At 32.6% G+C, this 57,671-nt stretch carries 57 protein-coding genes (2 of these 57 only partly in view); 27 read left to right on the top strand and 30 right to left on the bottom strand.

Annotation, left to right across the window (positions count from 1 at the left end; all coding sequences use genetic code 11):
* Positions 1 to 464: the 3' portion of a tetratricopeptide repeat protein gene (locus tag A0O34_RS18930; protein WP_157886068.1), read on the top strand. The gene continues 331 nt to the left of window position 1, outside the view; the window shows 464 of its 795 coding nt (coding positions 332–795); the start codon falls outside the window, past its left edge; it ends in the stop codon at positions 462 to 464.
* 104 nt (positions 465 to 568) lie between these two features.
* Here the strand turns inward: A0O34_RS18930 and A0O34_RS18935 are convergent, their stop codons facing one another.
* A complete protein-coding gene (locus A0O34_RS18935; protein ID WP_066758272.1) occupies positions 569 to 1,225 on the bottom strand; it encodes an NAD(P)H-binding protein in 657 nt (218 codons plus the stop codon).
* Between the two features lie 102 nt (positions 1,226 to 1,327).
* On the opposite strand from A0O34_RS18935, the gene A0O34_RS18940 reads away from it, so the two are divergent.
* Positions 1,328 to 1,684: an MmcQ/YjbR family DNA-binding protein gene (locus A0O34_RS18940; RefSeq protein WP_066758275.1), complete on the top strand. Its 357-nt coding sequence runs from the start codon at positions 1,328 to 1,330 to the stop codon at positions 1,682 to 1,684.
* A gap of 163 nt (positions 1,685 to 1,847) precedes the next feature.
* Positions 1,848 to 2,348, top strand: coding sequence for a hypothetical protein (locus A0O34_RS18945; protein ID WP_066758286.1), 501 nt, complete (start codon positions 1,848 to 1,850; stop codon positions 2,346 to 2,348).
* Between the two features lie 48 nt (positions 2,349 to 2,396).
* Here A0O34_RS18945 and A0O34_RS18950 read toward each other — a convergent pair whose 3' ends face one another.
* On the bottom strand, positions 2,397 to 3,317 hold the full coding sequence (locus A0O34_RS18950) for a bifunctional riboflavin kinase/FAD synthetase (RefSeq protein WP_066759830.1): 921 nt from the start codon (positions 3,315 to 3,317) through the stop codon (positions 2,397 to 2,399).
* Positions 3,318 to 3,638: 321 nt separating this feature from the next.
* On the opposite strand from A0O34_RS18950, the gene atpD reads away from it, so the two are divergent.
* From atpD to A0O34_RS18965, 3 genes are all read left to right on the top strand, one after another.
* The gene (atpD, locus tag A0O34_RS18955; protein WP_066759831.1) at positions 3,639 to 5,147 is read left to right on the top strand and encodes a F0F1 ATP synthase subunit beta; all 1,509 of its coding nucleotides are present in this window, start codon (positions 3,639 to 3,641) and stop codon (positions 5,145 to 5,147) included.
* Positions 5,148 to 5,196: 49 nt separating this feature from the next.
* Positions 5,197 to 5,478, top strand: a complete 282-nt coding sequence (locus A0O34_RS18960) for a FoF1 ATP synthase subunit delta/epsilon (protein WP_066758288.1) — start codon at positions 5,197 to 5,199, stop codon at positions 5,476 to 5,478.
* An 80-nt stretch (positions 5,479 to 5,558) separates the two neighbouring features.
* On the top strand, positions 5,559 to 6,380 hold the full coding sequence (locus A0O34_RS18965; RefSeq protein ID WP_066758291.1) for a hypothetical protein: 822 nt from the start codon (positions 5,559 to 5,561) through the stop codon (positions 6,378 to 6,380).
* Between the two features lie 85 nt (positions 6,381 to 6,465).
* On the opposite strand, the gene A0O34_RS18970 is transcribed toward A0O34_RS18965, so the two are convergent.
* The 5 genes from A0O34_RS18970 to A0O34_RS18990 all read right to left on the bottom strand — a co-directional run bounded on the left by A0O34_RS18970 (position 6,466) and on the right by A0O34_RS18990 (position 14,205).
* Complete coding sequence (locus A0O34_RS18970; protein ID WP_066758293.1) at positions 6,466 to 8,655, bottom strand: B12-binding domain-containing radical SAM protein; 2,190 nt, start codon at positions 8,653 to 8,655, stop codon at positions 6,466 to 6,468.
* A 188-nt stretch (positions 8,656 to 8,843) separates the two neighbouring features.
* On the bottom strand, positions 8,844 to 10,727 hold the full coding sequence (locus tag A0O34_RS18975) for a right-handed parallel beta-helix repeat-containing protein (protein WP_066758295.1): 1,884 nt from the start codon (positions 10,725 to 10,727) through the stop codon (positions 8,844 to 8,846).
* 157 nt (positions 10,728 to 10,884) lie between these two features.
* Positions 10,885 to 11,763, bottom strand: coding sequence for a DMT family transporter (locus tag A0O34_RS18980; RefSeq protein ID WP_066758297.1), 879 nt, complete (start codon positions 11,761 to 11,763; stop codon positions 10,885 to 10,887).
* A gap of 68 nt (positions 11,764 to 11,831) precedes the next feature.
* Positions 11,832 to 13,094: an aminotransferase class I/II-fold pyridoxal phosphate-dependent enzyme gene (locus A0O34_RS18985; protein WP_066758299.1), complete on the bottom strand. Its 1,263-nt coding sequence runs from the start codon at positions 13,092 to 13,094 to the stop codon at positions 11,832 to 11,834.
* Positions 13,095 to 13,167: 73 nt separating this feature from the next.
* Positions 13,168 to 14,205, bottom strand: a complete 1,038-nt coding sequence (locus A0O34_RS18990; RefSeq protein ID WP_066758304.1) for a PLP-dependent cysteine synthase family protein — start codon at positions 14,203 to 14,205, stop codon at positions 13,168 to 13,170.
* 222 nt (positions 14,206 to 14,427) lie between these two features.
* Here A0O34_RS18990 and A0O34_RS18995 point away from each other — a divergent pair, with 222 nt between their 5' ends.
* From A0O34_RS18995 to A0O34_RS19035, 9 genes are all read left to right on the top strand, one after another.
* Entirely contained in the window at positions 14,428 to 17,913 is a 3,486-nt protein-coding gene (locus tag A0O34_RS18995) for a glycosyltransferase family 117 protein (RefSeq protein WP_066758307.1), read from the top strand.
* 21 nt (positions 17,914 to 17,934) lie between these two features.
* Positions 17,935 to 19,287, top strand: a complete 1,353-nt coding sequence (locus tag A0O34_RS19000) for a hypothetical protein (RefSeq protein ID WP_066758308.1) — start codon at positions 17,935 to 17,937, stop codon at positions 19,285 to 19,287.
* Between the two features lie 12 nt (positions 19,288 to 19,299).
* Positions 19,300 to 19,827, top strand: a complete 528-nt coding sequence (locus A0O34_RS19005) for a DUF1697 domain-containing protein (RefSeq protein ID WP_066758309.1) — start codon at positions 19,300 to 19,302, stop codon at positions 19,825 to 19,827.
* Between the two features lie 55 nt (positions 19,828 to 19,882).
* Entirely contained in the window at positions 19,883 to 20,296 is a 414-nt protein-coding gene (locus A0O34_RS19010) for an acyl-CoA thioesterase (RefSeq protein ID WP_066758311.1), read from the top strand.
* A gap of 140 nt (positions 20,297 to 20,436) precedes the next feature.
* Positions 20,437 to 21,246 (top strand): 3-deoxy-8-phosphooctulonate synthase, encoded by an 810-nt coding sequence (kdsA, locus tag A0O34_RS19015; protein ID WP_066758312.1) that lies wholly within the window; start codon positions 20,437 to 20,439, stop codon positions 21,244 to 21,246.
* A 171-nt stretch (positions 21,247 to 21,417) separates the two neighbouring features.
* Positions 21,418 to 23,619 (top strand): TonB-dependent receptor plug domain-containing protein, encoded by a 2,202-nt coding sequence (locus tag A0O34_RS19020; protein WP_066758313.1) that lies wholly within the window; start codon positions 21,418 to 21,420, stop codon positions 23,617 to 23,619.
* A 218-nt stretch (positions 23,620 to 23,837) separates the two neighbouring features.
* Entirely contained in the window at positions 23,838 to 24,215 is a 378-nt protein-coding gene (locus A0O34_RS19025) for an HYC_CC_PP family protein (RefSeq protein ID WP_066758315.1), read from the top strand.
* Positions 24,216 to 24,318: 103 nt separating this feature from the next.
* A complete protein-coding gene (locus A0O34_RS19030) occupies positions 24,319 to 24,792 on the top strand; it encodes a DUF3347 domain-containing protein (protein WP_066758317.1) in 474 nt (157 codons plus the stop codon).
* Positions 24,793 to 24,892: 100 nt separating this feature from the next.
* Entirely contained in the window at positions 24,893 to 27,673 is a 2,781-nt protein-coding gene (locus A0O34_RS19035; protein ID WP_066758319.1) for a multicopper oxidase domain-containing protein, read from the top strand.
* 165 nt (positions 27,674 to 27,838) lie between these two features.
* Here the strand turns inward: A0O34_RS19035 and A0O34_RS19040 are convergent, their stop codons facing one another.
* The 4 genes from A0O34_RS19040 to A0O34_RS19055 all read right to left on the bottom strand — a co-directional run bounded on the left by A0O34_RS19040 (position 27,839) and on the right by A0O34_RS19055 (position 32,050).
* Positions 27,839 to 28,957: an FAD-dependent monooxygenase gene (locus tag A0O34_RS19040; RefSeq protein ID WP_066758321.1), complete on the bottom strand. Its 1,119-nt coding sequence runs from the start codon at positions 28,955 to 28,957 to the stop codon at positions 27,839 to 27,841.
* Complete coding sequence (locus A0O34_RS19045) at positions 28,957 to 29,547, bottom strand: hypothetical protein (protein ID WP_066758323.1); 591 nt, start codon at positions 29,545 to 29,547, stop codon at positions 28,957 to 28,959. Before A0O34_RS19045 ends, A0O34_RS19040 begins: the two co-directional genes overlap by 1 nt.
* 224 nt (positions 29,548 to 29,771) lie before the next feature.
* Positions 29,772 to 30,638, bottom strand: coding sequence for a sigma-70 family RNA polymerase sigma factor (locus tag A0O34_RS19050; protein ID WP_027385416.1), 867 nt, complete (start codon positions 30,636 to 30,638; stop codon positions 29,772 to 29,774).
* 620 nt (positions 30,639 to 31,258) lie between these two features.
* The gene (locus A0O34_RS19055; RefSeq protein WP_066758325.1) at positions 31,259 to 32,050 is read right to left on the bottom strand and encodes a S1/P1 nuclease; all 792 of its coding nucleotides are present in this window, start codon (positions 32,048 to 32,050) and stop codon (positions 31,259 to 31,261) included.
* Between the two features lie 396 nt (positions 32,051 to 32,446).
* On the opposite strand from A0O34_RS19055, the gene A0O34_RS19060 reads away from it, so the two are divergent.
* From A0O34_RS19060 to A0O34_RS19075, 4 genes are all read left to right on the top strand, one after another.
* Positions 32,447 to 33,388, top strand: coding sequence for a type VI secretion system baseplate subunit TssG (locus A0O34_RS19060; RefSeq protein ID WP_066758327.1), 942 nt, complete (start codon positions 32,447 to 32,449; stop codon positions 33,386 to 33,388).
* A gap of 54 nt (positions 33,389 to 33,442) precedes the next feature.
* Positions 33,443 to 34,345 carry a TssN family type VI secretion system protein gene (locus A0O34_RS19065; RefSeq protein WP_066758333.1) on the top strand — a complete coding sequence of 301 codons (903 nt, stop codon included), beginning with the start codon at positions 33,443 to 33,445 and terminating at the stop codon, positions 34,343 to 34,345.
* A gap of 24 nt (positions 34,346 to 34,369) precedes the next feature.
* Positions 34,370 to 35,509, top strand: a complete 1,140-nt coding sequence (locus tag A0O34_RS19070; protein WP_066758338.1) for a hypothetical protein — start codon at positions 34,370 to 34,372, stop codon at positions 35,507 to 35,509.
* A 148-nt stretch (positions 35,510 to 35,657) separates the two neighbouring features.
* A complete protein-coding gene (locus A0O34_RS19075; protein ID WP_066759832.1) occupies positions 35,658 to 36,836 on the top strand; it encodes an aminotransferase class V-fold PLP-dependent enzyme in 1,179 nt (392 codons plus the stop codon).
* A gap of 121 nt (positions 36,837 to 36,957) precedes the next feature.
* On the opposite strand, the gene A0O34_RS19080 is transcribed toward A0O34_RS19075, so the two are convergent.
* Positions 36,958 to 37,611 carry a metal-dependent transcriptional regulator gene (locus A0O34_RS19080; RefSeq protein WP_066758340.1) on the bottom strand — a complete coding sequence of 218 codons (654 nt, stop codon included), beginning with the start codon at positions 37,609 to 37,611 and terminating at the stop codon, positions 36,958 to 36,960.
* Between the two features lie 85 nt (positions 37,612 to 37,696).
* Between A0O34_RS19080 and A0O34_RS19085 the strand changes: the two genes are divergently transcribed.
* A complete protein-coding gene (locus tag A0O34_RS19085) occupies positions 37,697 to 38,734 on the top strand; it encodes a threonine aldolase family protein (protein ID WP_066758342.1) in 1,038 nt (345 codons plus the stop codon).
* Positions 38,735 to 38,765: 31 nt separating this feature from the next.
* On the opposite strand, the gene A0O34_RS19090 is transcribed toward A0O34_RS19085, so the two are convergent.
* Together A0O34_RS19090 and A0O34_RS19095 are read right to left on the bottom strand one after the other, a co-directional pair.
* Positions 38,766 to 39,086, bottom strand: coding sequence for a hypothetical protein (locus A0O34_RS19090; protein WP_066758344.1), 321 nt, complete (start codon positions 39,084 to 39,086; stop codon positions 38,766 to 38,768).
* Positions 39,087 to 39,184: 98 nt separating this feature from the next.
* Positions 39,185 to 39,682, bottom strand: coding sequence for a hypothetical protein (locus A0O34_RS19095; RefSeq protein ID WP_066758351.1), 498 nt, complete (start codon positions 39,680 to 39,682; stop codon positions 39,185 to 39,187).
* Positions 39,683 to 39,942: 260 nt separating this feature from the next.
* Between A0O34_RS19095 and A0O34_RS19100 the strand changes: the two genes are divergently transcribed.
* A complete protein-coding gene (locus tag A0O34_RS19100) occupies positions 39,943 to 40,902 on the top strand; it encodes a hypothetical protein (RefSeq protein ID WP_066758353.1) in 960 nt (319 codons plus the stop codon).
* A gap of 93 nt (positions 40,903 to 40,995) precedes the next feature.
* On the opposite strand, the gene A0O34_RS19105 is transcribed toward A0O34_RS19100, so the two are convergent.
* The 5 genes from A0O34_RS19105 to A0O34_RS19125 form a co-directional block, all read right to left on the bottom strand.
* Positions 40,996 to 41,556 (bottom strand): DUF4256 domain-containing protein, encoded by a 561-nt coding sequence (locus A0O34_RS19105; protein ID WP_066758355.1) that lies wholly within the window; start codon positions 41,554 to 41,556, stop codon positions 40,996 to 40,998.
* 50 nt (positions 41,557 to 41,606) lie between these two features.
* A complete protein-coding gene (locus A0O34_RS19110) occupies positions 41,607 to 41,996 on the bottom strand; it encodes a DoxX family protein (protein ID WP_066758357.1) in 390 nt (129 codons plus the stop codon).
* A gap of 19 nt (positions 41,997 to 42,015) precedes the next feature.
* On the bottom strand, positions 42,016 to 42,594 hold the full coding sequence (locus A0O34_RS19115) for a YdeI/OmpD-associated family protein (protein WP_066758358.1): 579 nt from the start codon (positions 42,592 to 42,594) through the stop codon (positions 42,016 to 42,018).
* Positions 42,595 to 42,661: 67 nt separating this feature from the next.
* On the bottom strand, positions 42,662 to 43,129 hold the full coding sequence (locus tag A0O34_RS19120; RefSeq protein ID WP_066758359.1) for an SRPBCC family protein: 468 nt from the start codon (positions 43,127 to 43,129) through the stop codon (positions 42,662 to 42,664).
* A 5-nt stretch (positions 43,130 to 43,134) separates the two neighbouring features.
* The gene (locus tag A0O34_RS19125; protein ID WP_066758361.1) at positions 43,135 to 43,458 is read right to left on the bottom strand and encodes an ArsR/SmtB family transcription factor; all 324 of its coding nucleotides are present in this window, start codon (positions 43,456 to 43,458) and stop codon (positions 43,135 to 43,137) included.
* A 443-nt stretch (positions 43,459 to 43,901) separates the two neighbouring features.
* On the opposite strand from A0O34_RS19125, the gene A0O34_RS22440 reads away from it, so the two are divergent.
* Both A0O34_RS22440 and A0O34_RS19130 read left to right on the top strand, forming a co-directional pair.
* On the top strand, positions 43,902 to 44,066 hold the full coding sequence (locus tag A0O34_RS22440; RefSeq protein ID WP_157886069.1) for a S24/S26 family peptidase: 165 nt from the start codon (positions 43,902 to 43,904) through the stop codon (positions 44,064 to 44,066).
* A gap of 47 nt (positions 44,067 to 44,113) precedes the next feature.
* The gene (locus A0O34_RS19130) at positions 44,114 to 44,605 is read left to right on the top strand and encodes a hypothetical protein (RefSeq protein WP_066758362.1); all 492 of its coding nucleotides are present in this window, start codon (positions 44,114 to 44,116) and stop codon (positions 44,603 to 44,605) included.
* A gap of 72 nt (positions 44,606 to 44,677) precedes the next feature.
* Here A0O34_RS19130 and A0O34_RS19135 read toward each other — a convergent pair whose 3' ends face one another.
* The 5 genes from A0O34_RS19135 to A0O34_RS19155 form a co-directional block, all read right to left on the bottom strand.
* Positions 44,678 to 45,808 carry an FAD-dependent oxidoreductase gene (locus tag A0O34_RS19135; RefSeq protein ID WP_066758364.1) on the bottom strand — a complete coding sequence of 377 codons (1,131 nt, stop codon included), beginning with the start codon at positions 45,806 to 45,808 and terminating at the stop codon, positions 44,678 to 44,680.
* Positions 45,809 to 45,901: 93 nt separating this feature from the next.
* Entirely contained in the window at positions 45,902 to 47,023 is a 1,122-nt protein-coding gene (locus A0O34_RS19140; protein ID WP_066758366.1) for an FAD-dependent monooxygenase, read from the bottom strand.
* Between the two features lie 76 nt (positions 47,024 to 47,099).
* Complete coding sequence (locus A0O34_RS19145) at positions 47,100 to 47,957, bottom strand: helix-turn-helix domain-containing protein (RefSeq protein ID WP_066758369.1); 858 nt, start codon at positions 47,955 to 47,957, stop codon at positions 47,100 to 47,102.
* A gap of 66 nt (positions 47,958 to 48,023) precedes the next feature.
* Positions 48,024 to 48,446, bottom strand: coding sequence for a VOC family protein (locus A0O34_RS19150; protein ID WP_066758371.1), 423 nt, complete (start codon positions 48,444 to 48,446; stop codon positions 48,024 to 48,026).
* 14 nt (positions 48,447 to 48,460) lie between these two features.
* The gene (locus tag A0O34_RS19155) at positions 48,461 to 49,282 is read right to left on the bottom strand and encodes a helix-turn-helix domain-containing protein (protein ID WP_066758372.1); all 822 of its coding nucleotides are present in this window, start codon (positions 49,280 to 49,282) and stop codon (positions 48,461 to 48,463) included.
* A 245-nt stretch (positions 49,283 to 49,527) separates the two neighbouring features.
* Between A0O34_RS19155 and A0O34_RS19160 the strand changes: the two genes are divergently transcribed.
* A complete protein-coding gene (locus A0O34_RS19160; protein WP_066758373.1) occupies positions 49,528 to 50,523 on the top strand; it encodes an SDR family oxidoreductase in 996 nt (331 codons plus the stop codon).
* 252 nt (positions 50,524 to 50,775) lie between these two features.
* On the opposite strand, the gene A0O34_RS19165 is transcribed toward A0O34_RS19160, so the two are convergent.
* Positions 50,776 to 51,768 (bottom strand): aldo/keto reductase, encoded by a 993-nt coding sequence (locus A0O34_RS19165; protein WP_066758375.1) that lies wholly within the window; start codon positions 51,766 to 51,768, stop codon positions 50,776 to 50,778.
* A 229-nt stretch (positions 51,769 to 51,997) separates the two neighbouring features.
* Here A0O34_RS19165 and A0O34_RS19170 point away from each other — a divergent pair, with 229 nt between their 5' ends.
* The 3 genes from A0O34_RS19170 to A0O34_RS19175 all read left to right on the top strand — a co-directional run bounded on the left by A0O34_RS19170 (position 51,998) and on the right by A0O34_RS19175 (position 53,811).
* Positions 51,998 to 52,375: a DoxX family protein gene (locus A0O34_RS19170; protein ID WP_066758377.1), complete on the top strand. Its 378-nt coding sequence runs from the start codon at positions 51,998 to 52,000 to the stop codon at positions 52,373 to 52,375.
* Between the two features lie 133 nt (positions 52,376 to 52,508).
* Entirely contained in the window at positions 52,509 to 52,679 is a 171-nt protein-coding gene (locus tag A0O34_RS22445) for a lmo0937 family membrane protein (protein WP_139255387.1), read from the top strand.
* 181 nt (positions 52,680 to 52,860) lie between these two features.
* Positions 52,861 to 53,811: a bifunctional helix-turn-helix transcriptional regulator/GNAT family N-acetyltransferase gene (locus A0O34_RS19175; protein ID WP_066758379.1), complete on the top strand. Its 951-nt coding sequence runs from the start codon at positions 52,861 to 52,863 to the stop codon at positions 53,809 to 53,811.
* A 58-nt stretch (positions 53,812 to 53,869) separates the two neighbouring features.
* Here A0O34_RS19175 and A0O34_RS19180 read toward each other — a convergent pair whose 3' ends face one another.
* The 5 genes in view from A0O34_RS19180 to A0O34_RS19200 are tightly spaced (at most 23 nt apart) and all read right to left on the bottom strand, a layout consistent with a single transcriptional unit that may run on beyond the window.
* Positions 53,870 to 55,333: a LytTR family transcriptional regulator gene (locus A0O34_RS19180; RefSeq protein WP_066758381.1), complete on the bottom strand. Its 1,464-nt coding sequence runs from the start codon at positions 55,331 to 55,333 to the stop codon at positions 53,870 to 53,872.
* Positions 55,330 to 55,833, bottom strand: a complete 504-nt coding sequence (locus A0O34_RS19185; protein WP_066758383.1) for a hypothetical protein — start codon at positions 55,831 to 55,833, stop codon at positions 55,330 to 55,332. The genes A0O34_RS19180 and A0O34_RS19185 overlap by 4 nt, the downstream gene beginning before the upstream one ends.
* Before the next feature lie 21 nt (positions 55,834 to 55,854).
* Positions 55,855 to 56,649, bottom strand: a complete 795-nt coding sequence (locus A0O34_RS19190) for a caspase family protein (protein ID WP_066758385.1) — start codon at positions 56,647 to 56,649, stop codon at positions 55,855 to 55,857.
* A 23-nt stretch (positions 56,650 to 56,672) separates the two neighbouring features.
* Entirely contained in the window at positions 56,673 to 57,278 is a 606-nt protein-coding gene (locus tag A0O34_RS19195) for a hypothetical protein (protein ID WP_066758386.1), read from the bottom strand.
* Positions 57,279 to 57,283: 5 nt separating this feature from the next.
* Positions 57,284 to 57,671: the 3' portion of a hypothetical protein gene (locus tag A0O34_RS19200; protein WP_157886070.1), read on the bottom strand. 707 nt of this gene lie beyond the right edge of the window; 388 of the gene's 1,095 nt are visible here — the last part of the coding sequence; its start codon lies beyond the right edge, outside the window; the stop codon is at positions 57,284 to 57,286.

Consider the following 57,671-nt stretch of genomic DNA (forward strand, 5'->3'; position numbering starts at 1 on the left):
AGAATCTTGCAATTGAATTCATGAGATTTGGAAAAGCTGATGAAGCCAGAAAAAAATATGAAGAAATGGTAAAATATTTCCCAACAGATCCTGAAGGATATTATGGAATTGCCAATACTTCTATAATGTTGGCTGATTACGATAAAGGACTTGAAAATCTAAAGAAAGCTGAAGACCTATATAAAAATACAGGTGGAATGAAGGATGACGGAAAGTATATGTATGGAATGTTGTATAGTCTGAAAGGTAGCTATGAAGAGGCTTTACCTTATCTTGAAGATGTATATTCTACTTATAAAAAAGATGATAACTATTTGGCTCTTTATGCCTTATCTCAGATAAAAGTTGGGAAAAGTAAAAATGATGAAAAGCTTATCAAAAAAGCAAAAAATACTTACGATAAAATAAAAGATAAGCCTATAGTTGAAGATATTTCTAAGAAATTAAAAGAAGAGTTTTCTTAAATTTTAAGCAATATAAAAAACTTCGACTCCGCTCAGCGTAACACATTCAAATTATACAAATAGTATTAGAAATGTTACGCTGAGCGGAGTCTAAGCGTTTTATTCTACTCATTACTCTTCTCCGCAAAGCAAAAAATATTTCCCAACTTAATACTCGAATAGCCATTACTTTTTATTTTAGCAGAATTAATCATCGCTTTGGCTAAAATATCTGTCGGAAGCGGTTTCTGACTTTCCAAAAGCCCTAATTTATTCGCAAATTTTATAATTCTGCTTCCTAAAACTTCTCCGGTTCTTTCAGAATCTTTTCTTTCCAACATTCCGGGTTTGAAGATTGTAATTTTATTGAAATGTAACTGTTTTACAGCTTCTTCGAGCTCTCCTTTCATTTTTGAATAGAAAATTTTAGACTTAGAATCGGCTCCGTAAGCGGAAACTAAAACGTAATCATCAACCTCATTTTCTTTCGCTGCTTTTGCAAATTCATATTGATAATCGAAATCGACTTTTCTTTGAGCCTCTTTGCTTCCTGCACTTTTCAAAGTCGTTCCAAGACACGAAAAAGCAACATCACCTTTTACAGAATCCTTCCATTCATTAGGTTTTTCGAAATCAACGACATGAACTTTCAGTTTATTATCCTGAATATCAATAGGTTTTCTCACAAAAACATTTACTTCTTCAAAATCTTTATCGTTAAGTAACTGAGTTACCAAATCTTTTCCTGTAGCACCTGTAGCGCCGATTACCAAAGCTTTCATATTAAATATTTTAAGGTGGATGATGTTTCTTTCTTAAATTTACTAAATTTGAAGCAAAGTAAAAAATATTACTTATTACCCATTACTAATTACTCATAATTCATGGATGCCAACGAAATACTAGATTATTGCCTAGCAAAAAAAGGAGTTACAGAAACTTTTCCTTTTGACAATGAAACACTTGTGATGAAAGTAGGAACAAAAATGTTCTTATTAATGGGGCTCGAAAGACAGCCTTTAGGAATCAATGTAAAAACAGATCCCGAATGGAGTGCAGAGCTTCGCGAGCAGTATCCACAAATCACAGGCGCATTTCATATGAATAAAACGCATTGGAATTCGGTTTCAGTAGATGGATTAAAAAGAGATTTGATTTTTAAATTAATAGACCATTCATATGATTTAGTATTTAAATCTTTAACTAAAAAGGCTCAAAGTGAAATTAATGATTTTACTTAAAAACTATAAATAATAGGAAATCCATTCATTAAAAAGAAATTAGTTGTTGATTATTAGGATTTTGAGTTTTTGTATTTAGTGAAAAAATAAATTTATTTTTTTTTAAAGGCATTAAATTTGTTATTAATTGCTTTAAAACAATATTCATAAAAAATAAATACAAATGATAAAAAATATTAAAGTATTAATAGCTGCAGGAGTATTATCGGTAACATTATTCAGTTGTAATAAAAATGAAAAAAAACCGCTTTCTGATACTGAAGCAAAATCTGAAAAATCAAGTCTACCTGATAACCAGAAAATTTTAAAATTAGAATTTACGGGTACAGATAATTTTACCATTAAAAATCCAAAACTAAAGGTAAGTTTATATGGTCATGATCCTCTGCTAGCCGATTCACCGGCTACATTAATTACGGAAAAAGAGTATGAACAAACATCAGTTCCTTTTATTATTAATATGCCTGTGCCAGAAGATGCTGCAAATCGTATTGATAAAAAAACTTCAGAACGCATGAAATATTATGTTTCTATAGAATGGGATTCTGACGGAAATGGTAAAGCAGGTGAAAAAAGAGACATTTATATAGACCACGATAAAGAATTTCCCAATGTGAAATTAAATGGAGAACTACAAAAAGTCTATTTAAAAATACTAAAATAAAATCTATCAATGAGCTGTTTCATACTAATGTGTGAAACAGTTTTTACTTTAAAAGTTAAACTCTTCCGTTAATCTTTTATCTTCATCTAACCTTTCAACTAATTTTTCAAGACCTTCGAATTTAATTTCCTCATGAAGAAAATCTCTGAATTTGACTGTGATATTTTCATCATAAATATCTCCTTCAAAATCAAGAATATAAACTTCTACAGTTAATTTTTCTCCATTCACAGTTGGATTCGTACCAACGCTTAACATTCCTTTGTATTGCTGATTTTTAACTAAAACTTCAACGATATAAGCTCCTTTTTTAGGTAAAAGTTTGATAGTTTCAGTTCCTATATTAGCTGTTGGATAGCCGATGGTTCGGCCTAATTTTTTTCCATGAACCACCGTTCCGGAAACAGAGTAGGAGTAACCCAACATTTCATTGGCTTCCTTAATATTACCTGTCAAAAGTGCATTTCGGACTTTCGTAGAACTGATATTGTTCTCATGAATGTTGATGGCTTCCATTTGTTCAACCTCAAAATCTAATTCTTTAGATAATTTTTGAAGCAATTCAAAGTTTCCGCTTTTATTTTTTCCGAAAGAATGGTCGTAACCTATAATTAAATACTTTACATTTAATTTTTCAACTAAAATCTGACGAACGAATTCTTCTCCCGTAAGATTTCTGAATTCTTCATCAAATTCTTTAAGGAATAAATTATGAATGTCATATTTTTCCATCAAAGATTTTTTCTCTTCCAAGGTATTCAGAAGCTTAAGATCTTCATTTGGATTAAAAATAAATCGAGGATGTGGCCAAAAAGTAAGGACAGCAGTCTCCAAATTGTTCTCTGAACCTACTTTTTTTAATTCGTCGATAATACTTTTATGCCCCAGATGCACCCCGTCAAACATACCTAAAGACAATGCTAGAGGCTTTTGAGAAGAATAATCACTAAAATTCTTGAAAACTTTCAAAACGGAAAAAATTTTGACTGCAAATATAAAGCCTTTAAAATGATCTATTATAATATAGTAAGAGTTATTTTCAATAAGAAAATTCGATAAATTATTAATTTGAAAATAGGTTGATTTAAAATATTCTAAATGAATATCAGTATTAATTGTTAAATATTTAAATATAGACCCTAAATCTCTAATTTTAGATACTAACCATTTCAACTCAATCCTAAATCCTGATTCCTTTTGTTTAATACGAAAAGCATGATAAAAATCTTTTTTTTAGCAATTGCGGGTTTGGTAAGAATCATTATATTTGCACCAAGAAAAAATTTAGCAATGGCAAACCAAATTAAAGGAAAAATTTCTCAAATTATTGGTCCTGTAATCGACGTAGTATTTAAAGATGTGGAAGCAATTCCAAGTATTTATGATGCATTGGAAATTACAAAAGGAAACGGTGAAAAAGTAGTCTTAGAGGTAGAACAACATATTGGTGAAGATACTGTAAGATGTATCGCAATGGATGCTACAGACGGTCTTCAAAGAGGGCAGGATGTGATCGGATACGGAAATCCTATTACTATGCCAATCGGTGAAGCTGTGAACGGAAGACTATTCAACGTTGTTGGTGATGCTATCGACGGGCTTCAAAATATTTCTAAGGAAGGTGGTCTTCCAATTCACAGACCAGCTCCAAAATTTGATCAACTTTCAACTTCTGCAGAAGTTTTATTCACAGGTATTAAAGTAATCGACTTAGTTGAGCCTTACGCAAAAGGGGGTAAAATTGGTTTGTTCGGTGGTGCCGGTGTAGGTAAAACAGTATTGATCCAGGAGTTGATTAACAATATTGCAAAAGGACACGGAGGTCTTTCTGTTTTCGCCGGAGTAGGTGAAAGAACGAGAGAAGGAAATGACCTTTTGAGAGAGATGCTAGAATCAGGAATCATCAAGTATGGTGACGCATTCATGGAGTCTATGGAACACGGTGGTTGGGATCTTTCTAAAGTTGACCTTGAGGTTATGAAAGAATCTAAAGCTGCATTCGTTTTCGGACAAATGAACGAGCCACCAGGAGCAAGAGCTAGAGTAGCACTTTCTGGTCTTACATTAGCTGAGTACTACAGAGATGGTGGTGAAAGCGGACAAGGTAGAGACGTACTTTTCTTCGTAGACAACATCTTCCGTTTTACACAAGCTGGTTCTGAGGTATCTGCACTTCTTGGTCGTATGCCATCTGCGGTAGGTTACCAACCAACATTGGCATCTGAAATGGGTGCGATGCAGGAAAGAATTACTTCAACTAAAAATGGTTCAATTACTTCAGTACAGGCGGTTTACGTACCTGCGGATGATTTAACTGACCCGGCTCCGGCAACAACGTTTGCTCACTTAGATGCAACGACAGTATTAGATAGAAAAATTGCTTCATTGGGTATTTATCCAGCAGTAGATCCATTGGCTTCAACGTCAAGAATCTTGGCTCCGGAAATTATCGGTGAAGAGCATTATAACTGTGCTCAGAGAGTAAAAGAAATTCTTCAAAGATACAAAGCGCTTCAAGATATTATCGCGATCCTTGGTATGGAAGAACTTTCTGAAGAAGATAAATCTGTTGTTTACCGTGCTAGAAAAGTTCAGAGATTCTTATCTCAGCCTTTCCACGTAGCTGAACAGTTTACAGGTCTTAAAGGATCATTGGTAGATATCAAAGATACTATCAAAGGATTTACGATGATTATGGACGGTGAACTAGATCACTTACCAGAAGCTGCTTTCAACTTGAAAGGAACTATCGAAGAAGCTATCGCAGCAGGACAAAAAATGTTAGCTGATAACGCTTAAATTTTTGAACGCTTTATGCCTAAAGCTTAAAGCCTAAAGCCTAAAAAATATGAATATAAAAATTTTAACACCAGAATACGTAGTTTTTGAAGGAGAAGTAGACTCAGTATTATTGCCTGGAAAAGATGGTGAATTTCACATCATGAAAAACCACGCAGGAATTGTTTCTTCTTTAATCGGCGGTAAAGTAAAGCTTTTTGCTCAATCTATTGATAATGCTTTTGCTAAAAACTTAACTAAAGAAAATGAGAAAGACTCTGTTTTTTCTTACTCAATCAAAAGCGGTGTTGTAGAATTTAATCATAATAAAGGAATTATCCTTTGCGAATAATTAAATGAAAAGCTAAATATATTTTCAAGAAAGTGTAACTTTGGTTACACTTTTTTTATGTCATGTAAAAATCTGATTCTATGAAGAAAAATATGATCATGTTGTTTACAATTTTGAGTATTTTCCTGAATGCTCAAAGTATTAAAACTAAAAGAGGAATTGTAAGTCTTGACGGAGTGCATGTTGCAAAAATTTCCAATAAATCAAATGAATATACTTTTTTAGATTTAAAGGAAACTCCTATTTATACAATGCAGTTTATTGATAAAGGCATAGTTGATTCTGTAAGAGATAGTTACGTTACCCTCAATCGTGTTTACAACAGAGATAAAACACTGGATCTGGATTATATTTCGCCATCTGCATTTTCGGGTGAAGAAAAATCGGCAGTGTACACTTCAATAAAAGGATTGAAAATTATCGATGAAAGAGGAATCAATATTAAAAATTTAGATGAAATTTTTAAAAATCCACCTAAAAGAAAGCTTGATTCTAAAACCAAAGATGCTTACACAACAAGAAGTAAGATTGATAGATTGAAAATTGAGATTAATAACGTTGGTGAAATCCTAAGCAATGGAGTTCCAGTAGGATATTTTACCAATTTACCTGTAAGTTTTGGTTCTGATGATACGGTTTATGAGAAATCTTTTTTAGATATTGAAGTTTATGATGCAAAAAGTAAATATATAGGTAAGTATATTACGACAACTAAACAGATTAAAACAGCCAACGGAAAGATCTTTACGCTTTACAGAGAAATGTCTGGAAGAGCTTCAATTCTAAAATTTCCTACCTACAAAGCTATCGCAGAACGAATGGCAATTATGGATCCGAGCTTTATTAAAGTTCAAGATAAAGTGACTGTAGGAGAGGTTGTAAAAGATGGTGTTCAAAAATAAAATTATCAATAGGAATGGGCTTTAGCCCGTTTTCAGAAGAATAAATTCAATGGGCTTTAGCCAAAACTTATAAAAATTCCGAAAATTACAAACTCAAAACAACTCCATTATCTTTCAATTGCTGCATCGGTTTTGAAAACCAGAATAATTCAAAGTCTTCTAAATTTTCTTCAAACTGAATCTTCAATTGCTGAAGTGTAATTTTTTTTGCGTTATCAGTAGAATTTTCTTTAAGCGTTTTTATCAGCCATTCTGCTTTTTCTTGCTCAAGATCTATTTTTACGATATTGGTTTTTAAATGGAACGTAAGTTGCGTATACGCCCATGAATTCTGCTTTTTTGTTTTTATGTAATTCTCAGCGATTACGTTTTTATCCAGAAAAACAATCTTTGAATTTCCTTTAAATTTAAAATCATCTTCTTCTAAAAGACAATCGTGAATATAATCGGGATGAATCGTTGTTTTCGGAATTTTAAAATCAAACCAGTCATTTAGTGGAATTTCAAAATTAATTCCATGCATATAATTGAATAAAGATTTTTTTAAACCAAAACTGAATTTGCTATGATCGATTCCTGTTTTATCCGTAAAATCAATATCATTATTGGCAAACAAAATTTCCTGCTTGATTGGGGTGACTCCAAATTCCTCGGGATTCAATCCGACAGGCGAGTGAGCAGTCATTGCAAACTGATGCCAAAATCCACTTTGCAGAATTCCCATTTCGAATAATTGTCGAACCATTTCTAAGGAGTCAATCGTTTCCTGAATGGTTTGTGTAGGGTAGCCATACATCAGGTAAGCATGAACCATAATTCCTGCCTCAGTAAAGTTTCTTGTAACCTTGGCAACCTGTTCTACAGAAATACCTTTGTCGATTAATTTTAACAATCGGTCACTTGCAACTTCAAGTCCACCTGAAACGGCAACACAACCGGAAAGTTTTAATAAAAAACATAAATCTCGCGTAAAACTTTTTTCAAAACGAACATTCGTCCACCAAGTTACGACAAGATTTCTTCGTAAAATTTCCAGTGCAACTTCTCTCATCAAAGCGGGTGGAGCTGCTTCATCTACAAAATGAAATCCTGTTTCGCCTGTTGTTGCGATCAATTCCTCCATTCTGTCAACCAGAATTTTTGCAGAAATTGGTTCGTAAATTTTAATATAATCTAAAGAAATATCACAAAAAGTACATTTCCCCCAATAGCAACCGTGTGCCATCGTTAATTTATTCCATCTTCCGTCGCTCCACAAACTGTGCATCGGATTGGCAATTTCAATAACGGAAATATATTTATCTAACTGTAAATCATTATAATCGGGAGTTCCGATATCTGCCTGTTTGTAATCGTGTCTTTTGGAATTATTTTTATAAGTAACTTCTTGATTTTCAATTAAAAAAGTTCTTTTGAATTCTGCTATTTCAACTTCAATATTGATGTTTTCATGAAGCAATTCAATTGGAAGTTCGCCATCATCCAACGTGATAAAATCAAAAAATTCAAAAACTCTTTGATCTTTGATTTCTCTTAATTCAGTATTCGGAAAACCGCCCCCCATAGCAGTTTTGATGTGAGGATAATTTTCTTTGATAAACTTTGCACATCTGAAAGATGAGTATAGATTACCAGGAAAAGGTATTGAAAAACAGATCAACTTTGGCTGAACAAGTTCGATTTTCTCTTGAAGAATTTTTAATGTAAAATCATCAATAAATGTTTGATTATCTGATAGTTTTAAATATAATTCATCAAAGGAATTAGCACTTTTTCCTAAACGTTCCGCATATCTGCTGAAACCAAAATCTGAATCTACATTTTCAACAATATAATCAGATAGGTCTTCTAAATATAAGGTAGCCAAATGCTTAGCTTTGTCCTGAAGTCCCATATTTCCGAAAGCATATTCCATATCATCCAATTGATTGAATCGGGAAGCTTCTGGAAGGAAATTCATTGAACAAACCTGTCTCGCCAACGTAGGATTTTTTCCTTGTAAAAATGAAATAACCTGATCGATTGTTTTTAAATATTCTTCTCTTAAAGCAAAAATTCTTTGAGAGTTTTCTGAAATGCTTTGAAGATCAATTTCTGTTTCGAAAATTTTCTGAATTCCGTCTTTTGAAAATAACTCCAAAATAACTTCAATCCCCAAATCGATTTGATAGCTTGAAATATTTTTGGTATTCAAAAAACCTTTGATATAAGCCGTCGCGGGATAAGGAGTGTTAAGTTGGGTAAAAGGCGGAGTGATAAGAAGCAGATCTTTCAACAGTAAATTTTTTGTAAAGTTATTTTAAATTTATTGTAATTAAAAAGAAACGTAAAAAATAAATGTTGCAGAAATATAAAGAATTACAGGGTAATAATTATTTTTGTTACCCTGTAATTTTTTTAATGTTGTAAAAACCAATTAACTATCTTGACTTTTATAATTGTCAAAAGTTTGTTGTAGCTTTTCTATAATATACCTTCGCTAGTCCATGTTCCGGGATAACCTGCTGTTGTACAAATCCAAGACTTTGAATCTCCTATTGATGGAGCAATATTTATTATTCTATCTCCTTTTTGATAACCTCCATAAACAGTAGATGATTTTCTTAATGTAATATTCATTAAAGGAGAATCATTACCAATCATGCAATTATATAAGTTTGATTCGTTTGCAAAGCCCGATGTAACACTACCTGTAAATGCCAGTGAAATATTACTTTGATTTCCTGTAAAAGTATTTCCAGTAATGCTAATGTTTTGACATTTATTAAACTGAACAACAAATTCTTCGCTTTTAAGAATATTATTTGAAAAGACTAAACTTCCAATAATGCCTTCTATAAAAGAAGCTTGGGTAAATTTTGAATTGAAGTTATTACCATTTATAATTACTCTTTCATATGAGCTGCCTTCTACTATCTGAGATATTGCTAGACATGAATTATTCGAAACAACTGAATTACCTTCAATTATAACACTGTTTACAATTATATTTTCTTGGGTATCATAATGCAAACTCGCGTTTAGACCTATTGCTACGGTATCGGAAACATTATGCTGAATGTTATTATTAATTATTGAAATATCTAAGACATTTATAACTCTTATGGATTCCCTTCTAGCGCCATCTTTAGCATTGTTTATAATATGATTACTAATTATTGAAACATTTTTTTGAGATGTTGCTACATTTATTCCAACACCTCTATTACAAATAATCTGATTATTTGTAACCAAGATTGGAAAATGTTCTTTATTAATATTTTCTGTATCTCTATAATCACCAGCTGCAATACCAATATGCCCAACTACTTGGGTGTCAAAATCTCCTGTTTTAACGCAACAATTTTCTATTATGTTGTCTTCAATAATTGTTCCAGCAAATGATTGGATGTATATTCCGCACCCGCTTAGATAATCTAGCCCATAGCCTTGTATATTTTTAATGGTGTTACCTATTATTCTTGTTTTTGTATTTATTGGGTGGGTAACATAACATATGATACCGTTAGTGTAGTGCTCATCAATAAAATTATTTAATATTTGGTTTCCTATGGGATTACTATCTGTATAAGGATCAATAATCATAATGCCATTATCAGATACTTTTCCTAAACAATTATTGTTATTAATAATATTATATTGAGATGTTTCATACACAGCGATATCAGAGCTCATTTGACGATTAGAATAGCAATCTTTGATTGTATTATGACCTATTGTATTAAAATTACTGTCATGAAGGACGATACCCCAGAATGAAAAATCTAGTATATTATTTTCTTTTATAGTACAGTTATTAGAATTATAGACGTAAACTATTGCTTTATATGAAATCGGGGCTAATTTCTCTTTAATACTAAAATTTATTCCTGAAATTTCAATAAAAGAAGCTCCGTTAACGTAGATTGTATTTCTATCAGATGACGCAACTTCTATCAAGGAATCATTATAATTTCCATAGAGTTTTTGACCAGAACTATTAATTTCAACTTGGTCAGAAATAAAAACATAGTAAGGAATATAAACGTTCTTTCCTGTGTCTAAGGCTTTTTGTATAATCAGTCGATTATCAAAAGTGGGATCAGATTTACTACCAACATATCGGATATCAATATAATCAAATTGATGTTCCAGTTTTATTATTCCTCCAATATCTACAACTTGAAAACCGTCAGGACTTGCACTTGTGGTTGATAAGAAATAAGCGATTGGATCTGGAGTATCACCTTCTACATAGTAACCACATAGTAAGACACCTGATACTACATGTGTTTGAAGATCATTAATCTCGGCAGCTGATAAAGTTAACATATCTGCCATAATATTCTTAATAATAAATTGAGCCATAGAAATATAGTTTTATCAAATTTAAATATATTTATAAATATTTCACAGTATTGTTGAGAAATTATTTATTAATTGTAAATTAAACTATAGTACTAATTATGATAAAATAAGATGTAGCTCTAAAAATATCTATATATCTTTTAAACTAAAAATTCGTTTATGTATGGGCAATTTTTTTATTTCCCGCAAGAACATTAAGAATGACTCCAAAAAGAATTAATGAAATTCCGATGAATAAATTAAAGGTAAATTTTTCATGAAAAATCATAACGCTCACAATCACAGCAACTACGGGTTCCAATGCTCCTAAAATTGCAGCAGGAGTCGAACCAATACTTTTAATCGCATACACCAAACATAAAGTTGAAATAACAGTAGTAAGAAATGCGAAAACTGTCAGGTTAAAAAAAACAGTTGTTGATGGAATTTCGAAAGATTCTTTTCCTACCAAAGCTTTAATCATAAAAAATCCTGAAGTAAAAAGCATGGAATAAAAGGAAAGCTTAAACCCTGAAACTTTAATATTCGATTTATTGACAATGATAATGTAAAGTGCATAAAATAAAGAGCTTAACATTACAATTCCAAGTCCTGCATAATTGATTTCCAAGCCTTTTCCTTTCAAACATAAAATAATTACGCCTGTAAAAGCAAAAAATAAGGATAAAATGGAAAGTTTTGTGAGCTTCTCTTTATAAAAGAAAAACATGATCAATGCTACTATGACTGGATAGATGAAAAGTACGGTTGAAGCAATTCCGGCTGTGAGATAATCGTATCCTAAAAATAAAAGCTCGGAAGAAAATGCATAGCATGTTCCCAATGCGGCTAAAATTAATCCTTCTTTTTTATTGATAGAAAGATTTTCTTTAGAATAGAGTAAATATCCGCCAATCATTAAAGCTGAAAATAAAAATCTATAAAATAAGGTAATATCTAACGAAAAATGTGCTTGCTTCACAGGCAAGATAAAAATCGGAATCAAACCATATGAAACCGCTGAAATAATTCCTAAAGCATAACCCTTAATCTTCATTACTCTTATTTTATAAAAAACCACTGAAAATGATCAGTGGTTTTTGTATTTATATGATGATATCGAAATTACATTTGTTTGTACTCGATGTTCATTTGCTTTTCCATTTCTGCGTAAGCTCCTGAATTTAATTTTTCTTTGATGCCGTCAAAAGCAGCTAAAGTTTCATTAATTTCTGAATCTGTGTGTGAAGCTGTAGGAATTAATCTTAATAAAATCATTCCTTTTGGAATCACCGGATATACAACAACTGATGTGAAAACTCCGTAATTTTCTCTTAAATCTTTCGCTAAAAGAGTTGCTTCAATTGTAGTTCCTTCAATAAAGACAGGAGTTACACAAGTGTTTGTATTTCCAAGGTTGAAACCTCTTTCTTTTAGTCCGCTTTGAAGTTTATTTACGTTTTCCCACAATTTATCTTTAATTTCTGGGCGAGTTCTCAATAATTCCAATCTTTTCAAACCTCCGATTACCATTGGCATTGTTAAAGATTTAGCAAAAATCTGAGAACGAAGATTGTATTTTAAGAATCTGATGATCGTTTCATCTCCCGAAAGAAATGCTCCAAAACCAGCCATAGATTTAGCAAAAGTTGAGAAATATACATCGATCTGATCCTGACAGCCCTGCTCTTCACCTGCTCCAGCTCCGGTTTTACCCAAAGTTCCGAAACCGTGTGCATCATCTACCAACAATCTGAAATTAAATTTTGATTTTAAATCACAAATCTCTTTCAGTTTACCCTGCATTCCTCTCATTCCGAAAACACCTTCAGTGATGACCAAAATTCCGCCTCCGTTTTCTTCAGCTACTTTGGTTGCTCTTGCCAAGTTTTTTTCTAAACTTGCAATATCGTTATGTTTGAACGTAAAACTTTTTCCCATGTGAAGACGAACTCCATCTACAATACAAGCGTGAGAATCAGCATCATAAACAATTACATCATGTCTTGTAACCAATGCATCAATTGCAGAAACCATTCCCTGGTAACCGAAATTTAAAAGATAAGCAGACTCTTTTTGAGTGAATTCTGCCAATTCTTTTTCCAATTGCTGATGTTGTTGAGTTTCACCAGACATTGCTCTTGCACCCATCGGATAAAACATTCCGTATTCTGCAGCAGCTTTTGCATCAGCTTCTAAAACTTCCGGATGGTTGCAAAGACCTAAATAGTCATTGGCACTCCAGAAAATTACATCTTTACCCTGAAATTTCATTCTTGGACCAATCGGGCCTTCCAATTTTGGGAAAACAAAATATCCTTCTGCATAATCTGCAAACTGTCCCAATGGACCTGGATTTTGTTTAATACGATCAAAAATATCTAACATTTTATTAATATTTAAGTAAAAAAGCCTTCTGAAATCTACAAAAAAGGCTTGATTTGTATAAAATTATTTATTCTTATTTAATGAATTCTGTCTTGAAAACTTCATCATAGTTGTGTACACAATTATTAACGAAACCTTGCTCAGCCATCCATTTATCACTGTAAACTTTGGTGATATATCTTGAACCATGGTCAGGGTAAATCAAAACAACGACATCGTCTTTAGAAAATTCGTGAGACTGTGCATATTGTATTAATCCCTGAGTTACTGCTCCTGTTGTATAACCTCCCATAATTGCTTCTTTTAAAGCGATTTCACGGGTTCTGTAGGCAGACATTTCATCATTCACTCTTACAAATTCGTCTACTTTGTCAAAAAGCAGGGCAGATGGGATCAAATTTTTCCCCATTCCTTCGATCTGGTAAGGATGAACGTCTTCTTTGTGAATCTCTCCTGTTTCGTGGTAGCTTTTTAAAATAGAGCCATCAGCATCAACACCAATAATCTTGATGTTTGGATTTTTTTCCTTTAAAAACTTCGCCGAACCGGATAATGTTCCACCTGTTCCAGTGCATGCAAAAAGGTGAGTGATCTTACCTTCTGTTTGCTCCCATATTTCAGGTCCAGTACTTTGATAATGTGCATCAATATTCAACTCATTAAAATACTGATTGATATAAACTGAATTTGGTGTTTCTGAAGCAATTCTTTTTGCAACTTCATAATATGATTTTGGATCATCCGCAGGTACATTCGCAGGACATATATATACAATAGCTCCAAGTGCTTTAAGATAAGCAATTTTTTCAGGCTTGGTTTTGTCACTTACCGCAAGGATACATTTGTATCCTTTGATGATGCAAACCATTGCAATAGAAAATCCGGTATTTCCTGATGTGGTTTCAACCACTACAGAATCCTCCTTTAATAAACCTTTTTTCTCAGCGTTATCAATAATATGAAGTGCGATTCTATCTTTAGTGGAATGTCCAGGATTATATGATTCTAACTTGGCATAAACGGTTGCAGGAATATCTTTCGTCACAGCATTCAGCTTCACCATAGGCGTGTTCCCTATTAGGCCAAGGATATTATCGTAAACATTACTCATTATTTGTTATTTTTCAATAAAAATCTGACCGCAAAAATACAAAAAAATAAATAATTTCTAAACTTTTGTTTGATTTGTAAGCATTGTTTACTAAATATTCTTTCTTTCTTTTGCAATCTAGCTCTACTATGTTCGCAAATACTGCGCCATTTTTTTTAAATTTTGTTAAAATCGATACAGAATCATATAAAAGCCTTATTTTCGCGTAATTGATTTAATACTATGAAAAATTGGACTTTTAGGCAATGGAACACCATTTTAGGATGGGTGATTTTCGTCATTGCATTTTTCACGTACTTGTCAACTATTGAACCTAATTTTAGTTTTTGGGATTGTGGTGAGTACATTTCTTCTGCAGTAAAATTAGAAGTAACGCATGCTCCCGGAGCGGCTTTATTTCAGATAGTGGGTGCTGTGGCAGCCATTTTTGCATTTGGAAAAGGTGAAAATTATTCTATTGTAATCAATGCAATGTCTGCATTGTTTAGTGCGTTAACGATTCTATTCTTGTTCTGGACGATCACACATTTTGTGAGAAGACTCTTGAATAAAGATTTTGAAGAAATTACGAAACATCAGGAAATTTCTATCCTGTTTGCCGGAATGGTAGGAGCTTTATGCTTCACGTTTTCAGATACATTCTGGTTTTCGGCGGTGGAAGGGGAAGTTTATTCGATGGCTTCAATGTTTACAGCACTTTTGGTCTGGTTGATCACGAAATGGGAAAATGAGTACAAAGCAGTTGATAATGAAAGATGGATCATCCTTATTTTCTTTATTTTAGGAATGTCTGTTGGGGTGCACATGATGTGTATGTTGGCGATTCCTGCAGTTTGTTTGGTATATTACGCTAGAAATTATAAGTTCACTTGGAAAAATTTCCTTTGGGCTAATGCGATAACATTAGGAATTTTAATTATTGTTTTCAAAATTATCTTCCCGTTAATCATGTCAATGTTTGGTAAGTTGGAAATTTTCTTTGTTAATGGTTTAGGACTTCCTTTCCATTCGGGAACTATTGTTGCGTTTATATTGATGGTGGCGATCTGCTATTTCATTATTAAATATGCCAGAAGAGCAAAAAAGAATATTTATCAGACGGCTGCACTTTCTGTAGTTTATATGATGATTGGTTTTTCTTGTTGGATGGTAATTCCTATCAGAGCGAATGCAAACCCTCCAATGAACCTTAACGATCCTGATACGGCGATCGGTATGTTGGATTATTATAACAGAGTTCAGTACGGAGATTGGCCAACAATTTACGGTCAAAACTATACGGCGTTCCTTGATGCGAACGGAATTGAAAAAAATGAAGACGGAAGTTTCAAGACGACTAAAACCGGAGATATTTACGAAAAAGACGAAAAAACAGGAACATACAGAAAAACTGGTGACAGATTCAATTATGTTTTCAGTAAGTCTCAGGTAAGTTTAATGCCAAGGATGTTTAATGAAGATAAAGATGTAATGGCAAATTACATTTCTATGTATGGAGCTCCGGATTTTACTTTTAATTATGCAAACGAAGATGTTGCAGATAGCCCTCAGGCTAAGCAGATCTTTGACGAATTGAGAGGTAAATATGAAGATAAAAGCATCACAGCAGCAGATTATTTAAAGGTAAAACCTTATAATTTGATCAATGTTCAAAAGCCTTCGTTGGCTCAGAATATGGATTATTTCTTCACTTTCCAGAACGGATATTACTTTGTAAGATACCTGATGTGGAACTTTGTAGGTAGACAGAACGACCTTGAAGGAAGCTATGAAGATACCAAAGGAAACTGGATTTCTGGAATTTCTGCGATAGATAACGCGAGATTAGGAAATCAGGATGCAATGCCTGCAAAATTCAAAAATGAAAGTACAGTTGCGTTCTTCTTTTTACCATTAATTTTAGGTTTAATAGGATTCTTTTTCCAATTAAACAGAGACTTCGGAAGATTTTACGCAATATTATCTTTATTTATATTAACAAGTGTCGGAATTGTTTTCTACACAGGAGTTAAACCTTTCGAACCAAGAGAAAGAGATTACGCAATGGTAGGTTCATTCTACGCATTTGCAATCTGGATCGGGATGGGGGCCGGAGCAATTTTATGGTTCCTTCAGGCTAAAGTAAAATCTAATGTTGCAAATATTGTTGCAGGAGTAGTTTTATTGGGAGTTCCTTTTATGATGGGCTTCCAGAATTATAATGTACACGACAGAAGTAACAGATATACGGCTTACGATTATTCTTATTCAGTATTAAAATCATTACCAAAAGAGGATATTTTATTCGTTTACGGAGATAATGATACGTATCCGGTTTGGGCAATTCAGGAGACTGAAAATTTCAGAGATGATGTAAAAGTGGTCAACTTTACCTTAGCTTCAACTCCTTGGAATATCGATCAAATCAAGAGAAAAACATACAACGCGAATGCTATTCCAAGTCAATTGACACACGATGACTACAGAGATGGCGTGAACGACCAAATCTATCTGATGAAAAAAGATGATTGGGAGGGAATTTTCTCAATGCTAAAAGAGCAGGGCGCACCAGCAACTGAATTTGCAGAATTTAGAAAATATCTTACTCAGGATTCAATGACGATGAAGGAGGCAATGAGCTTTATCAAACAAAAATCTGCAACAAAAGACGAACTTTTAAAAATGTATTTCGGAGAAGAAAAATTTGAAAAATATAACATTCTTCCGGTTAACAAATTCATTTTACCTGTAAATAAAGACAACGCTTTAAGAGCCGGAATCATCAATCAGGCTGATCTTCCGAATACGGCAAATCAGATCATGATTAGTTATAAAGGAAATACACTTTTCAAAAACAACTTAATTATGCTTGATATTTTAGCTAATTTTGATTGGAAAAGACCGATTAACTTCTCTTCAGGAGGTATTTACGACAGCGAAAATATTTTCTATCTTGATGAATATCTTCAGTTTGACGGTTTCAGCTACAGATTAGTTCCTATTCATACGCCACAGACTCCGGATGGAGAAATGGGAAGAGTAGATGCTAATTCTTTATATAATGTAGTGAAAAACTTCAGATGGGGTAATTTCAAGAACTTAAATGTTCATTTTGATGAAACGGCAACGTCTAACATTATGAGCTACAGAAGTTCAGCAAGTAGAGCTGCGTCTGCATTAGCTTTAGGCGGACAAAAAGCAAAAGCGATCGAATTATTAGATTTAGCTGCAAAAGAAATTCCTGCTGAAAAATACAATGATCCTCGTTCTTTAAGTTCAATGGTTTACGGATATATCGTTGCCGGACAAGAGCAAAAAGCATTAAAATTAGCAGAAACTCTTAAGAAAGGAATCTTTGAAGAATACGATTATTATTTAAGCCTGACTCCTTACGAGCAGCAGTTTGTAAGAAGACAAATGAGAACAAAACCAATGGAATATTCATTAGTTGTTTCAGGGGTTACGGACGCTTATGTGAAAATCGGACAGAAAGATAAAGCTTATAATTACTTGGTTAAATCTATTGAACCGATTGATAAAAAGTTCAATGGTTTTGTGAAAGATCTTCAGCAAATGGGTAAAGAAAAAGCGATGAAAGAATCTGAAAATGTTCAAAAAATAACGCCTTTCTATCAATATTTATTTGATGTTATGCAGCCTTTTGATTCTACGTATTCAAAAGAAAAAGAAGAGCAGATCACAACGTCAATTATCAAAGCAACACAATAATCAAAACGAATTTTTGAAAAAATGATGAATATTTTAAAAAAAACAAATTTTCCCTTTACTGTTTTTTTAATAGCAATCGTTACATGGATATTTTTAGCTGTAGCGGTATTTTTAATAAATAAATATGTGGTATTTACCGGAAACAATCTTTTATTTCCGTTTTCGGTAATCTATCCATCCTCATTTCTAATAATAGGCAGTTTATTCTGCCTATTATTTTTGGGTACAGGTCTCTTGGCTTACCAATATCATCCAAAGCTCAATTTCTTTGTGATATACATGATCTGTGCGTTATTAATCGTATTTGGAAATATGGGGCAGGGAAATGTAGACATTGCATTTTTACAGCCTTTCTACCTTAAAGGAAGACAGTATTACGCCGATGCCATCAACATTACAGATTGGAAATTATGGATGTTGAATTTCAACCATAATTTAGAGTCTTTCCAGATGCATACACGCACGCATCCGCCTTACACAACCTTAATTCACTATGCTTTTCTTGAACTTTTTAATGGGAGTATATTAGGATTAAGCCTTTCATTTCTGGTAATCTCACTTTGTAGTTTTCCGTTAATGAATTTATTAATGAAAAACTTTAGATTTGATAAAACAAAAAGGAAATTTTTATTGATATTATTTGCTGTAATTCCATCAGTAAATATCTATCTTTTGGTTTCTATTGATGCTTTAGTTCTTACATCAACCTTATTATTTTTATGCGGAATTTCTACGATTTTCATTAAAAATAAACTGAGCTTTTTAGGAATTTTAATGAGTGTTTCGGGATTAATTCTTACCAATATGCTGACGTTCTCAGGGCTGTTTTTATTTGCGTTTCTAGGACTTTTAGTGTTAGTGACACTGTATAAAAAGCAGTATTCTGTTTTCTTTAGTTCAATCATTTGTTTCGTTTTAACGGTTGCTTTCTTCTACGGAAGTTATGAAGTTACAGGAAGCAATCATTGGGAAACGTTTAGAGAAGCGAGCCATTCTGAAAATCCAAATGGTTTTATGTTACTGCATTCGCCTGTTGTCTATTTCTTCACAAGATTGGAGGATATTGGAGAGATTCTGATTTTCCTTTCTTTTGCTTATATGGCGTTATTTTTTAGTTTCAAAAATGAAAATTTAGGATTATTTTCAGATAAACAGGTTAATATTTTTTCATTTACAGGACTTACAGCTTTAGGAGTAATGTTTCTTACAGGCGCTTATGGAACAGGAGAAACAGCGAGAGCTTGCTTGTATATCGTACCGTTTTTTCTGTTATTTTTGAAAGAATTAAACAATAACAGAACCCTTAAAGTATTATACATTCTTTGTTTATTGCAGACGTTCGGAATGCAGCTTATAGGCAATTATTACTGGTAAAAACTAAAAGTTATGAAATACTGTGCTTTTCTTCGGGGTGTGAATGTAAAAGGAACCAATATGAAAATGGCGGACGTTTGTCAGGTTTTCAAAGATGCCGGAATGGAAGATATTAGTTCAATTTTAGCTTCAGGAAATATTGTTTTTTCGTCTGATAAAAAAACGGATGATTTAAAGAAAATCCTTGAAAAAGCAATGTCTGAGCATTTTTCCTATGAAGCATTTTTATTTATTAAATCTCAGGAAGAAACAGAATCTTTTTGGAACAACAATCCATTTGAAAAGAATGAAAACTTACATATTTACACTTTTGTAGGAAGTCCGAAAGTTGAAAATATTTTAATGAAAGAGTTTGAAAATTCTGCTAAAACTGAAGACGAAAAAGGAGAAATCGTAAATAATATTTTTTATTGGCAGGTTCCAAAAGGAAATACATTAGATTCTACTTTTGGGAAAATTTTAGGCAAAAAAAGCCTGAAAGATCAGTTTACAAGCAGGAATATCAATACTTTTGAAAAGATTCTTAAAAAGATGAGCTAAATGTTTTATTAAAGTTTTACTCTTAATTATATTTGTTAGCTAATTATAGTTTGTTATGAAATACTCAAAGGAATACACGGTTAAGGATGAGCATATTGATGTACAGGGAATTATGGATGGATTGTATTATCCGTTTTATATGGAATACTGTAGGCATTCTTTTATTGACGAAGTTTTAGGTTTTAATCTGGAAACTGAAGCAAAAAATGGCGTCAATATGGTTTTATCTGAATATACGATCAACTTTCTCAGGTCATTAAAGAAAGATGATGTGATAACTGTAACATGTGAATTACACCGCGACAAAAATAATATTCCTAAACTGCACTTTAAGCAATCTATTATTTTGAATAATAAAGTGGTAACAAAAGCAGTTTTTTCAGGTACATGTGTTCCCGCAACAGGAGGACGACCATTTATTCCGGAAACATTAAAAACGATCATTGAAAATGCTCCTGTTTTAGAGTAAATAAATCTCAATGAGTAAATTTTTCTTGTTTTTAAATTTTAATTATAACTAGCTAAGGAGAGATTATGGTAAAACCATCAAATAATTTCCGATTCTAAAACTTTATAAGTATTTTTACTGAACTTTTAATTTAAAATAAAATGATTCAGTATTTAGATAATATCCATCACAAAGATTCCAAAAACTTTTTCCTTATTGCCGGACCTTGTATTATTGAAGGGGAAGACATGGCGTTAAGAATTGCCGAAAAAGTAATTGAATTAACCAATAAATATAACATTCCTTACATTTTCAAAGGAAGCTTCAAAAAAGCCAACAGAAGTAGAGTAGACTCTTTTACGACAATTGGAGAAGAAAAATCTTTGGAAATCCTTAAAAAAGTGGGTGAAACTTTCAATATTCCTACAACGACAGATATTCACGAGAATGAACATGCTGCTTTGGCGGCTCAATATGTTGATGTTCTGCAGATTCCTGCATTTTTGGTACGTCAGACTGACTTATTGATCGCTGCAGCAAAAACGGGAAAATGTGTTTCTTTGAAAAAAGGACAGTTTCTTTCTCCGGAATCTATGAAATTTGCTGTTCAGAAAATTACAGATTCTGATAATCAAAAAGTTGCCATCATTGAAAGAGGGAATTCTTTCGGATATACAGATTTGATCGTGGACTACAGAGGAATTCCTACCATGAGAGAATATGCGCCTGTTATTCTGGATGTTACGCATTCTCTTCAACAACCAAATCAAAGTTCTGGAGTTACGGGAGGGAGACCGGATCTTATCGAAACTGTTGCAAAAGCAGGAATCGCAGTAGGTGCAGACGGAATCTTTATCGAAACTCATCCAACACCGGAAACCGCATTATCAGACGGAGCCAATATGTTGAGACTTGATTTATTAGAAGATCTTTTACAAAAGCTAACCAGAGTTAGAGAAGCGATTCTGTAATTCTTTAAGAAAAATATATTAATACTTATCTAAATTGTTTTCAAAGTTTTGTTTTAATAGGCAAAATTTAGAAAATATTATATAAAGATCATTTTAATAAATGTTAAATAAAGTTTAAATAAGTTAAAATAAAATTTATATATTCACGTTTGAAATTTTAAAACATTTCTTTTGAAAAAACTAGTTTTACCACTGAGCCTTATGGTTCCCATGTTAGTATTCTCTCAAACAAAAAAGAGGGATACAGCAAGAACAACAGATATTGAGGAAATCGTTTTCCAGAAAAAAGTGACCGGAAAAACGAATGACCTTACTGCTGTAAAAATTTCAGCAAAAGATGCTCAGAATGTAGCGAGTATTTCCGGAGGTATAGAAGGTGTTATTAAAACTTTACCTTCCGTAAACTCCAATACAGAGCTTTCTTCACAATATATGGTTCGTGGTGGAAACTATGATGAAAACCTTATTTACATTAATGATATTGAAATTTACAGACCTTTCCTAATTAGGAATTCTCAGCAGGAAGGTTTAAGTATCATTAATCCTGATATGGTTTCTACCGTCAATTTCTCTGCCGGAGGTTTTGAACCGAAATACGGAGATAAAATGTCTTCTGCATTAAATATTTACTACCGTGAACCTGAAAAGTTTGAACTTTCAGGAGAGGCGAGTTTAATTGGAGGAAGATTGACGGCAGGCTTAGCTTCAAAAAATAAAAAATTAACCGCTTTATTTTCAGGAAGATACAGGAATACGAATTTGGTTCTTAATACTTTAAAAGAGGACACCAATTTTAACCCTAGATATTTTGATTTCCAGACGTATCTTAATTATCATATCAATGAAAAGCTCTCACTTTCATTCATAGGGTATTACTCTAAGAATGATTATGAAATGATTCCTAAAGAACAAAGTATCGATTTTGGTTCTTTACAGAGGCCTATCAATCTTAACGTGCAGTATGCAGGTAAAGAAGATGATAAGTATAAAAATATGATGGGGACATTCTCTATGAATTATAAGCCATCAGACAAGTGGAAATTTACCTTAGACGCGTTTTCTTATCAGAATAGAGAAAAAGAATATTACACGATACAATCTGCATATATTCTACAGACTTTTGATCCTGTAACAGGTGATCCAACCACTTCATACGATGCGGGTGGACAGATAGAACATGCCAGAAATGATTTGTTTGTAAGAACGTATGGAGCCCAATTCAGATCCCGTTTTTCACCTAATCCGAATACGGATATTGAGGTTGGATTTAAATATGAAAAAGAAAACCTAAAAGACCTTACCAACGAATGGAAATTGGTAGATTCTGCAGGATACAGCCTTCCACATGAAGCGTTCGTTGACCCAAGAAATCCCGGAAATTTGGAACTGATGTACAATATTTCCGGAAACAATCATATTGAGCCGACGAGAATGTCTGCTTATGCACAATATTCTCAGAAATTTTATTGGGGTTCAAGCAAGGTTTTTTTAAATGCAGGAGCCAGAGTTTCAAATTGGAGTTTCAATAAAGAAACAATTTTTTCTCCAAGAGCTCAGTTTGCCATTAAGCCAGATTGGGATAGTGACATGTTGTTCAAGCTTTCGGGAGGGATTTACTATCAGTCGCCTTTCTATAAGGAAATCAAAGACTTAGATGGTAATTTTAATAGTAATATAAAATCTCAACGTTCAATTCAGGCTATTTTAGCGAATGACTATGAATTTACGATGTATAACAGACCGTTCAAGTTAACGACAGAATTATACTACAAAAAAATGAATAATCTGATTCCTTATTACATGGATAATGTAAGGATTCGTTACTCAGGTCAGAATAATGCTACAGGTTATGCTTACGGAATTGATACAAGATTATTTGGAGAATTTGTTCCGGGAGTAGATTCTTGGTTATCTGCAAGTTATGCCAGAGTATACGAAAATATTGATGGAAAAGGAGATATTCCTAGACCAACAGACCAAAGGTTCAGATTTGCGATGTTCTATCAGGATTATATGCCGGAATTCCCTTCTATGCGTGTGAATTTAACATTAACCTACGCAATGGGATTACCAACAGGTGCACCGGTTCTTACAGATCCATATACCTACCAAAGGACGTTACCTTCTTATAAAAGAGTAGATATCGGACTTTCTAAAGTATTTATTGACAGAAAAGACAACAAGAAAACATACGGATTCTGGGGTAATTTTGAAGAATTAACATTGGGAGTTCAGGTTTTCAATGCCTTTAATATTAGAAATACCGTTGCCAACCAATGGATTACGGATGCGAATACAAATTTAATGTATCCAGTTCCTGTTCGTTTGACAGGTCGTTTCTTCAACATAAAACTTGAATTTAAAATTAAGTAATCAGGTTATAAGAATTAAGGCTTAGGATTTAGGTTAAAATTAAACACAATCATCTGTGAAAATCAGCGTGATCTGTGGGAAAAAGAAAATCTATCACACAATAAATTAAAAATCTTCTGAATAATTTCAGGAGATTTTTTTGTTTCCTGAATTTTATAACAACATCACAGAATTTTATAACAGTCATTCAATACTTATTTCTACCTTTGCTACAGCATATGAAAAAGATTCTTGCCATATTGTTTTCTATTTTCTACTTCGGATTTTCTTCCGGGGCGGTTGTTAGTGTACATTATTGCATGATGGAAATGATTTCTGTAAGTCAGAAAACAGATGATTTATGCAGTAAATGTGGTATAAAGACCAAAAAAGATTGTTGCAAAACGGAGATCAAAGTTGTAAAAGTTGATGATTCTCAGAAATCAGATTTACTAAAAATTGATTTTTTAAAACAGATTTCAGAGATTCCAACTCAGCAGTTTTTCTTTGTAGACAGATTTTTTTCGGCTAGAAAATTTACGCAGATTCAGATCAATGCACCGCCCGAAAATAGGACGGTTCCCATCTTTATAAATCATTGTAATTTTAGAATTTAGAATTCGTCAGTCGTTTGATATTTAAATCATTACGAACGACATGTTATGTCGCAATAGGCGATATTAAATTATTCTTTATTAATTAATTCTAAATTTTAAAACAATGAAAAAATATATCATTACAGCAGTATTCTCTTTATTTTCAATTATTTCTATTTCAGCACAGTCAAAATCTGATGTTCAGGTTTCTAAATTATATCAAAATTACATTACGATAAAAGCCGCACTGGCTTCTGATGATGCCGATAAAACTTCAAAAGCAGCTTCTGAATTCATTAAAATAGCTTCAGCGATCGATTATAAAGTAGTTTCTGAAGGGAATTTAAATGTCCTTAGAAAAGATGCAACAGCGATTTCTGATGCCAGAAGTATTGCAGTGCAAAGAGAGACATTTTCTAATCTTTCAGATAACATGATTGCTTTAGCGAAAGAATTTAAACTTTCAGATAAATCAGTCTTTGTTCAATATTGCCCAATGGCAGACGCAAGCTGGTTGAGCAATGAAAAACAAATCGTAAATCCTTACTACGGAAGCTCTATGCTTACTTGTGGAAGTGTGAAGTCAGAGATAAAATAAATATTGTATTTATCTTTAAAATAATGCGTTGTATAGTTTAAATTAAAAACAACTTGAAGGTTTGATTTAAGCTATACATCTTCAATAAATTCGAAATATTATGAAAAAGCTAATCCTATTTCTGATATTTTTGTTCTCTGTTTTCAATTTCGCACAAACAACCAAAACGTATTATACCTGTCCGATGCATCCGGAAGTAGTTTCTTCAAAACCTGGAGACTGTCCGAAATGCAAAATGACGTTGGTAAAAAAGACGGTTGTTATAAAACCTGCGGTTACTCCAAAACCCGTGGCGAAGCCTATTTTAAATCAAGAAACAAAAGTTGTAGAAACAAAGAAAAAACTTCCTGTAATTAAGGTTAAGGTAAAAGTTGATTCTAAAGTAAATGTAAAATCAAAAATAAAAGAGGTTCAAAAATCAGATAAAAAGGAGACAAAAATCTTATCTAAACCTTTATCTCAGCAGTCTCAGTCAATATACGTTTGTCCAATGCATCCTGAAGTTACTTCAAATAAAACCGGAACATGCCCAAAATGCGGAATGGATCTGGTTGAAAAAGAACGTAATGAGGATGAAATTACTGAACCAGAAACTGATAAAAACTTACCGTTTAAAAGAAATTCCGAAAATGGGAAAGTAAGTTTTGGAGGAAAAACAGTTCGCTATGATTTGTATGTAAAAGATACGATTGTCAATTTTACAGGTAAAAACCGAAGAGCAATTGCGGTAAACGGTAAATTACAGGCTCCAACTTTATATTTTACAGAAGGAGATACTGCGGAGATTTATCTTCACAATATGTTGAAAGAAAACACTGGTTTTCACTGGCACGGAGTAATCTTGCCTAACGAACATGACGGTGTTCCGTATCTTACGACAAAACCTGTACAACCTGGTGAGACTCATTTATATAAATTTAGAGTTTCACAAAACGGAACATATTGGTATCATTCGCATCAAGGTTTGCAGGAGCAGATCGGAATGAATGGAATTTTAGTTTTCAATAAAAGAGAAGGTGAACCAAAAGTTCAGTATACTAAAGAAATCCCAGTGTTATTAGGAGATTGGAGCGATGATGATCCAATGCAAATCGCAAGAAGACTTCATATGGCCAATACAGATTGGTACGCCATCAAGAAAAATGCAGTTCAAAGTTATTGGGAAGCCATAAAATCTGGAAATTTCGGAACAAAAGCATTGAACGAATGGAAAAGAATGGAAGCAATGGACGTGAGTGATGTGTATTATGATAAATTTCTCATCAACGGACAGCCAAGTTCCGATTATTCAAATTTAAAAGCTGGCGATAAAGTAAGACTGAGAGTGGCTAATGGAGGTTCTTCTACTTATTTCTGGCTGAATTTTGGAGGTGGAAAATTTAAAGTTGTCGGAAATGATGGAAATGATGTTGTTCCTGTTGAAGTAGATCGTTTGATTGTCGGTGTTTCCGAAACTTATGATATTGAAGTCACCATTCCTGAAAATAAAAGTTTTGAATTTCGGGCTACTTCAGAAGACAGAATTGGCCATGCTTCACTTTGGCTGGGTTCTGGTGAAAAAATTGAAGCCCCGAATTTACCAAGATTAATGCTTTTTGAAGGGATGAAAATGATGAACGGAATGATGGAAATGAGCGGAAATATGAAGCCGATGAATATGACGATGGGAAATCAAATGATGGATATGAATGAAGTGATGTATCCTGAACTTCCTGAAAGTCAGCGAAAAATGACAGCTAAGCATATGAATGAAATGATGGGGGTAAAAGAAAAGGAATCTAAGAAAGAAGAAGATCATTCAAATCATTCAGAAATGAATATGAAGGAAGAAAAACACATTAAAAGATTATCTTACAATATTTTAAAATCACCTGAAAAGACCATTCTTCCTACAGAAAATGTAAGAGAAATGAAGTTTACGCTCGAAGGTAATATGAACCATTATCTCTGGACGTTAGACAATAAAACCGTTACAGAGACAGATAAAATCTTAGTTAAAAAAGGGGAGATTTTAAGAATTACGCTCTATAATAACTCAATGATGCGTCACCCGATGCACTTGCATGGTCATGATTTTAGATTAATCAATTCAAAAGGAGAATATTCGCCATTGAAAAATGTGGTTGATATCATGCCGATGGAAACAGATGTAATTGAATTTGCAGCAAATCAGGATGGTGACTGGTTTTTCCACTGTCATATTTTGTATCACATGATGGCAGGAATGGGAAGGATTTTCAGTTATGAAGATTCAAAACCTAATCCTCAGCTTCCGAATAGAAAACTGGCTTGGAAAGATTTTATGAAAGACAACAGAATGGTAAGTTCTATGGCAATGCTGGATGTTGCAAGCAATAAAATTCATGCAGAAACCATGACGATGTTCGGACCAAGATGGGCTAATTTAAATGAATTTCATTCCAATTGGAATATGGATCATTTTGACGGAAATTTTAAAGTTGGAAGATTTCTAGGGAAATTCCAGTGGGCATTGCCTTATGCAGGTTTCAGGATTCAAAAAAATCATGAGATTATGGAAAGAAAAATGGCAGAGGAAATGGAAATGGATTTTCACGGGAAAAAAACCTGGTTCGGACAGCAAAAAGCTTCAAAAAATAAAGCTGTTTTTATTGTTGGTGCTCAATATCTTTTACCGATGTTGGTTACTGCTGATGCCAGTATAGACCAAAACGGAAAGGTTTTATTGGAACTGAGTAGGGAAGATATACCTATTTCCAGAAGAATAAGAGGAAATTTCAGTCTTAATTCTGATGGAGAATTTACAACCGGTTTGAGATATATTGTACAAAAATGGTTCTCAATCTCCGGAAATTACAATAACGAAATGGGCTGGGGAGCCGGACTTACTTTGACTTATTAATACAAAAGACTGTTTCAATTTGAAGCAGTTTTTTTGTTTTTTGACCACAGATTTACACAAATCGACACGGATGATTGAGAATATTTAATCTGTTTTCAATCAGCCTTGTCAAGGTTTAAAACCTTGACAAGGCTCATAATTATCTGAATTTTTTAAAGAGAAAAATTACATTTCCAGTTTTATAACTTTCTCAACCATCTTTTGGTTTATACTTTCAGGAGTCAATCTCATAAAGAAATTTCGTAGAGAATTTCCTCGTTCCCATTGTGAGATTTGCCCGATTTTCCAGCTTGTATTCACGACATAATCCACCTTTTTTCTTCTGATTTTCTGGAATTCCGCAAAAACAGTATTAAAATCTTGATGAGTTTCAAGTAATTTTCCAATAATATAGGAATCTTCAATGGCCTGACAAGCACCTTGTCCCATATTTGGAGTGGTTGCATGAGCTGCATCGCCAATCAAACAAAGGTTTTCAGAATACCATTTTGGAATAGGAGACAGGTCCATAATATCATTAAGAATAATATTTTCTTTTGGAGTAGATTCTAAAATTTTTAAAACTAAAGGATTAAAATCGCTAAAATTTTCAGCTAAACTATTGTAACGTTTGTGTTTCCCGTGATTAATTAACGCATACCAATATATTTTTTTCTCTGAAAGCTTCACAAAACCAAAACGCTTTGCTTTTCCCCAAATTTCAAGAGCTTGATGATGAAATTCCTCGGGTAAATCAAAATCTAATAAACCTCTCCAACACATTTGCTTTGCATTTCGGATGTTTCCTGTTTCGAAAATTTGATTTCTGATTTTAGAATGAATTCCATCTGCTCCGAAAACTATTTTACCTTCGACTTCAATTCCATTTTCAAAGTTTAAAATATAGTTTTCTTTTTTCTTGATTTGGGTTAAAGAATGATCAAGTTTAATATGTTCGAAACCAATATTTTCAGCTAATATTTTTTGTAATTCTGCTCTGTGAATCGCTACGTTGCAGGAATTATATTTATTTTCTAATTCAAGAATATTTGTTTTTGTAATAGGTTTCAACTTTTCATCCGTAATCGAAATTCCATGAATTTTGTTTCCTGCTTTCTCAATTTTTTCTTTTAATCCTAACTGATCAAAGGTTTGCATAGCATTTATGGCCATCATAATTCCAGCTCCGACAGGTTTTATTTCTGGTGCTGATTCATAAATTGTGAAGTCTAAATTATTTTGTTTCAGGACATTTCCAAGAGCTAAACCGCCAATTCCGGCTCCGATTATTGAGATTGAATTCATTATTTTAAGTTTTTTAATTCATTCAATAATTGATTTTGCTTATTGATGAAATTATTCAAACTGTCTGTTTTCAAAGGATGAGCGTTTTGGTATTTTTCGATCTCGGGAAGCGTTTTTTTGATTTTGAAAGCGTTATAAAAACTGGAAATTTTATAATTATTAAGATTGACTTGCTTTGTTAATTCTTCCAATTTTTTCTTTTTTAAATTAAATTTTTCTGAACTATTTTGTAAAAGACTAAGAATTTCTTTTTTTAATGCAGAGTCTCTAATTACTTTAGCTCTATTCTCAGCGATGTTATAATAATCTTCAGAGTTAGTAATTATGTCTTTATAAATATTCTGCATTTCTCGGCTGTCTTGCTGAATTGATAAAACTTTTTCATCTAGTTCTTTTAAATCTTTATTATTTTTAATTTGCTCAGAATAGATTCCTTCTAAAATATCCTGAGTATTACTTAATCTTTTTATAGGAAAGCTTGATTCTGTATTTTCTGCTGCTTTTTCTACAATTTCAGTTTGTTTAGGCTTATTTTCTGAACAAGAAAGTAATGATAGAGATAGGATAGAGGAGAAAAGTATTTTTTTCATAGTTTATTTTAATTTTATTCTCAATTTTTGTCATTCCGGAGGAATCTAGACGTAGTTTTTTAAATATAATTGTAGAGATTCTTCACTCCGCTGCGCTTCGTTCTGAATGACAAACGTGATGGTCAATTTATTATTTCAATTAGTTGAAGATACTTCCAAAATTGTTACAAAAAAAAACGGAGCTTGAAAAATCAAACTCCGCCTAATAAATTGTTGCGCTAAAATTATTTACCTAAATAAGATTTCAGGATCTTGCTTCTGGTATTATGCTTTAGTCTCTTAATTGCTTTTTCTTTGATCTGACGGACTCTCTCTCTTGTAAGATCGAAAGTTTCACCAATTTCCTCTAAAGTCATTGGATGTTTTCCGTTCAATCCGAAGTATAATCTTACTAAGTCAGCCTCTCTTGGAGTCAAAGTATTTAATGCTCTTTCAATTTCAATTTGAAGAGATTCAAGCATTAGATCTTTATCTGGACTTGGAGATTCTCCTGAACGCAATACATCATAAAGATTAGAATCTTCACCTTCTACCAAAGGTGCATCCATAGACAAGTGTCTTCCGGAGTTTTTCATAGATTCTTTAATATCTTCCTCGCTCATATCAAGAACTTCAGCCAATTCTTCCGGAGAAGGAGGTCTTTCGTTTTCTTGTTCTAAGTGAGCATATGCTTTATTGATCTTGTTGATGGAACCAATTTTATTCAATGGCAATCTTACAATTCTTGACTGTTCTGCCAAAGCCTGTAAAATCGACTGACGAATCCACCAAACCGCATAAGATATAAATTTGAAACCTCTAGTTTCATCATACCTTTTTGCTGCTTTCATCAGTCCTAAGTTACCTTCATTAATTAAATCGGGTAAAGAAAGACCTTGATTTTGGTATTGCTTAGATACGGAAACTACGAAACGAAGGTTGGCCTTGATTAATTTCTCCAGTGCAGCTCTGTCGCCCGCACGTATTCTTTGTGCCAAATCTACTTCTTCGTCCGCAGTGATCAGTTCCACTTTACCAATTTCCTGCAAATACTTGTCTAATGAAGCAGTTTCCCTGTTGGTTACCTGCTTAGTGATTTTTAATTGTCTCATTTATTTTATCCTCAAAATAGAGTTACTATATATTATACGTTTGAAAAGGTAAAAAGGTTACACATGTTTCAATTATTTTTTATTTAATTAAAATAAATTTCGAAAATTAGTTGTAAATTATCGCTCTTGTAAATCTGGGAGAGGATTTTGAACCATTAAGATTTTATTTAAAGAGTTGGGCATAATTAAGATAAATCATTTTAATTATTTAATATTAAGGTTAATATTTTTATTTAAAGCTTTATCCCGCTTTCCACTATATCTTTTGGGTTACGGGCTCCGCTTCGCTTCGCCCGCAACCCAAAAGGATGTCGCTACAATCGGGGCTAGGGTTGCAGTCGTTTTTTCAGAATCAGGTATTACGAGGAACGTAGTGACGAAGCAATCTCTTAATAGTCTTAACTTCTTAAATCAATCTTAATGGTTTAAATTTTTAAGTATTTAATTTAGATTCCTAATTTAATTTCGTTCTGAATGACATTGCAAATATTTTATTTATGAGAACATTAGTGTTTATTTGTGAAAAAAATTAGTGTTTTAAAAACAAAAAAAGCGAAACCTAAGTTCCGCTCATATAATTTTAAATTGACAATCAACTAAAGGCTATCAACAATCAACAATTAAAACAAATCATTTAACAATTTTGCCAGTCTCAAACCTCCGTAAAGAAGCTGTCTTTCCATTGTATCATTGAATTTGTACTGATAATCATAAGATAATTTTGAATCATTTGGAGTTTGTGCGTAGATTTTATTCGCAATTTTGTGAGAATCATACAACCAGTCTTCCAAAGTTCCTGTCTGAATTTGTTTTACTTCATCATCAGTTTTGATATCCAATAATTTCGAATATTCTGTATAGCTGTATTTTTGAGAATCTACTAATTTTCCGTCCCAAACTGAGTGTAAATTTGTTTTTTCTCCAAAATAAGTTACATTGATTTTGTTTCCTCCTAAATCTTCAGACCTCCCTGTGTGCATAGGCTGAGAAAGATCTCCCATAATATGAATCAAGAAAATCAAAGCAATTTTTCTGTCTTTTTCAGAAGTTTTTTCATCTTTTACCTGAGCAGACAAAGTTTTCACCTGAGTATACAAGCTCGGACCAGCCTGAGCTTTCAAATTTTGCTCAAATGCTTTGAAATCTGCCTGTGGATCAATGTTTACGTAATGCCAAGCTGAAGCCTGCTTCCAAGCACCTGTAGTGTCAGATTTAATGAAATCCGGCCAGTTTGCCCAATAAGCAAGACGTTCTCTCCCCATTATTTTTTTGATCTCTCTTCTTGCTTTCCCGGAAAGGTGGTTTTCAGCGATTTCTGCAATAATTCTGTGCCCCGTCAATCCCCACGCATAAGAATACAGTGAAGATGTGATGAATGCTAACATCAGAATTTTAGAATAAATACTTTTCATTTTATATAACATTTTTCAGATCGCAAAGATACGGCTCGCTTTCCGAATTGTATTAAAAATTGAATAATTTCTTGCTTTTCTAAGGTTAATAAAATTTAATCTAAATAAAAGGTTTAAAGTAAATCATTCTATCTTTTTAAGATATATTTGAAAATTGGAGCTTTGAAAACTTAGTATTTTTAACAACTTAAATATATTCAATGATTAAAATTTTTAAATATTAATGTTATACAAATCTCAAACTTATACTTTTACCGTATTTTCACGGAAATTATAATATATTATTCTATTTAATGTTAATAAATTAGTATTTTTAGAAGAAATTTATTGAGAAAATGCTTTTTCAATAATTAGAGATATATTACCTTTACAAGCCAAATAATCACAGGAAACACTATGTATGAGAATAATATTGTAGATATGTATTACAATAAGCTGCAGACAGATTTCAAGGCAGAAGCTGTCGCGGTGAATCTGTTGAAATATCACAGAGCGGTAAGCAATATCTTTATTGACAGGATCGGGATCAATGACAGGGCTTATTTAAAGGATATTAAAAATATTTCAAGCAATTATTTAGGTTTTGATGAAGAAGTTTTTACGATAGAAACGTACAGAGAAGGAATTTACGATTACCTTCCTGAAGGACTTTTTCATCCGCCTTCATTGGGTGCTACGAGAAAAAACGTTGAAAGCGTTGTTAAGGAAATCCGAAAGCAAAAAAGGGTAGAAGAAGATGCCAGAAAGTTTTTCCAACCTTTTGAATTGGAAATTTTCTTTACGGAAGTCAGTGCTTTGCTTAAAGAATTCGATTTTGACCTTACCAGCGACACCGATACTTTGCTAGAAACTGTCAGCGAACTTTGGCCTTTGGTGAAGATGCTAGATAAACAAAATGCCTATATTTTTATCTATATTTTACCGTTTTTTCATCAGATCAGAGGAGATAAAAAATGGCTTGAAAGATGTATGACAGCATTTTTACAAGTGCCTGTAGAGGTAACTTTTGCCCCAAATGTTATTGATGGAATAGGGGGAAATAATGATTCTATGTTATTAGGAAATTCAAAATTGGGAGTTACTTATATTCCGAGTGGGAAACATATGGACGGACAGCGAAATTGGGTAGTGAATATCGGCCCGATTCCGTATTCGGATATGAAAAAATATATTCATGGAAACCCGTTCAGAAAAGTACTTCAGGCTTTATACGATTATTTTCTTCCTGTAAGCGTAGATGTGGAAGAAAATTTTATCACAGAAAAGAAAGAATATTCATTTATGCTTGAGGATGATGGCAGAAATGCAAACCGCCTCGGATACTCTACCTTTCTGTAAAATATTTTATTATATTTACAATCACCAACAAAATATAAATTCGAAAAGAAACAAATGGAAATTTCTTCAGTTAAAGGGATCTTTTTTAGGTATATTTTAATGCCACTAATAGCAGTTATTATGATGATTATCCTCGGAATAATCAGAAGAAACAAACCTGCTATAAAAATTAAAGTAATCATCATATACGTTCTGCTTTGCAGTTTGTGTCTTGCTTTACCTGGTTTTTTCGGGTTTGCAGGGAATTTGTTTAACCCATATTGGTATCTTATTGCACAGATTATTTACCTTATTTTTGGGATTATTCACGTTAATTTATTAGATAAGTATTTCAAAAAACATATCGAATCTGTGTCGATGAGTATTTTGTTTGAATCAATACTTTCATTGACGTGTATCGCTTTCGGCGGATATCTTTTTTATCTGATTTTTAATTGGATGAGTAAAGGAACAGGTTACGCTATCATGTCGGCAACGAGCATGTTGATCTTTTTGGTTCCGATGGTATTTTACTATTGCTATATTCAGTTCATCAGTATTCCGTTCGATATTTATAAAACCTGGAGATATTCACCGGATCAGAGACTTCCGGACTTTGAAGGTGCAGATTTTGATAGATTAATGGTGTTGAATGTTGAGTTAAGCAAAAATCTTGAAGACGCCAACAGATTTAGAATTAAAGCTAAAACTTTACCAACCGGAGTAACTTTCGGAGACTGGTTTTATAGAGTAGTGGATGATTATAATCACAAGAATCCGGGATCTATCATTCATTTATCAGACATTGAAAAAGAACCATATTATTGGATCTTTTATACAAAAAAATCGTTTTTCAGTTTCAGAAGGTATATTAATTTTGATATGGATATTTCTGCAAACGGCATTTCAGAAAATGAAGTGGTGATCTGCAAAAGAGTTATCCAGCACGAAGAAGAAGGAATTACGAGAAAACCATAATCACAAATTTTAAAAGTATTAACTATGATACAGCCTATAAAACATTTTGCAATCAATTGGGTAGATGGGATGAAAGTTTCCCAAAGACACCTGAATGATCAGGATAATTTTCTAATAGATACCATCAGAGATTCAAATTCTTTGGCGATCACAACATATAATTACGGACTTTTACCAATCCCGAACGAGTTTACAGACAAAACTATTTTTGATGTTCATAATACGGCAACAAATGATGTTCAATTAGTTATAAAACATTGTAGCGCAGTGACTTTAGCAGGCTACAGAGTTGAGTTGAATGATAGGAGAGTAAGCGTAAAATCATTAGCCAAATCAATGAATGAAGAACAGGCTGATGGAGAATATTATATCCTAATTTCCGTTAATCCGTTTGATAAAGTTCCGTTTGGAGATATTGATCCTGAAGAAATTCCGCCTCGTCATCCCAATGCACAACCGAATCATCATATCGAGTTGCTTCCAGTAACTTCTTTGAATAGCAGTTACTCAGGAGGGAATTATCTGATCGTCGGAAAGGTTGATTTAAAGGGAAATATCGCGCAGGTAGATTCTAATTTTATTCCGCCTTGTACGTCTATTCAGAGTCATCCTGCTTTGTTGGATTATTACAACAGCTATGCAAAATCTATCGGAAATTTACAGCAATACGCTTTTAAAATCATTCAAAAAGCATCTCATAAAAATCAAAATACAGCGTTAGCTCAAAATGTTAAGTTTCTATGTAACACGATGGTTACGACGTTTGGAGATATGTATTTCCAATTCAGAAATATTATTCCTTGGCAACCACCTGTATTTTTAATTGAAAATTTTGCAAAATTGGCGCTTCATTTATACAATTCAACTCAGGTTTTGGTTCCTGCAGAATTGGAGGAAATGTTGAATTATAGCTTAGAATGGAGTGAAATTGCCCCTCATACCTTATTAAATCAACTATCTATTGTTGCTGAAACCAATTACGATCACCATAATTGTGGCGAACCACTTCTTTATATCCAACAGATGTTGAGAAGTTTAGAAACAATTTTCTCTAAATTAAGTGAATTGGATTACATCGGTCAGAGAAAAGAAAACATCATTGTTAACGAACAGGAAGTTTCTTCAAACAGCAATCCGAAAAGAGGCTGGAGTGTTCTAGATTAATTTTATAATCACTTTCAAAAAATATTTAATCCCGAACGCAATAATTTGGGATTTTTTGTATAAAATTGTCTGATTAAATTCTCACAGGTTTTTAGAGAATATTATATGCAGTCATCTGTGTAAATCTGTGGGAGAAAAAAATAAAAAAATGAATTTAAACCAAATAAGACAAGACACAAAAGGTTTATCCGATAATAAAATATTTCTAAACAACGCTGGTTCATCATTAATGCCAAAAGTTGTTGTAGAATCAATGGTTGATTATTTTCATCAGGAAGAACAATTCGGAGGATATGAAGTCGCCAACCGAACTGCAACTTTACTGGAAGAGTTTTATGAAGAAACAGCAAAACTGATCAACTGCAAGTTATCAAATATTGCTTTTGCAACCAGCGCGACGGATGCTTATACAAAAGCGTTGTCGAGTATTGTTTTCAAAGAAGGAGATGTTATCATTACCACTGTTGATGATTATATTTCGAATCAGATCACTTTCATTTCGCTTCAGAAAAAATTAAATATAAAAGTAATTAGAACGAAAAATCTTTCAGATAATGAATTGGATTTGGAGGATTTAGAAAATTTAATCAAGAAACACAATCCAAAATTAATTGCAGTTACGCATATTCCTACAAATTCAGGTTTGATTCAAAACGTTGAAGGTGTAGGGAAAATTTGCCGTCAATATGATGTTTTATATTTGGTTGATGCTTGCCAATCTGTTGGACAAATGGTTGTTGATGTTGAGAAAATCGACTGTGATTTCCTGACTGCCACAGGAAGAAAATTCATGCGTGGACCGAGAGGAACTGGATTTTTATATGTTTCTGACAGAGTTTTAGAGCAAAATTACGCTCCCTTATTGTTAGATATGAGAGGTGCAAACTGGACGGAATATGATGATTATGAATTATTTAAAACCGCAAAAAGATTCGAACATTGGGAGATTTCTTATGGTTCTTTACTAGGTTTTATGGAAGCTGTAAAGTATGCAAATAATATTGGCTTAGATAATATTGAAAATTATAACAAAAATTTATCTGGAAAACTTAGAGAAAACCTTAAAAATAGTGGTTTCAACGTTTGGGATTGGGGAAATAAGCTTAGTAGTATTGTTACTTTTTGTGAGCCTAATGGTGAGCTTGAAAATATTCAAAAAGTCCTAAAAGAGAATAATATATTTTTCTCAGTAACCTACAAAAATTCCGCTTTGATTGATTTTACTAATAAAAATGTGAATGGAATAGTAAGACTTTCACCACATTACTTTAATACAACGGAAGAAATTGAAACTGTTTCTGAAATTTTGAAAAATAGCTTGAAGTAAAAATTTAACCATTAATATTTTTTTAAGAGATTAAGTTTAATTAAGAAAAACATGCTGATTTTAAAGCGTAGCTAATCTTAACATTCTTAACTCCTTAAACAAATCTTAATGGTTCAAAAAATTATTTTTTAACCAATATTTTCTCCGTAGCTTTTTTACTTAAAATTTCCTGTTTACCTTCAACTTCAACCGTTACGGATCTGTCAAAACTTTCAATTTTAATAACTTTTATTTTGGTATTCAGGAGCAGTTTTCTTTCGGTTAAATAATTCAGAAAGGCGTCATCAGAAAGCGTAACAGAAGCAAAAACTACTGTTTCTCCAACATTGCATCCGCTTAATTTCTGTAAATCCTGGGAGATAATATTTCCGTCTTTATCAGGAATTGGTTCTCCGTGCGGATCAAACTTTGGATGGTCTAATATTTCATCCATCTTATCAAAGAAAATAGTAGAGTGCACGTGCTCAAGCTGTTCTGCGATTTCGTGGACATTTTCCCAGCCGAAATTCATTTTTTTAACCAAAAACATTTCGGTAAGTCTGTGTTTACGTACCACCAAAGCGGCTTCGCGTCTTCCTTTTTCGGTGACTCTGAGAGGTTTGTAGGTTTCATAAATGACCCAACTTTTGTCGGCAAATTTCTTCATCATGTTATTGACACTCGGCATTTTTACATTTAAAAATTTGCTCAGCTCGTTAATCGTAACCTTTCCTTCATTGTCAACTAAATGAAACAAAGCTTTCAGATAATTTTCTTCTGTTAATGTTGTTTTCAAAATGTTAGATGATTTTCAATACAAATCTAACAAAATATTATTAAAATTCAGGTCTTGTTAATTTAACTTTTTTTAATTTTACTGTATGAAATTTTCATTTAAAAACGACTATTCAGAGGGATGCCACCCAAATATCTTGCAGGCACTTTTACAAAGTAATCTCGATCAGCAGGCTGGCTATGGCGAAGATGAATATTCTTTACAGGCTAAAGAATTAATTAAAGAAAAAATTAAAAACCCAAATTCGGACATCTATTTTGTTTCCGGAGGAACACAGGCAAATTTAATTGTAATCTCTTCTATTTTAAGACCTTATCAATGTGCAATTTCGGCTTCTACAGGACATATTTTAAATAATGAAACCGGAGCAATCGAAGCGACAGGCCATAAAATATTAAATATTGAAACAGAAGATGGGAAATTAAGACCAACGGATATTACTCCTGTTTTGGAAAATCATCAAAATGTTCCGCATCAGGTAATGCCAAAATTGGTTTATATTTCGAATTCTACTGAGCTAGGAACGATTTATAATGCAAAAGAATTAGAAGATTTATCTACTTTTTGTAAACAAAACAATCTGTATTTATTTATGGATGGGGCAAGACTGGGACATGGTTTGACCTCCGAAATCAGTGATTTAACTTTAGAAAAAGTAGCGGAACTAACGGATATTTTTTATTTAGGAGGAACCAAAAACGGAGCATTGATTGGAGAAGCGATTGTTATTAATAATCAGGAACTTAAACAGGATTTTGGTTTTAATATCAAACAAAAAGGCGCATTATTAGCAAAAGGGAGATTATTGGGAATTCAGTTTTTGGAACTGATGAAAAATGATTTGTATTTTGATCTGGCAAAACATGCAAATAATCAGGCGATGAAGATTAAAAATGCAATGAAGAATAAAGGAATAGAATTTCTTTCCGACACTTATACTAATCAGATATTTCCGATTTTGAGTAATGATTTAATTGATATTTTATCTGAAAAATTTGAGTTTTATGTTTGGAAGAAAATTGATGAAAATAATTCTGCGATCCGCTTGATAACTTCTTGGAATACAGGCGATGAACCTGTAGACAGTTTTATAGAGATCATTAATAGTGAATATCATAATTAAAAAAACAGCCTGCAATCAGGCTGTTTTTATTTTAATCTTCGACAAGTATTTTTTTGATACCTTCAATGACTTCATTTTCAAGTTTTTTAATCTTTTCCTTTTTCATGTACATATAAATACCGATCGGGAAACAAAAAATAAGATATAACAAAGCAGAATCTGAAGCTGTTTCTGTAGTTACTTTGCCAATCTCAGGTTTTGCATTTATTTTTACATTTCCTGTTAATGTAAATCCGCTAGTTCTTACTTGAAGTGCTCCAAAACTTGTCTGAATTTTATATTGTGGAAACGTTTTCTTCAGTCCATCAATCAATTCATTTTTCGAAAACGGTTTAAAATTTAAACTTTGCATAGTGTTTGTTATTAATAATTTTTGTTAGTATGAGTGTGAGCCCGTACTATAGCAAATACCATGCAATATATTTCAATAATTAGGGAATAATTGATGTTTTATTTTAAAACTTTTGAAACCAATTTGCAATCAACTAATTTATAATCTGTTCCCTCATATTTTATCTTGTTTTCATTAACGAATTTAGTTCCTGTCTGAGAATCTCTTTCACCAACACCTTCAATTATTGCGTCTTTTTTCTGTAGAAAATAAATATCATTTGTATTTCCTGATTTTCCTTCTGCAGCAAATTCATAAGTCAATTTAAGCGTATCACCAGATTTTATTCCGGACAAAGTTCCCATAGAACTGTCTTTTTCGCTGTTTTTATAAGATAGTTTTCCTGTAATGGTTCCTAAATTATCATCAATAGTCGCAAAAACACTGTCTTTTCCAACAACTCCTAAATAGCAGAATGATTTTGGCCCCAGCGTATCAACCACAGGTTCAGTTGTTGCCACTGTATCGACATCTGTTTTTGGAGTTACAGTTTCCGTTTTTTTATTACAGTTCATCAAAAAAAATGATACCGAACTTAATAAGATTAATTTTTTCATACCTTTTTTATTATGTTAAATCAAATTTCGTGCTGCTAAAATAATAATACTATTTTTAATATAATTAAATATAAATTAAAAATAATATTTAGTTTTAAATGTATTTATGATTTTAATTTAATCAATAATGATAAAATTATGAACGGTTTTCCTAATCGCTGAGAATCGCTTAAAAAAAACATTTCCGAATAAATATTCGTATATAGGAAAAATAATTTGAGGCATGATTAATGTTTCTATACTATTAAAAATTCATTGTTATGAAAAGTTTGCTTAAAATTATTTTTGTTGTTGTATTTATTTTTGGAATTAATCAATTAAAAGCAGAAACTCCACAAAATTATATTTATACATCTTCGGGAGATCTTCAGAAAATTGAAAAGCTCATCACCCAAAAAGATATTGGAGGAGTTCAAATTGTTTATAATTGGAAATCATTAGAAACATCGAAAGATATTTATGACTTTTCAAGAATTGAAAAAGATCTTGATTATTTAACCAAATTGAATAGAAAATTATTTATTCAACTTCAAGACAGATTTTTTGAACCGGAAGCGAGGTATGTGCCGGATTATATTTTAAATGAAAAAGAATATAAAGGAGGTTTGGTTCCGCAATTTGATAATCCTGGAGAAAATAAACCGATTGGAAATGGTTGGGTTACTCAACAATGGAATTCTGCAGTTCAGCAAAGATTTCAAAAACTGATAGGAGAGTTGGCGAAAAAATTTGATGGAAAAATCCAGGGAATCAATTTGCCGGAAACTGCGATTGACATTGATATGAAAAGAGATAAAACAGGTTTCAGTTGTGATAAATATTTTCAGGCTGAACTTGACAATTTAAAATTTGCAAGAAGTGTTTTCAAAAAATCATACGTTTTACAATATGTGAATTTTTTTCCGTGTGAATGGGAAAACGATCATAAATATATGTCCAGATTGTTTGAATTTGCGAAAGAAAATAATGTAGGTTTGGGCGGACCGGATATTGTTCCTAATAAAAATGCACAGATGAAAAATTCATATCCATTCTTTAATAAGTATAAAGGAAATTTACCTTTGGTCGCAATGGCTGTGCAGGAGCCGACTTTAACCTATAAAAATCCAAAGACTAAAAAACCTTTTACAAAAGAAGAGTTTGTAGAATATGCAGAAAATTATTTAGGAGTTAACATAATATTTTGGAGTGTAGAATCTCCTTGGCTGAAAAATTCCTAATTGATTTTAAACCATTAAGATCTATTTTATTGTAATTATAAAACTTAATATTCTTAATTACTTAATTGAATCTTAATGGTTTAATTATTTTTGTCATACTTTCAAACAGCCACGAAAACCTCTTGCTGCATAATAAGAATCTGCACCGTTATGGTACGTGAAAACGATATTGTAACGACGATCACAGAAAATAGCACCACCTAATTCTCTAATATTCGCGGGAGTTTTAATCCAGCTTGAAGTTTTTAAATCAAACTTTCCGAGCTGTTGAAGTTGGCGATATTGATCTTCTGATAATAATTCAATGCCCATTTCCAGGGCTTTATCGATCACATTATTTTCAGGTTTATTGGCTTTTCTTGCTTCCCAAGCCTGATAATCGTAGCAGAGACTTCTCCGTTTTGGGCTCTCTGGCGAACAATCAAAGAAAATATATTCGTCATTTTTTTTATCATAATCAATAACATCCGGTTCACCTTCGGTTACTTCCATTTCATTTAATGACCAAAATTTATCGGGATTTGCTTCCAATTTTGACTGAATTTTATCCCAATCAAGACCTTTGTGACGGTTTATATTTTTTTCAAAACGGGTTTTTAATGTTTTAAGGAGAGCGTCTGCCTGTTCGGAGGATAATTTTCTATTATTTTTCATGTTGATTGTATTTGTGTTAAAAATTCTAGATTAAATTTATTCAAAAATAATTAAATAAATTTTCTGTCTGATGGTCGGAAATACCAAGAAATACAAGTAATAATAAGAAGCAATAATGGTGGAAAAGTCCTGCCAATCGGATCTCCGACAATGATATGGGAAACCAAAGCTCCGGACATTGCGAAGAAAAATCCGGCATACGCCCATTCTTTTAATAATGGATATTTCGGAATTAAAGCAACGATGACTCCCAATATTTTCCATATTCCAATGATGCTCATTAAGTAAATTGGGTAACCTAGTCTTGTGAAATTTTCTACTTCATCTTTGTTTTTCATCAGCTGAACAATGGCTGTTGAAACCATTCCCAAAGACATCCAAAGAGTGAAAATCCAGTAGATGATCTTATTTCTTTTTGTTGATTTATTTTGTGTTTCCATTTTTATAATTATTTAGTAATTAGTCATTTATGCCTTTTCCGATAAGTATGTCGGGAATACATTTTTCAATCCTTGACTCACGGGTTTTTGATTGTTTTGCCGAAGAAAAATGGAGTAGATAGGCTCTTTGTCTTCCGGGAGTTAAATCTTCAAAAGCTTTTTTTAAGGCTGAATTTTCCTCTAACTTTCTTTGAAATTCTTCGATCATTTCAAATTGTTTGGTTTCTTTCATTTCTACTTTTATACCTGATTTTTCTACTTCAAGAGCTTCAAACATATAGTTTTTAATGATTTTCTCTAAATCAACAATTTCTTTTAAATCCGTAAATCGAATCTGTCTCGCAACCTGAACATTTTCAGATTGTTGGATTAAAATATTGTCGGAATCATTCATCAAAGCACCTTTGAAAAATAGGAGTGCGCAATATTCTTTAAATCCATGGATCAAAAAAATATTTTTGTTATCATAAGTGTAGCAGGGGCATCCCCATTTTAGGTCTTCCTCAAGCCCTGTGTCCAGAGCGATTGCTCTTAATTTTTCAAATTCTTTCTGCCATTGTTTGGCTTGGTCAAAGAAGAAATCAACTTTAGGATTCATAATTTATGAGTGATAAGTAATTGGTAATGAGTAATATTTGTCAATTATTAATTTTAAAGGCGAGCTTTTAAGCTTTTTTAGAAAAAATAATCTGCAGACGATTATGAGCCATATTTAAGCCTTGTGCAAATGGAAGTTTAAGGATTTGATCTCTGTAATCGACTGATTTGTAAATAGTTTTAATTACTATTTTGCTTGTATTTTCCGTTAATTTTTCAAATTCTAAAAATTCTAACTGAACCGGAAAAGGAGTGTTTTCCATTTGGAAAGTTCTCGTAATTTTTTGATTATGAACAAATTCGTGAATTGTTCCATTGGCGCGGAAAACGACATCGCCTTGAGGATTTGATGTTTCAAACTGATATCCGCCATGTTGCTGATTATCAAGTTTTAAAACTTTTGTTCCCATCCATTGCTCAACCAATTCGGCTTCTGTATAAGCTTTGAATAATAGTTCTAAAGGCAAATCAAACTCTCTTGTAATAAGGATTTCCTGCTTGTTATCTTCGGCTTGGATTTTCGTTTTTAGTTCCATATTTTCTATTTTTTCTGTTGATAGGCTTTCATTACGCTTTCTAATTTATTGAATTTTTCGTCCCACATTTGACGAAAAGGTTCGATAAAATCGGCAATTTCTTTCATTTTATTTGGATTGAGATGATAGATCATTTCGCGACCATTTTGTTCCTGAATTAATAATTCACATGCTGTGAGGATCTGCAGATGCTTTGAAACAGTAGGTCTGGCTGTATCAAAATTTGAAGCAATAGCACCAGCCGTCATAGATTGTGTGGCAACCAACATAAGAATCGATCTTCTTGTAGGATCTGCTATGGCCTGAAAAACATCTCGTCTTAAATTCATTACGTAGTTATTTAACTACAAATATATGTGAAGTTAAATAACTACGCAAATTTATTTTCATAAAATGTTGATTTTTAATGATTAATGGAGCAAAATAGAAACGATACTCAAATAAAGTACTTATTTTAAGTCAGGTATAATACTATCTAAGTGCATTAATAGTGGGTAAATGGCTGAAAATCGTCTAAAGATAATTTTACAAATTTTTGATTAAAATACAGCAGTACACTCTTCTTTTTTGTCAAATTTAAAATGTCCTATAATTAATATTATGTTAAGTTGTAAATTGCCATTAATTTGTTATTCGATTTTTGAGATTTATATTTATGAATAATTATTGAAAAAGTAGATATTAGTTTATTTAAGCACAAAACAGGCATGATACCGAACGAATTTAGAAATTTGAATTTAATGATCTAAAATCAGGAACTTCTTATATTTTTGTGACTTCAAATGACGGAATTACGTATAAACGATTAAAGTCAAAAAATTCAGGTTCTATTACTGTTTCTTCAGATAATACATTTTATGAGCCTTATAAAATTCCTTTTGAAGAAATTTTGGAAGTCTGGAAATATGCTTCAGGAATTTTCCCGGAAGAGTTTTAATCTAAAATAAAAATATTATATTTATTTCCGAAAAAAAATGATAGGTTATGCCGACTGATGCGTCTCACAAGCTGATTCCGATGACAACTTTTGTTATTGAATATTATTCTAATGAAGGTTATGCTGATCTTCAGACATTACGCTTGATGAATAATTATGCTAATTTCTTAAAACAGTCTTTAACTCTTGGAATGTTTGTTCCGGTAGATCCACAAGGGAATGTACTAAAGGAACCAAAAAACTATGCGATATGGAAAACGCTGGAGCATAACGACGGAAAAAAAAGCGATGCTGTTGGCTTTGAGGAACATAGAATATATCAAACCGCAGAACGAAACTGTCTTTTTGAAGGATTTGAATTGGTGTACAACGGATATTCTGTTGTTCGGATTGTTAAATCAAATAATAATTCCGTTGAATTGTCTTTTAGCAAGAATGATTTAAAATGTTCAACATTTAAAGATATTGAGGCATTTTCTGTTTTAGATGAAATATCTTTAACGCCTAAAGCATTAAAAACCATCGGAATAAAAAAATAAATTAAAAGGTTGAAAAATCTGCCTTTTATTTCTGAAGAAAGGCTCAGATCATAAATCCAAGCCTTTTTAAATTTAATCAAATCTTTTCTGAAAAGAAAATCCGGATTGATGCATTGCAATTTCATTTTTACCTGTTTCGAGTTGTGCCTGACTTACATAAATTTTCATTTGCTGTTCATAATCGTTGATGGCACTTTCTAAGGTTTCAAACTTTCCGGTGATTAAGTTTTCAGATAAAATTAAGGCATCCAATAATCCTGTATTAGCGCCCTGACCAGCAAAAGGAGGCATTACGTGGGCTGCATCTCCAATCAAAGTTATTGGTAAAGGACGATTGTTTTTCCAAGCTTTATCTATAGAAATTTTTCTTGTCGGCAATCCTGCAAAAAAGTTTGTTGAACGGAATAATTGATGATAACATTCGTCCCAATCAGGAAGTATATTGGATAGAAACTCAGCAATATTTTCTGTATTTTGAAAATTTAAGTCATTTTCATGAATCCATTTTTCAGGTTTTCTGAACGTTACATTATACGTTAATGCACCGTTGTTATTAGGATTTGCCACTAAATTAATTCCATTATCAGCCAGCATTAATATATTGTTGTTGCATAATTGAAAAAACTCTGAACATTGTATTTCAGGCTGAAAAACTTCACCCTGTATAATAAAAGTTCCGGTATACTCTACTTCTGCATCTGTAACAAATTTTTTGGCTTTGGACATTCCGCCATTGGCTCCTATTACAAGATCTGCGGTTGCAATCATCTTATTTTCAAAATGTAGGAGCCATTTTTCGTTTTCTTCTTCAAATTCGGTGAATTTTCTGTCCCAAATCACAGTATTTGGTGTTAAGCTGTCTAGTAAGATTTGTCTTAAATCATTTCTATTGATCTCAGGATTATCGTATTGATTTTCGGGTATTGAATTTTTAATGAATAAAACTTTGCTCTGTTCATCAACTACTGTTCTTCCCATCGGAATCGCTTTAGCATAATAACTTTCCAGTAATCCTGCTTTTTTCATAGCATCCTGTCCTGAACCTTTGTGCAGATCTAATGTTCCACCCCAAATTCTTACTTTTGGGTCTTTATCTCTTTCGTAAACAGTTACATTTATTCCTTCTTGCTGTAGTAATTTTGCTAAGATTAAACCAGCCGGTCCTGCGCCAATAATGGCTACATTTTTATTCTTTAATAACATAATTTTGCCTTGTTTAATATGAACACAAAATTCTGAAATGTTTCTACGACAGGATTGTATAAATGCGACAAAATGAGGCTTGAAATGATTAATTTAAAAGCTAATGATTTGCGTATTTCTTTGACGGATAGCTTTTTCCGTTCTTGGAATGAAATTTTCGGTAATGTTTAGTGCTGCGGTAGCCTGAACTTCTTCAATAAATGGTCTCAAATTCTGATTATATTCTTGAAATGCAAGGGTAAAATTACCGTCATATTTTTCCAAAGCATCCGCTAATGTTGCAGCTCCGATCATAGATAATGAACCGCCCATTCCTGCGGCGGGAGAAGCACAATATCCGGCATCGCCTATCAGCGCTACTCTACCTTTTGTCCATGACGGCATTTTTATCTGGCAGAATTTATCGAAGTAAAAGAATTCGGAATTTTGTACTTCTTCCAGTAATTCTGCGGTTCTCCAGCTTTGTCCTTCAAACTGTTTCAGAATAATTTTTCTTTGTTGATCTTCATTTCGATAATCATAAGTAATCTCTTTTTCTGAAAAAAAGCAGAAAATAATATCGGTTTTATGGTTGTAAGCATTCAATGTAACAGCCTTGTCGGGCACGTTGTACATTTGCATTGTTTTTTGTTTAATTAAAAGCTTATCAGCAATTGTAATTGAAAAATAAGCTCCCAAAAAATGAGAATATTCCATTTCTTCACCAAACCAGATTCTTCTCACCCCCGAATGAATGCCGTCGCAACCTAATACCAAATCAAACGAACGTTGTAAACTATTTTTAAAACTAACTTGTATATTGTCTTGTGTTTCATTTAAAGCTGTGATGTTGTTGTTGAAAATAAATTCAACGTCATTTTTCAGTTTATCAAATAAAATATTCATAAACTGATCGCGTTCAATTTCGATTTCATCATCGATAGATTCGGGATCTTCGTTCAAAATTATTGAGCCTTCTGAAATATCGTCAGCATTTTTAAATTCTATCTTTTCGACGTTCAGTCTGTTTGCTTTTAGCTGCTCAAAAATTCCCATTCGTTTAGAAATTTCGAAAGCCATGCCTTTGATATCAATTGCTGCTCCGGCAGTTCGGGATTTGGCTGAGAGTTCAATAACAGTTACTTTATAACCTAATCTATTCATCCAGTAAGCGGTTGAAAGTCCGGCAATACTTGCGCCAGAAATGAGGACTGATTTTTCTTTTAATAATTCCATTGTATTGATTTTTTGTTGATACAAAGGAACATCGTAAAAATAGAGATAGCAATGTCAGAACAAAGTAAGTATTGGACTAATCGCGGTTTTTGTTTCGAAAAGCTAAAGGAGTCATTCCGGTAACTTTAGTAAAAAGGCGTGAAAAATAAGGATAATCGTCATACCCTAATGCTGTAGCAATCTCTTTTACAGACTGATCTGAATGATAAAGCAAACGTTTGGCTTCTAAAACAATACGTTGCTGAATGTGATAAGAAACTGAATAACCGGTAGTGTTTTTGATGCACTCATTTAGGTAAGGCGTAGAAATATTGAGTACTTGGGCATACTCTGACGGACGTTTTACAGTTATATATTTCTGTTCTAAAATTTGTTTAAAAACTTTGGTAACAATTTCAAACCTAGACAATTTTTCCAAAGGTTGATTATGTTCTAAATATTGAGAAATAACCAATGCTACCAACGTATTACAGCTATCTTTTAACAAAGAATGATAGAGTTTTTCGTTTTTTCGGGCGTAGTATTTTAAAGAAAGTGATACCGCCTCAGAAATAAGGGAAAATGTTTCCTGGTCTAATAGTAAAGGTTTTACAGGTCTGATTTCATCCAATAATTTTAGATATTCAGGATTCAGATATTCACTGTTGAGTGCCCAGGTGCTGACGGTTATATTCTCGGTAGATGTTGTGTAATGCACCTGATCAGGATGAATGTAAATGACAGATGATTCTTTAATTTCATATTTTTGAAAATCAATTTCAATGGAAACTGTACCTTTTTCAAGCAAGAAAAATGAATGAAGATCGTGCCGATGCGACTGTTTTTCCTCTTCATTAATTATTGAATGGTCAAAAGACACTCTTTCCATGACAATGCCCGGACTGCGTTCATCAGCCATGGAATTAACAGGAATTGATTTTGTCTTTTTATTCATTAAATTGTTTATTAACCACAAAAGGTAAAAGGCTTTTTAACCTCTTGTGGTTTAATTTTAAATATATCATGCAGGCTCCCAAAGCTCTATTTTATTGCCGTCTGCATCCATAATATGTACAAATTTTCCGTATTCATGAGCTACAATTTCGTCAACTACAGTTACGCCGTTTTCTTTAAGATTTTTTACTAATCCTTCAATATTCTGAACTCTGTAATTGATCATAAATTCCTTCTTTGAAGGCGCGAAATATTCACTTCCATTTTTGAAGGGACTCCATTGTAAAGCGTTGATTTCTTCTGGATTATTAATGTTTCTGGATTCAAAAGTTGAACCCCAATCATTGGTGTCTAATCCTAAATTTTTCGCATACCATTCTCTGGTTTCCTTTGGATTGTCTGTGAAAAAGAAAATTCCGCCAATTCCTGTTACTTTTGGGGTTGTATCAATTGAGTTTGATTGTTCTGCTTGATTGTTTTGGTCTTCCATATTTTTTGTTTTTATTAAATTTTAGTTTGTTTAAAAGTGATAAAATCACTGCTTATTATTCGTTTCCCTTTCTTCGCATTTCGAGCAAATACAGCTGGTGTCGTTCCACTGTATCGCTTAAATTCTCTGCTTAAATGAGCCTGATCGGTATATCCCAATTCAACGGCTAAAGAAGCAAGATTAGATTCCGGATCTATCCATAATTGATTTCGAACTTGTTCAAACCGAATCAAACCCGATACGTCTTTTACCGTATGACCAGATGATTGCTTGAATTTTCTTTCCAATGTACGAACAGTTGAATGAGCTTCCGTTGCTATTTGGTTTACAGGCATCGTTCCTTTTGCTTCTCTCATTGCATTTCCTGCTTTTGAGAGTGTCGTATCGTTAGAAATTTGTAATGTATTCAGGAAATACTGTTCTACCTGAGATATTGCTTCATCTACTCTACCATTCTGAATATATTGAGCTAAAATAGGTTGAAGTTGGGTTATAGAATGTTCAAAAACACGTATTCCATCTTTTCCTGAGGGTAATTCAAGCAAATCAAAAATACTCCAAGGGAAACATCTGATTCCAATAATTTCTAAGCTGTTTTTTGAATAAAAATTGACAGGTTGATTAAGAAGTCCTATCATAAATGGTGAAGGCAAAGGTTCTATATTTCCTTTATTAGAAATGCTGCAGCCGTTTCCGAAATGAAAAATAATTTCTGCATAACCATCGGGAATTACTTCAAAACCAGATTCTACTTCTCCGAATTCTCTTTTGTCATACCAAAAACATTGGATGCTATTTCGTAACTCTTCAGCAGGTTCAAATTCTCGGTGTTGCATTTTGAAAGATTAGAGTTTTTCGGCTCAGTTTTTTTAGAAATATTTCAGAAACGGGTTTTATCAAAAATAATAAATAATTAGATAAAGTGGAAATATTTATTTGAGATTCAAAACGTAATGATTTTCATTTAGGGTTTAAGTTTTAATTATTTATATATTAATCAATTATAATGAAAATTTTATAGTTGTATGGCATAATAATAGGTTGTTTTTAATTAAGTACAACTTTTAAAACCATTCACAACATGAAATCAGATCATATAGTACAAAAAAGCCTTAGAGGAAAAACAGTAGTTATTACGGGTGGAAGCAGTGGCGTTGGACGGGCAGTTGCAGAAGCTTTTGCATTGGAAGGATGTAACATTGTTGTTGCTGCAAGAGGTAAAGAAGCGTTAGACGAAACCGTAAGTTTATGCAGAGATCTAGATGTAGCAGCCATTGGTGTGCCTACAGATGTTTCGGTAGCTGAACAGGTTGAAAATCTGGCACAGACTGCTCTACAGTTTAACGGAAGAATTGATATCTGGGTCAATAACGCAGGAGTAATGGCTAGCGGAAAGTTTGAAGAAATTCCGATGAAACTTAATGAACAAGTGATTAAAACCAATTTGTTTGGCTATATGCATGGCGCCTATTCAGCATTGCCAATTTTTAAAAAACAGAATGACGGAATTCTTATTAATAATGTTTCGATTGGCGGATTTATGCCTGCTCCGTACAGCGCAGTTTATTCAGCAACCAAATTTGGAATTCGCGGGATGATGGAATGTCTTCACGGAGAAATTTCAGATTTCCCCAACGTTCATATTTGTAATCTCTATCCACAAATTCAACGGTCTACGGGAAATATGCATTCTGCAAAATATTCGGGATTGGATTTTAAAATTCCTCCTTTTGCGGCAGATCCAAGAGATACAGCAGCGAAAATAGTCGAACTGGCAAAAAATCCGCGAAAAGATCTATTTCCGGATGCAGTTTCGTTAATTCTTAAAAATGTCTACGGATTATTTCCAAAACCAATCATGAATATTGCTTCTGCCGGAATGCGATTAATGATGAAAGTTAAAAAAGCTCCTTCCGATGACGGAAACGTGTTATATCAATCCTCAGAACCGCACAGAATTTATGGTGAAACGATGTTTCCGGTTCCTTCAAGGAAAACTAAAATGGCTGTGTTAGCCGGAGTTGGTCTTGGGTTGGCTTATATGTTATTGGCAAACCGATCTTCAAATAAAGATTAATTCAAGAAGAAAATAAGCCTAAAAAACATCTTTCAAATTGAGAGATGTTTTTTTTATACAAAGTGAATATTTCTTGTTGGAAAATCGCAAAGGCGCAAAGATTTTGACCATTATTATGTTTTAAGGCGCAAGAAAATCAAAGATTTTCAGCAAATGTTGAACTTGAAACAGGAGAAATTTTATCGTAGATAAAATCTTTGCGCCTTAACAGAGTCTTAATTATAATTTTGCGCCTTTCCGATTTTCCAACTACTATACTTTTGGAACCTGTGCTTTTTCATAAATTAATCCTTCCGCTTTCAATTCATTCCAAAAATCTGTTGGAATAACTTTTTGAAGTGCATTTACATTATCCTGAACCTGCTGCGGCTTGCTTGCTCCAGGAATTATCGCTGCAAATTCATCAGCGGCCAACACAAAATGAAGCGCTGCATCGATGATATTGATATCATATTTGTTTGCAATTTCATCTATTCGATCACGTTTTTCTGTCATCCCTTTTGGAATCACATCTTTGTAATTATATCGGTCTCTTCCGGCTATAAATCCTGAATTATACCCTGCACCTGAAACCAGTTTCACTCCGGCTTTTTTTACGGCAGGAAGTAATCTGTCGAGAGCATCTTCATGCTCTAAAATTGAATATTGTGTTGCAGAAAGACAAATATCAGGATCAGCAGCTTCGAGACAGTCTAAAATAGGTTCGATCTTATTGACGCCCATTCCCCAAGCTTTTATCACACCTTGATCTCTCAATTCGGAAAGAACTTTAAAAGCTCCTTTTTTTGCCTGTTCCAAAAAGTATGGATACCTGTCTCCTACCTGATCTTCAGACAGATCGTGAACGTAAACAATATCAATATGACTCAAGCCTGTTCTTTGTAAGCTTTCATCAATTGATCTTTTAATTGCGTCTGCGGTGTAATCATGTTTAAAATCATAATTCAAGGGCTTTTTCCACATGGTTGGTGGAACTTCAGATTCCGGAACTTCTGTAAAAAGTCTTCCCACTTTGGTTGAAAAAACAAAATCATTTCTGTCTTTATTTTGAAGGAAATTTCCAAATCTTCTTTCGCTTTTTGTAAGACCATACCAAGGGGAAGTATCATAATATCTTATTCCTAAATCCCATGCTTCCTGTAAAATGCTGTTTGCTTCTTCATCAGAAATATTTTCAAAAGCTGTTCCTATTGCTACTCCACCTAATCCGAGCCTGTGTTTTTCTATTAGAACCTCTGTTTTCATATTTTATTATTTAAAGTGTTTGATTCTTCATTTTATGCAAACATCGTGCAGACCTTTTATAAAGTGATTGAGAAAAATAAGTTGATATAATTCTTTTAAAATTAAATTTTGATTTAAATAATTAATGGTCAGACTTCTTTGGTCTTATTATTGAAAGTATTTAGTAGGAATGATAGAAGTACTGTTTTCTCAAACCTTTTTCAAAAACAAAATCAATAAAATATAAAATATGGAAACGAAAGAAATATCAAGAATTGCTCTCGGAGCATTTCTAATTACAGCTGGAATTGGTCATCTTACCTTTGCCAGAAAGAAATTTCAGGCTCAGGTTCCGGATTGGGTTCCTTTAAAGAAAGATGATACAGTAGTTTATTCTGGAATCGCTGAAATACTTTTAGGAACGGCAACAATTGTAACTCCTAAAAAGTACCGAAAAACAATGGGTAAAGTTGTCGCCACTTTCTTTGCTGCCGTTCTTCCTGGAAATATTGCTCAGTATCAAAACAGAAAAGATTCGTTTGGATTAAATACTGATAATCGAAGATTGGGAAGACTTTTTATGCAGGCTCCATTGATTGGCTGGGCTTTGAAATCTACCGATGAATGAAAATAATTATAAATTTAAATTTTCAAATCTAACTCGTTATTTTTGTGTTTATTGAGAAAAAAATATATTTATATTTAATAAAAAGGCATAGTATATGCTAGTATTTAATCAAATCACTTAAAAAATTACTATTATGAAAAGTTTATTATGGTTAGTAGCAGTCATTTGTATTATTGTATGGCTATTGGGGATGTTAAATATTGTACCGGGAATTAGTACAAGTTATTTAATTCATGTGTTATTAGTAATTGCCATTGTTGTAATTCTTTATAATATTATTTCGGGCAGAAAACCGCTTGATTAAAAATTTTAATAATTAATCTTAAATTATAAAAAGATGTTCGTCAGTTGATGAACATCTTTTTTTTGTGGAAAATATCAAATATAAAATTATTTTATATATTTGCATAACTGATTATGTAATTAATTATTTAAATGAATTAAAAGCTCACATTTTATATTAATTATCAAAGAAAATAAAACATATGGATTTTTATAACAGAACAGGAAAAATGGCGATTGGAAGCAGATTAAGATTGCTGACAGGAAAAGTAACCGAAGATGCTGCTAAGATCTATGAATTGTACAATATAGAATTTTCTCCAAAATGGTTTCCGGTATTTTTTATTTTAATGGAAAATGGTGGAAAAACAATCACCGAAATAGCTGAAGAAATTGGGCATTCTCAACCATCTGTAACTAAGATTATTAAAGAAATGACTACTGCAGATCTAGTTAATTCAAATTTGCAGTCGGATGATAAAAGAAGAAATGTTGTAGGATTGACTAAAAAGGGAATTGAGGTTTCCAAAACATTAGAAATCCAATGTGCTGACATTGAAAACGCAATTGAAAGCATGACAGCCGAAGCTTCACACAACCTTTGGGAAGCAATTGCCGAGTGGGAGTTTCTTTTAGAGAAAAAATCTCTTTTTAAACGTGTTTTAGACCAGAAAAAAAACAGAGAAAGTAAAGATGTACAAATCGTTGAATATCAACCAAAATATCAGGAAGCTTTCCGAGCTTTGAATGAAGAATGGATCTCCACGTATTTTGAAATGGAGGAAGCCGATTACAAAGCATTAGACAATCCCAAAGAATATATCTTAGATAAAGGCGGGAAAATATTTGTGGCTTTATACAAAGATGAACCTTTAGGTGTTTGCGCTCTTATTAAAATGAATGATGGAAATTACGATTTCGAAATGGCAAAAATGGCCGTATCACCCAAAGCACAAGGAAAAAGTATCGGTTGGCTGTTGGGACAAAAAGTTGTGGATTCAGCCAAAGAATTAGGCGCTTCAAAGCTTTATCTTGAAAGCAATACGATCCTTAAACCTGCTATCAATCTTTATTATAAGTTAGGTTTTGAAAAAGTTGCTGGACATGCCACGCCTTACAAACGATGCAATATCCAAATGGAATTGGTTTTATAAATGATAAAAAAGCCTCCGATTCAGGAGGCTTTAAATGAGAAATGAAGTTTGGTTTAAATTACTCAATATTCTTTTTAAAATTTCTAGACAACGGTATTTCTATTTTCCCTTCCAGAAAAACGGAGGCTCCGTTATTGGAAATGATCGAATTTTTGTTAATAATAAAAGATCTGTGAACCTGCGTGAAATTGGGTGGTAATTCTTTAATGATTTCAGAAATTTTACCTCTTACAAATTCTTTCTTCTTCGATGTATAAAGCTGTAAATAATGATCTTCAGCTTTGATATACAAAAGTTCCTTTAAGTAGATTTTTGTTCTGTTTTTCAACACAATATGATCTTCTATGACCAATTGTTTTACTTTTTCCAGCTCCTGAATAGTCTGTGTATGCTCAATTTGCAGAGATTCTTTTTCCAGATCCAGTTTTTTCTTTGTATGGTCTACCCTCTTCCATCGAATGAAGGAATACATAGCGATAAGAAAAACTAATCCTATCAAAACAAAATACAGTATTTTATTTTCCTGGTAACTCATTGCTATTTTTTTTAGGGAGGAGATTTGTTTATCCTTTTCAACTACCTGATATTGGGTATTTATTTGATGAATGGCAATATTTTGTTCTGTATCATTTATTTTTTTGTTCAAATGAGTGTAAAGAGAATCATATTTTTTTCTGTTTGAATGGTCGTTCAGATGGTCATAACTTTCCTTAAACTTCTGGTATAGAAGTCTTTTAGATTTCAATTCGTATTGTTGAATGGGAACTGCTTCAGCTTTCAAAAACCAATAAACAGCTTCATTATATTTTTTTTGAATGAAAAATGAATTTCCATAATTGTAATAAAGAATGAATAATTCATATTTTATTTTATATTTTGTAGCTAGGTCAATTCCCTGAATAAAAAACTTTTCTGCTGTTTGAAAATTATCTTTTGTATAATTAAAAAGTCCGAAATTATTTAAAATTTTAACTCTCGTTTCAAGATCAGTAGAATTTTTGCTGTAAGAATATGCAGTATCTAAAACTTTAACGGCAGCGTTAATAACTTCAACATTTTTTCTTTTATCAAAATCAAATTCATAAAATTTTTCAATTGCTTTTTGATTGTAGGCTAATGCTAATCTTTCATTTGATCTTGTTTTGGAAGCATAATTATAGTAATCATTAAAAAAAGTATATCCATATTTGTCATAGTTTACCTGTGAGGAAATCACTTTATGAATCTCCAGCGACAAATCGTGATACTGATTTTTATAATTTAATTTTCCAAATAGATCCCTGCTTTTCATATAATAGTAAAGCGCAGAGTCTTCCTGATTGAGATATTCAAAATTTTTGCCCAAAACATAGTCGTATTTTGCCAACTCTAGTGAGGATTTTTCGTTGAGAATATTCCTTTTTATTGTGACTATATTTTTGGGGAACTCTTCAAATTTCTGATTCTCGAGATAACCGTTCAGACTCTGAGCTTTAATGATGATTGCAGAAAATATAAGAAGTATATATCTTATTGCTTTCATGGAAGTTCTTCTATTCTCACAACTCCTCCGTCATGTGTTTGGCGCGGAATGGGGCTCATCAAATACTCACACTTGTCATCTACTGGATTATTGGTATTAAACTTTGACCATTCTTTAGAATAATCAAGAAAATTTTCTGCAGTAATAGATGGATCGCAGTCAAATCTTCTAAGTCTTGCTTCGAAATAGGGCATTAGCTTTTCAAAATCTCTATAATCGACTTCATTTAAAAAAGAAACTCTTACGTAATCATCTTTTTTCCATCCTAAGTCATTTTTAATTATAAAACGGAAGGTCAATTCTTCATTACCATCCTCCATACATGGGGTTCCAAGATTATCATTAGAAATATTAATGACAACTCCTTTTAACGATATTCCTGGCTCTACAATGTTGATAATTTTTGCTCTTCTAAATTCAAACGGATTAATGTTTAAAATTCCTTTTAATACGACTTCAAATCTTATGTAATCGTTTTCAATTTTAATTGTACTCATCATGATATTAGTTTTTATGGTTTATTAGCTCTGGCTTAAAACAAGGGTTTTTGTTAGAAAAAATTCTTCATCTAAAAAATTTTGAATATCTCTGTCTATAAATGGCAGGTTATAGGGAAGTGTTTTTTCAACTTCATTTTTAACGGCTTCAAAAAAAGCATTGAAAGTTCCGATAAAATTACCTTCATTATACACCTTTTCAAATGCTTCTGTAAAAGGGCTTAACTGATCTTTAGCCTGACTGTCTTTCGCTACATTCCGATCTTGAGAAGACGAAATATGATTCATCAATATATTTGCTTCCTTAAATTCTTTAAAATGCAATTGAAAGCTATTGAGGTAAGGAGATACATCTTCTAAATAAAGACTAAAACTTTTGCTGATGCTGTAGGTTGTGGTGACAGATTTTTTATTTAAAGTTCCACCATAACAACAGTCGGTTACAAGTACGACTTTAGAATTTTCTGGAAACCACGACCAGCAGTTTTTGAGTTCATCATCTATGAAATACCTATCATATAAAACTGCGATCTGATCATAACCGACATTTTCTTCTCCCGAAATATCTTTAATAGTAAAACCATGTCCGCAATAGGTTACGAAAAAAATATCTTCCGGAGTTATTTTCTTTGAAATAGCTCTAAGAGTATTTAATAAATTGATGCTTGTGGCATTTTTTCCCAACAATTCAATTGCTTCGAAATCATTTTCTTCTGCTATTTTTTTGTAAAATCTTGTACTGGCTTCAGGAGAATTGAGGCTGCTATTACTAATGAGCGAGGTTTCATTTAAACCTATGTGTAACGAATATTTTTTCATGGTATGTAGTTTTTTATTAGTTTTTATCCAAAATCTCTTTCATTCAATAAGGTGTAGGTAAACTTATTTCCGAAAGCATTTCTTGCGTTTTTACATTTAAGCATGAATTCCTGAAAATGTCTTGCATCTGCAAAAACCTGGCATCCGGCTGAAAATTGAGTGTTGTCTGAATTCCAATCTCCATTAAGCGGACCTTTGTGAATATTAATTCCAAACATCCCTGTATCAATTTTTGTTAGATCAACATCTAAATTTCCATTTTTATTATCATCCCGATAGACCTTTACACTTCCTAATCTTTGACAAATTGCATCATATTTTCCCTGATGTTTATCTATACAATGTGTTCCTACATATTGTCCTTCCACTAAAATAGCCGCCCCTTTACTGTTTATAGGGTTTTTCAAATAGTGTATGCTAGGATCTGTGGTTATCGGATAATAATTCACGTGCCAGTTCCCCATAAAGTTATGAAAAACAACTAAAGTATCATCAAATTTTTCATGTCTTAATGCTTTATTTCTTATTCCAACGATGTTGATGTTCCAATCTACTTCGGGAGTGTTGTAAATTCTGTAGTTTTTAGAATTCATAACATTCAAAATGCTGTTGATGTTTGGCTGTATCATGGTGATTAGTTTTTTGTTTTAGGATTGTTTACAAATCCCCAACTAATTCCTAAAAAAGTAATTAAATTGGTATTCGAAATTTCAAAGTTTTTTCCAAATCCTCCATTGAAAGTCAATTCGTTGCTGAATTTCCATTGAATTTGCCCGACAGAGCGATAATCTCCTCCATCACCATTTCTTTTAACATATTCATAAGCTGTTGAAAATTTCTTACTCAAAACAACCTGAAGTTTAAGTCCAAAATCTGTAAATTGACTGGTAGATAGTATTTTATCCTCGATGTAATTATCTTTTAAATATCTTAGAAAAAAGTAGAATTTAAAAAAACGAGTATAGTCTTTATTTAAATTAAAAGATAAACCAAGCGTAGACCAAATTCCATATCTATCCGTT

The organism is Chryseobacterium glaciei (assembly GCF_001648155.1).
Taxonomy (GTDB): domain Bacteria; phylum Bacteroidota; class Bacteroidia; order Flavobacteriales; family Weeksellaceae; genus Chryseobacterium; species Chryseobacterium glaciei.

What these genes read in the sequence shown, in the direction of transcription:
- A0O34_RS19050 (WP_027385416.1), bottom strand. Translation starts at nt 30,638, where the DNA reads ATGAGACAATTAAAAATCACTAAGCAGGTAACCAACAGGGAAACTGCT.
- A0O34_RS19175 (WP_066758379.1), top strand. Translation starts at nt 52,861, where the DNA reads ATGGATTTTTATAACAGAACAGGAAAAATGGCGATTGGAAGCAGATTA.
- A0O34_RS18985 (WP_066758299.1), bottom strand. Translation starts at nt 13,094, where the DNA reads ATGTTAGATATTTTTGATCGTATTAAACAAAATCCAGGTCCATTGGGA.
- A0O34_RS19055 (WP_066758325.1), bottom strand. Translation starts at nt 32,050, where the DNA reads ATGAAAAGTATTTATTCTAAAATTCTGATGTTAGCATTCATCACATCT.
- A0O34_RS19060 (WP_066758327.1), top strand. Translation starts at nt 32,447, where the DNA reads ATGTATGAGAATAATATTGTAGATATGTATTACAATAAGCTGCAGACA.
- A0O34_RS19025 (WP_066758315.1), top strand. Translation starts at nt 23,838, where the DNA reads ATGAAAAAGATTCTTGCCATATTGTTTTCTATTTTCTACTTCGGATTT.
- A0O34_RS19140 (WP_066758366.1), bottom strand. Translation starts at nt 47,023, where the DNA reads ATGGAATTATTAAAAGAAAAATCAGTCCTCATTTCTGGCGCAAGTATT.
- A0O34_RS19165 (WP_066758375.1), bottom strand. Translation starts at nt 51,768, where the DNA reads ATGAAAACAGAGGTTCTAATAGAAAAACACAGGCTCGGATTAGGTGGA.
- A0O34_RS19110 (WP_066758357.1), bottom strand. Translation starts at nt 41,996, where the DNA reads ATGGAAACACAAAATAAATCAACAAAAAGAAATAAGATCATCTACTGG.
- A0O34_RS18995 (WP_066758307.1), top strand. Translation starts at nt 14,428, where the DNA reads ATGAAAAATTGGACTTTTAGGCAATGGAACACCATTTTAGGATGGGTG.
- A0O34_RS18940 (WP_066758275.1), top strand. Translation starts at nt 1,328, where the DNA reads ATGGATGCCAACGAAATACTAGATTATTGCCTAGCAAAAAAAGGAGTT.
- A0O34_RS19170 (WP_066758377.1), top strand. Translation starts at nt 51,998, where the DNA reads ATGGAAACGAAAGAAATATCAAGAATTGCTCTCGGAGCATTTCTAATT.
- A0O34_RS19040 (WP_066758321.1), bottom strand. Translation starts at nt 28,957, where the DNA reads ATGAATTCAATCTCAATAATCGGAGCCGGAATTGGCGGTTTAGCTCTT.
- A0O34_RS19090 (WP_066758344.1), bottom strand. Translation starts at nt 39,086, where the DNA reads ATGCAAAGTTTAAATTTTAAACCGTTTTCGAAAAATGAATTGATTGAT.
- A0O34_RS19010 (WP_066758311.1), top strand. Translation starts at nt 19,883, where the DNA reads ATGAAATACTCAAAGGAATACACGGTTAAGGATGAGCATATTGATGTA.
- A0O34_RS18945 (WP_066758286.1), top strand. Translation starts at nt 1,848, where the DNA reads ATGATAAAAAATATTAAAGTATTAATAGCTGCAGGAGTATTATCGGTA.
- A0O34_RS18990 (WP_066758304.1), bottom strand. Translation starts at nt 14,205, where the DNA reads ATGAGTAATGTTTACGATAATATCCTTGGCCTAATAGGGAACACGCCT.
- A0O34_RS18975 (WP_066758295.1), bottom strand. Translation starts at nt 10,727, where the DNA reads ATGGCTCAATTTATTATTAAGAATATTATGGCAGATATGTTAACTTTA.
- A0O34_RS19130 (WP_066758362.1), top strand. Translation starts at nt 44,114, where the DNA reads ATGCCGACTGATGCGTCTCACAAGCTGATTCCGATGACAACTTTTGTT.
- A0O34_RS19145 (WP_066758369.1), bottom strand. Translation starts at nt 47,957, where the DNA reads ATGAATAAAAAGACAAAATCAATTCCTGTTAATTCCATGGCTGATGAA.
- A0O34_RS19125 (WP_066758361.1), bottom strand. Translation starts at nt 43,458, where the DNA reads ATGAATTTAAGACGAGATGTTTTTCAGGCCATAGCAGATCCTACAAGA.
- A0O34_RS19120 (WP_066758359.1), bottom strand. Translation starts at nt 43,129, where the DNA reads ATGGAACTAAAAACGAAAATCCAAGCCGAAGATAACAAGCAGGAAATC.
- A0O34_RS18935 (WP_066758272.1), bottom strand. Translation starts at nt 1,225, where the DNA reads ATGAAAGCTTTGGTAATCGGCGCTACAGGTGCTACAGGAAAAGATTTG.
- A0O34_RS18980 (WP_066758297.1), bottom strand. Translation starts at nt 11,763, where the DNA reads ATGAAGATTAAGGGTTATGCTTTAGGAATTATTTCAGCGGTTTCATAT.
- A0O34_RS19085 (WP_066758342.1), top strand. Translation starts at nt 37,697, where the DNA reads ATGAAATTTTCATTTAAAAACGACTATTCAGAGGGATGCCACCCAAAT.
- A0O34_RS19105 (WP_066758355.1), bottom strand. Translation starts at nt 41,556, where the DNA reads ATGAAAAATAATAGAAAATTATCCTCCGAACAGGCAGACGCTCTCCTT.
- A0O34_RS19115 (WP_066758358.1), bottom strand. Translation starts at nt 42,594, where the DNA reads ATGAATCCTAAAGTTGATTTCTTCTTTGACCAAGCCAAACAATGGCAG.
- A0O34_RS19000 (WP_066758308.1), top strand. Translation starts at nt 17,935, where the DNA reads ATGATGAATATTTTAAAAAAAACAAATTTTCCCTTTACTGTTTTTTTA.
- A0O34_RS19030 (WP_066758317.1), top strand. Translation starts at nt 24,319, where the DNA reads ATGAAAAAATATATCATTACAGCAGTATTCTCTTTATTTTCAATTATT.
- A0O34_RS19070 (WP_066758338.1), top strand. Translation starts at nt 34,370, where the DNA reads ATGATACAGCCTATAAAACATTTTGCAATCAATTGGGTAGATGGGATG.
- A0O34_RS19155 (WP_066758372.1), bottom strand. Translation starts at nt 49,282, where the DNA reads ATGCAACACCGAGAATTTGAACCTGCTGAAGAGTTACGAAATAGCATC.
- A0O34_RS19045 (WP_066758323.1), bottom strand. Translation starts at nt 29,547, where the DNA reads ATGAAAAAAATACTTTTCTCCTCTATCCTATCTCTATCATTACTTTCT.
- A0O34_RS19195 (WP_066758386.1), bottom strand. Translation starts at nt 57,278, where the DNA reads ATGATACAGCCAAACATCAACAGCATTTTGAATGTTATGAATTCTAAA.
- A0O34_RS18965 (WP_066758291.1), top strand. Translation starts at nt 5,559, where the DNA reads ATGAAGAAAAATATGATCATGTTGTTTACAATTTTGAGTATTTTCCTG.
- A0O34_RS19185 (WP_066758383.1), bottom strand. Translation starts at nt 55,833, where the DNA reads ATGATGAGTACAATTAAAATTGAAAACGATTACATAAGATTTGAAGTC.
- kdsA (WP_066758312.1), top strand. Translation starts at nt 20,437, where the DNA reads ATGATTCAGTATTTAGATAATATCCATCACAAAGATTCCAAAAACTTT.
- A0O34_RS19160 (WP_066758373.1), top strand. Translation starts at nt 49,528, where the DNA reads ATGAAATCAGATCATATAGTACAAAAAAGCCTTAGAGGAAAAACAGTA.
- A0O34_RS19180 (WP_066758381.1), bottom strand. Translation starts at nt 55,333, where the DNA reads ATGAAAGCAATAAGATATATACTTCTTATATTTTCTGCAATCATCATT.
- A0O34_RS19135 (WP_066758364.1), bottom strand. Translation starts at nt 45,808, where the DNA reads ATGTTATTAAAGAATAAAAATGTAGCCATTATTGGCGCAGGACCGGCT.
- A0O34_RS19075 (WP_066759832.1), top strand. Translation starts at nt 35,658, where the DNA reads ATGAATTTAAACCAAATAAGACAAGACACAAAAGGTTTATCCGATAAT.
- A0O34_RS19150 (WP_066758371.1), bottom strand. Translation starts at nt 48,446, where the DNA reads ATGGAAGACCAAAACAATCAAGCAGAACAATCAAACTCAATTGATACA.
- A0O34_RS18960 (WP_066758288.1), top strand. Translation starts at nt 5,197, where the DNA reads ATGAATATAAAAATTTTAACACCAGAATACGTAGTTTTTGAAGGAGAA.
- A0O34_RS19095 (WP_066758351.1), bottom strand. Translation starts at nt 39,682, where the DNA reads ATGAAAAAATTAATCTTATTAAGTTCGGTATCATTTTTTTTGATGAAC.
- A0O34_RS19035 (WP_066758319.1), top strand. Translation starts at nt 24,893, where the DNA reads ATGAAAAAGCTAATCCTATTTCTGATATTTTTGTTCTCTGTTTTCAAT.
- atpD (WP_066759831.1), top strand. Translation starts at nt 3,639, where the DNA reads ATGGCAAACCAAATTAAAGGAAAAATTTCTCAAATTATTGGTCCTGTA.
- A0O34_RS22445 (WP_139255387.1), top strand. Translation starts at nt 52,509, where the DNA reads ATGAAAAGTTTATTATGGTTAGTAGCAGTCATTTGTATTATTGTATGG.
- A0O34_RS19065 (WP_066758333.1), top strand. Translation starts at nt 33,443, where the DNA reads ATGGAAATTTCTTCAGTTAAAGGGATCTTTTTTAGGTATATTTTAATG.
- A0O34_RS19100 (WP_066758353.1), top strand. Translation starts at nt 39,943, where the DNA reads ATGAAAAGTTTGCTTAAAATTATTTTTGTTGTTGTATTTATTTTTGGA.
- A0O34_RS19005 (WP_066758309.1), top strand. Translation starts at nt 19,300, where the DNA reads ATGAAATACTGTGCTTTTCTTCGGGGTGTGAATGTAAAAGGAACCAAT.
- A0O34_RS19190 (WP_066758385.1), bottom strand. Translation starts at nt 56,649, where the DNA reads ATGAAAAAATATTCGTTACACATAGGTTTAAATGAAACCTCGCTCATT.